This window comes from Dactylosporangium sp. NPDC006015 (genome assembly GCF_040614215.1).
GTDB classification, from domain to species: domain Bacteria; phylum Actinomycetota; class Actinomycetes; order Mycobacteriales; family Micromonosporaceae; genus Dactylosporangium; species Dactylosporangium maewongense.
In genome coordinates this window covers 170,613-226,696 of sequence record NZ_JBEXUD010000008.1, presented here as the reverse complement: position 1 = coordinate 226,696, position 56,084 = coordinate 170,613, and the positions used below count along the sequence as shown (strand labels likewise).

General features: G+C 71.8%; 55 protein-coding genes (2 of these 55 cut by a window edge). 18 read left to right on the top strand and 37 right to left on the bottom strand.

Annotated elements, in window-relative coordinates; genetic code table 11:
• The 6 genes from ABZ321_RS16820 to ABZ321_RS16795 all read right to left on the bottom strand — a co-directional run.
• Nucleotides 1-666 carry the start of an amidohydrolase family protein gene (locus tag ABZ321_RS16820; protein WP_354891874.1) on the bottom strand. The gene continues 723 nt to the left of window position 1, outside the view, so 666 of the gene's 1,389 nt are visible here — the first part of the coding sequence; the start codon lies at nt 664-666; its stop codon lies beyond the left edge, outside the window.
• 118 nt (nt 667-784) lie between these two features.
• Nucleotides 785-1,156, bottom strand: a complete 372-nt coding sequence (locus ABZ321_RS16815) for a VOC family protein (RefSeq protein WP_344510740.1) — start codon at nt 1,154-1,156, stop codon at nt 785-787.
• Complete coding sequence (locus tag ABZ321_RS16810; RefSeq protein WP_354891870.1) at nt 1,153-2,103, bottom strand: NAD(P)-dependent oxidoreductase; 951 nt, start codon at nt 2,101-2,103, stop codon at nt 1,153-1,155. The genes ABZ321_RS16815 and ABZ321_RS16810 overlap by 4 nt, the downstream gene beginning before the upstream one ends.
• Complete coding sequence (locus tag ABZ321_RS16805) at nt 2,103-2,903, bottom strand: alpha/beta fold hydrolase (protein ID WP_354891868.1); 801 nt, start codon at nt 2,901-2,903, stop codon at nt 2,103-2,105. The genes ABZ321_RS16810 and ABZ321_RS16805 overlap by 1 nt, the downstream gene beginning before the upstream one ends.
• Nucleotides 2,900-3,460 carry a carboxymuconolactone decarboxylase family protein gene (locus ABZ321_RS16800; RefSeq protein WP_354891866.1) on the bottom strand — a complete coding sequence of 187 codons (561 nt, stop codon included), beginning with the start codon at nt 3,458-3,460 and terminating at the stop codon, nt 2,900-2,902. The genes ABZ321_RS16805 and ABZ321_RS16800 overlap by 4 nt, the downstream gene beginning before the upstream one ends.
• Nucleotides 3,453-4,553, bottom strand: coding sequence for an LLM class flavin-dependent oxidoreductase (locus tag ABZ321_RS16795; RefSeq protein WP_344510748.1), 1,101 nt, complete (start codon nt 4,551-4,553; stop codon nt 3,453-3,455). Before ABZ321_RS16795 ends, ABZ321_RS16800 begins: the two co-directional genes overlap by 8 nt.
• 118 nt (nt 4,554-4,671) lie before the next feature.
• Between ABZ321_RS16795 and ABZ321_RS16790 the strand changes: the two genes are divergently transcribed.
• Nucleotides 4,672-5,808: a flavin reductase gene (locus tag ABZ321_RS16790; protein WP_354891864.1), complete on the top strand. Its 1,137-nt coding sequence runs from the start codon at nt 4,672-4,674 to the stop codon at nt 5,806-5,808.
• Here the strand turns inward: ABZ321_RS16790 and ABZ321_RS16785 are convergent.
• From ABZ321_RS16785 to ABZ321_RS16730, 12 genes are all read right to left on the bottom strand, one after another.
• Complete coding sequence (locus tag ABZ321_RS16785) at nt 5,783-7,045, bottom strand: helix-turn-helix domain-containing protein (protein WP_354891862.1); 1,263 nt, start codon at nt 7,043-7,045, stop codon at nt 5,783-5,785. The two genes, ABZ321_RS16790 and ABZ321_RS16785, sit on opposite strands and share 26 nt — an antisense overlap.
• A 5-nt stretch (nt 7,046-7,050) precedes the next feature.
• Nucleotides 7,051-8,802: a CocE/NonD family hydrolase gene (locus tag ABZ321_RS16780; RefSeq protein WP_354891860.1), complete on the bottom strand. Its 1,752-nt coding sequence runs from the start codon at nt 8,800-8,802 to the stop codon at nt 7,051-7,053.
• Nucleotides 8,803-8,815: 13 nt separating this feature from the next.
• Nucleotides 8,816-10,183 (bottom strand): RidA family protein, encoded by a 1,368-nt coding sequence (locus tag ABZ321_RS16775; protein WP_354891857.1) that lies wholly within the window; start codon nt 10,181-10,183, stop codon nt 8,816-8,818.
• 40 nt (nt 10,184-10,223) lie between these two features.
• Nucleotides 10,224-11,012, bottom strand: a complete 789-nt coding sequence (locus ABZ321_RS16770) for an SDR family oxidoreductase (protein ID WP_344510758.1) — start codon at nt 11,010-11,012, stop codon at nt 10,224-10,226.
• Nucleotide 11,013: 1 nt separating this feature from the next.
• Nucleotides 11,014-11,265 (bottom strand): hypothetical protein, encoded by a 252-nt coding sequence (locus ABZ321_RS16765; RefSeq protein WP_344510760.1) that lies wholly within the window; start codon nt 11,263-11,265, stop codon nt 11,014-11,016.
• A gap of 9 nt (nt 11,266-11,274) precedes the next feature.
• Nucleotides 11,275-12,339 carry a class I SAM-dependent methyltransferase gene (locus ABZ321_RS16760; RefSeq protein ID WP_354891853.1) on the bottom strand — a complete coding sequence of 355 codons (1,065 nt, stop codon included), beginning with the start codon at nt 12,337-12,339 and terminating at the stop codon, nt 11,275-11,277.
• A 133-nt stretch (nt 12,340-12,472) separates the two neighbouring features.
• Nucleotides 12,473-13,831: an FAD-binding protein gene (locus ABZ321_RS16755; protein ID WP_354891850.1), complete on the bottom strand. Its 1,359-nt coding sequence runs from the start codon at nt 13,829-13,831 to the stop codon at nt 12,473-12,475.
• A gap of 22 nt (nt 13,832-13,853) precedes the next feature.
• Nucleotides 13,854-14,888 (bottom strand): hypothetical protein, encoded by a 1,035-nt coding sequence (locus ABZ321_RS16750; RefSeq protein WP_354891847.1) that lies wholly within the window; start codon nt 14,886-14,888, stop codon nt 13,854-13,856.
• Nucleotides 14,889-14,981: 93 nt separating this feature from the next.
• Nucleotides 14,982-15,887 (bottom strand): CoA ester lyase, encoded by a 906-nt coding sequence (locus ABZ321_RS16745; RefSeq protein WP_354891844.1) that lies wholly within the window; start codon nt 15,885-15,887, stop codon nt 14,982-14,984.
• Between the two features lie 43 nt (nt 15,888-15,930).
• Complete coding sequence (locus ABZ321_RS16740) at nt 15,931-17,397, bottom strand: dihydroorotase family protein (protein WP_354891841.1); 1,467 nt, start codon at nt 17,395-17,397, stop codon at nt 15,931-15,933.
• On the bottom strand, nt 17,394-18,854 hold the full coding sequence (locus ABZ321_RS16735) for an MmgE/PrpD family protein (protein WP_354891838.1): 1,461 nt from the start codon (nt 18,852-18,854) through the stop codon (nt 17,394-17,396). Before ABZ321_RS16735 ends, ABZ321_RS16740 begins: the two co-directional genes overlap by 4 nt.
• Complete coding sequence (locus ABZ321_RS16730) at nt 18,847-19,722, bottom strand: cyclase family protein (protein ID WP_354891835.1); 876 nt, start codon at nt 19,720-19,722, stop codon at nt 18,847-18,849. Before ABZ321_RS16730 ends, ABZ321_RS16735 begins: the two co-directional genes overlap by 8 nt.
• A 225-nt stretch (nt 19,723-19,947) precedes the next feature.
• Between ABZ321_RS16730 and ABZ321_RS16725 the strand changes: the two genes are divergently transcribed.
• The gene (locus ABZ321_RS16725; protein WP_354891832.1) at nt 19,948-21,141 is read left to right on the top strand and encodes a CoA transferase; all 1,194 of its coding nucleotides are present in this window, start codon (nt 19,948-19,950) and stop codon (nt 21,139-21,141) included.
• Nucleotides 21,142-21,234: 93 nt separating this feature from the next.
• Here the strand turns inward: ABZ321_RS16725 and ABZ321_RS16720 are convergent, their stop codons facing one another.
• Nucleotides 21,235-22,665 (bottom strand): hypothetical protein, encoded by a 1,431-nt coding sequence (locus tag ABZ321_RS16720; RefSeq protein WP_354891830.1) that lies wholly within the window; start codon nt 22,663-22,665, stop codon nt 21,235-21,237.
• Between the two features lie 115 nt (nt 22,666-22,780).
• Between ABZ321_RS16720 and ABZ321_RS16715 the strand changes: the two genes are divergently transcribed.
• Both ABZ321_RS16715 and ABZ321_RS16710 read left to right on the top strand, forming a co-directional pair.
• Nucleotides 22,781-23,443 carry a response regulator transcription factor gene (locus ABZ321_RS16715; RefSeq protein WP_354891827.1) on the top strand — a complete coding sequence of 221 codons (663 nt, stop codon included), beginning with the start codon at nt 22,781-22,783 and terminating at the stop codon, nt 23,441-23,443.
• Nucleotides 23,440-24,513 (top strand): HAMP domain-containing sensor histidine kinase, encoded by a 1,074-nt coding sequence (locus ABZ321_RS16710; protein WP_354891824.1) that lies wholly within the window; start codon nt 23,440-23,442, stop codon nt 24,511-24,513. The genes ABZ321_RS16715 and ABZ321_RS16710 overlap by 4 nt, the downstream gene beginning before the upstream one ends.
• A 753-nt stretch (nt 24,514-25,266) precedes the next feature.
• Here ABZ321_RS16710 and ABZ321_RS16705 read toward each other — a convergent pair.
• From ABZ321_RS16705 to sigJ, 3 genes are all read right to left on the bottom strand, one after another.
• Entirely contained in the window at nt 25,267-26,640 is a 1,374-nt protein-coding gene (locus ABZ321_RS16705) for a ricin-type beta-trefoil lectin domain protein (protein ID WP_344510785.1), read from the bottom strand.
• A gap of 233 nt (nt 26,641-26,873) precedes the next feature.
• The gene (locus ABZ321_RS16700; RefSeq protein ID WP_354891821.1) at nt 26,874-28,883 is read right to left on the bottom strand and encodes a glycerophosphodiester phosphodiesterase family protein; all 2,010 of its coding nucleotides are present in this window, start codon (nt 28,881-28,883) and stop codon (nt 26,874-26,876) included.
• Between the two features lie 79 nt (nt 28,884-28,962).
• Nucleotides 28,963-29,835 carry an RNA polymerase sigma factor SigJ gene (sigJ, locus tag ABZ321_RS16695; RefSeq protein ID WP_344510789.1) on the bottom strand — a complete coding sequence of 291 codons (873 nt, stop codon included), beginning with the start codon at nt 29,833-29,835 and terminating at the stop codon, nt 28,963-28,965.
• Between the two features lie 179 nt (nt 29,836-30,014).
• Between sigJ and ABZ321_RS16690 the strand changes: the two genes are divergently transcribed.
• From ABZ321_RS16690 to ABZ321_RS16675, 4 genes are read left to right on the top strand one after another with little or no spacing between them, the layout of a single operon-like run.
• Nucleotides 30,015-30,593 (top strand): IS607 family transposase, encoded by a 579-nt coding sequence (locus tag ABZ321_RS16690; RefSeq protein WP_354891817.1) that lies wholly within the window; start codon nt 30,015-30,017, stop codon nt 30,591-30,593.
• Nucleotides 30,590-31,969 (top strand): IS607 family element RNA-guided endonuclease TnpB, encoded by a 1,380-nt coding sequence (gene tnpB / locus ABZ321_RS16685; RefSeq protein WP_354891814.1) that lies wholly within the window; start codon nt 30,590-30,592, stop codon nt 31,967-31,969. Before ABZ321_RS16690 ends, tnpB begins: the two co-directional genes overlap by 4 nt.
• A gap of 19 nt (nt 31,970-31,988) precedes the next feature.
• On the top strand, nt 31,989-32,615 hold the full coding sequence (wrbA, locus tag ABZ321_RS16680; RefSeq protein WP_354891811.1) for an NAD(P)H:quinone oxidoreductase: 627 nt from the start codon (nt 31,989-31,991) through the stop codon (nt 32,613-32,615).
• Between the two features lie 24 nt (nt 32,616-32,639).
• Nucleotides 32,640-33,104 carry a DIP1984 family protein gene (locus ABZ321_RS16675; RefSeq protein WP_344509744.1) on the top strand — a complete coding sequence of 155 codons (465 nt, stop codon included), beginning with the start codon at nt 32,640-32,642 and terminating at the stop codon, nt 33,102-33,104.
• 311 nt (nt 33,105-33,415) lie between these two features.
• On the opposite strand, the gene ABZ321_RS16670 is transcribed toward ABZ321_RS16675, so the two are convergent.
• From ABZ321_RS16670 to ABZ321_RS16655, 4 genes are all read right to left on the bottom strand, one after another.
• Entirely contained in the window at nt 33,416-33,901 is a 486-nt protein-coding gene (locus ABZ321_RS16670; RefSeq protein WP_354891808.1) for a TIGR00725 family protein, read from the bottom strand.
• Between the two features lie 31 nt (nt 33,902-33,932).
• The gene (locus ABZ321_RS16665; protein WP_354891805.1) at nt 33,933-34,670 is read right to left on the bottom strand and encodes a MerR family transcriptional regulator; all 738 of its coding nucleotides are present in this window, start codon (nt 34,668-34,670) and stop codon (nt 33,933-33,935) included.
• 138 nt (nt 34,671-34,808) lie between these two features.
• The gene (locus tag ABZ321_RS16660) at nt 34,809-36,194 is read right to left on the bottom strand and encodes a serine hydrolase domain-containing protein (protein ID WP_354891802.1); all 1,386 of its coding nucleotides are present in this window, start codon (nt 36,192-36,194) and stop codon (nt 34,809-34,811) included.
• A gap of 68 nt (nt 36,195-36,262) precedes the next feature.
• Nucleotides 36,263-37,006 carry an SDR family oxidoreductase gene (locus ABZ321_RS16655; RefSeq protein ID WP_344509736.1) on the bottom strand — a complete coding sequence of 248 codons (744 nt, stop codon included), beginning with the start codon at nt 37,004-37,006 and terminating at the stop codon, nt 36,263-36,265.
• Nucleotides 37,007-37,106: 100 nt separating this feature from the next.
• On the opposite strand from ABZ321_RS16655, the gene ABZ321_RS16650 reads away from it, so the two are divergent.
• Both ABZ321_RS16650 and ABZ321_RS16645 read left to right on the top strand, forming a co-directional pair.
• Nucleotides 37,107-37,949: a helix-turn-helix transcriptional regulator gene (locus ABZ321_RS16650; RefSeq protein WP_344509734.1), complete on the top strand. Its 843-nt coding sequence runs from the start codon at nt 37,107-37,109 to the stop codon at nt 37,947-37,949.
• 11 nt (nt 37,950-37,960) lie between these two features.
• Nucleotides 37,961-38,185 (top strand): Rid family hydrolase, encoded by a 225-nt coding sequence (locus ABZ321_RS16645; RefSeq protein WP_354891798.1) that lies wholly within the window; start codon nt 37,961-37,963, stop codon nt 38,183-38,185.
• Nucleotides 38,186-38,478: 293 nt separating this feature from the next.
• On the opposite strand, the gene ABZ321_RS16640 is transcribed toward ABZ321_RS16645, so the two are convergent.
• Nucleotides 38,479-38,841 carry a hypothetical protein gene (locus tag ABZ321_RS16640; RefSeq protein ID WP_354891795.1) on the bottom strand — a complete coding sequence of 121 codons (363 nt, stop codon included), beginning with the start codon at nt 38,839-38,841 and terminating at the stop codon, nt 38,479-38,481.
• A gap of 18 nt (nt 38,842-38,859) precedes the next feature.
• Between ABZ321_RS16640 and ABZ321_RS16635 the strand changes: the two genes are divergently transcribed.
• Together ABZ321_RS16635 and ABZ321_RS16630 are read left to right on the top strand one after the other, a co-directional pair.
• Nucleotides 38,860-39,468 carry a hypothetical protein gene (locus ABZ321_RS16635; RefSeq protein ID WP_354891792.1) on the top strand — a complete coding sequence of 203 codons (609 nt, stop codon included), beginning with the start codon at nt 38,860-38,862 and terminating at the stop codon, nt 39,466-39,468.
• A 9-nt stretch (nt 39,469-39,477) separates the two neighbouring features.
• Nucleotides 39,478-39,948 carry a hypothetical protein gene (locus ABZ321_RS16630; RefSeq protein WP_354892199.1) on the top strand — a complete coding sequence of 157 codons (471 nt, stop codon included), beginning with the start codon at nt 39,478-39,480 and terminating at the stop codon, nt 39,946-39,948.
• Between the two features lie 44 nt (nt 39,949-39,992).
• Here the strand turns inward: ABZ321_RS16630 and ABZ321_RS16625 are convergent, their stop codons facing one another.
• Genes ABZ321_RS16625 through ABZ321_RS16610 form a run of 4 tightly spaced genes read right to left on the bottom strand, consistent with a single transcriptional unit; the run spans nt 39,993 to nt 43,577 of the window.
• Nucleotides 39,993-40,634, bottom strand: coding sequence for a hypothetical protein (locus ABZ321_RS16625; protein ID WP_344509726.1), 642 nt, complete (start codon nt 40,632-40,634; stop codon nt 39,993-39,995).
• Between the two features lie 49 nt (nt 40,635-40,683).
• Complete coding sequence (locus ABZ321_RS16620) at nt 40,684-41,496, bottom strand: SDR family NAD(P)-dependent oxidoreductase (RefSeq protein ID WP_354891789.1); 813 nt, start codon at nt 41,494-41,496, stop codon at nt 40,684-40,686.
• Complete coding sequence (locus ABZ321_RS16615; protein ID WP_354891786.1) at nt 41,493-42,920, bottom strand: NAD(P)-binding domain-containing protein; 1,428 nt, start codon at nt 42,918-42,920, stop codon at nt 41,493-41,495. The genes ABZ321_RS16620 and ABZ321_RS16615 overlap by 4 nt, the downstream gene beginning before the upstream one ends.
• A gap of 33 nt (nt 42,921-42,953) precedes the next feature.
• Nucleotides 42,954-43,577, bottom strand: a complete 624-nt coding sequence (locus ABZ321_RS16610; protein WP_344509720.1) for a TetR/AcrR family transcriptional regulator — start codon at nt 43,575-43,577, stop codon at nt 42,954-42,956.
• 45 nt (nt 43,578-43,622) lie between these two features.
• Between ABZ321_RS16610 and ABZ321_RS16605 the strand changes: the two genes are divergently transcribed.
• Nucleotides 43,623-44,915 (top strand): MFS transporter, encoded by a 1,293-nt coding sequence (locus tag ABZ321_RS16605; protein ID WP_354891782.1) that lies wholly within the window; start codon nt 43,623-43,625, stop codon nt 44,913-44,915.
• Between the two features lie 95 nt (nt 44,916-45,010).
• The gene (locus ABZ321_RS16600) at nt 45,011-45,826 is read left to right on the top strand and encodes a polysaccharide deacetylase family protein (protein WP_354891780.1); all 816 of its coding nucleotides are present in this window, start codon (nt 45,011-45,013) and stop codon (nt 45,824-45,826) included.
• Here the strand turns inward: ABZ321_RS16600 and ABZ321_RS16595 are convergent.
• The gene (locus ABZ321_RS16595) at nt 45,813-46,454 is read right to left on the bottom strand and encodes an AAA family ATPase (RefSeq protein ID WP_354891777.1); all 642 of its coding nucleotides are present in this window, start codon (nt 46,452-46,454) and stop codon (nt 45,813-45,815) included. The two genes, ABZ321_RS16600 and ABZ321_RS16595, sit on opposite strands and share 14 nt — an antisense overlap.
• Here ABZ321_RS16595 and ABZ321_RS16590 point away from each other — a divergent pair.
• Nucleotides 46,453-47,016 carry a dihydrofolate reductase family protein gene (locus ABZ321_RS16590; RefSeq protein WP_344509711.1) on the top strand — a complete coding sequence of 188 codons (564 nt, stop codon included), beginning with the start codon at nt 46,453-46,455 and terminating at the stop codon, nt 47,014-47,016. The genes ABZ321_RS16595 and ABZ321_RS16590 overlap by 2 nt on opposite strands.
• A gap of 557 nt (nt 47,017-47,573) precedes the next feature.
• Here ABZ321_RS16590 and ABZ321_RS16585 read toward each other — a convergent pair.
• On the bottom strand, nt 47,574-47,876 hold the full coding sequence (locus ABZ321_RS16585) for a DUF1905 domain-containing protein (protein ID WP_354891773.1): 303 nt from the start codon (nt 47,874-47,876) through the stop codon (nt 47,574-47,576).
• Nucleotides 47,877-47,982: 106 nt separating this feature from the next.
• Between ABZ321_RS16585 and ABZ321_RS16580 the strand changes: the two genes are divergently transcribed.
• On the top strand, nt 47,983-48,807 hold the full coding sequence (locus ABZ321_RS16580; protein WP_354891771.1) for a metalloregulator ArsR/SmtB family transcription factor: 825 nt from the start codon (nt 47,983-47,985) through the stop codon (nt 48,805-48,807).
• A complete protein-coding gene (locus tag ABZ321_RS16575) occupies nt 48,804-49,391 on the top strand; it encodes a dihydrofolate reductase family protein (RefSeq protein ID WP_344509705.1) in 588 nt (195 codons plus the stop codon). Before ABZ321_RS16580 ends, ABZ321_RS16575 begins: the two co-directional genes overlap by 4 nt.
• A gap of 246 nt (nt 49,392-49,637) precedes the next feature.
• On the opposite strand, the gene ABZ321_RS16570 is transcribed toward ABZ321_RS16575, so the two are convergent.
• Nucleotides 49,638-50,315, bottom strand: a complete 678-nt coding sequence (locus ABZ321_RS16570) for a hypothetical protein (RefSeq protein ID WP_354891768.1) — start codon at nt 50,313-50,315, stop codon at nt 49,638-49,640.
• 184 nt (nt 50,316-50,499) lie between these two features.
• Nucleotides 50,500-52,596: an MMPL family transporter gene (locus ABZ321_RS16565; RefSeq protein ID WP_354891765.1), complete on the bottom strand. Its 2,097-nt coding sequence runs from the start codon at nt 52,594-52,596 to the stop codon at nt 50,500-50,502.
• A 135-nt stretch (nt 52,597-52,731) separates the two neighbouring features.
• Between ABZ321_RS16565 and ABZ321_RS16560 the strand changes: the two genes are divergently transcribed.
• The gene (locus tag ABZ321_RS16560) at nt 52,732-54,987 is read left to right on the top strand and encodes a glycoside hydrolase family 3 N-terminal domain-containing protein (RefSeq protein WP_354891762.1); all 2,256 of its coding nucleotides are present in this window, start codon (nt 52,732-52,734) and stop codon (nt 54,985-54,987) included.
• An 80-nt stretch (nt 54,988-55,067) separates the two neighbouring features.
• Here the strand turns inward: ABZ321_RS16560 and ABZ321_RS16555 are convergent, their stop codons facing one another.
• Both ABZ321_RS16555 and ABZ321_RS16550 read right to left on the bottom strand, forming a co-directional pair.
• Nucleotides 55,068-55,727: a DUF6518 family protein gene (locus ABZ321_RS16555; RefSeq protein WP_344509697.1), complete on the bottom strand. Its 660-nt coding sequence runs from the start codon at nt 55,725-55,727 to the stop codon at nt 55,068-55,070.
• A gap of 7 nt (nt 55,728-55,734) precedes the next feature.
• On the bottom strand, nt 55,735-56,084 hold the 3' portion of the coding sequence (locus ABZ321_RS16550; RefSeq protein WP_344509695.1) for a helix-turn-helix domain-containing protein. The gene runs 271 nt beyond the window's last position; only the last 350 of its 621 coding nucleotides appear in the window; the start codon falls outside the window, past its right edge; its stop codon occupies nt 55,735-55,737.

The window sequence follows — 56,084 nt, the reverse complement described above, 5'->3', positions numbered from 1 at the left end:
GCAGTCGAGCCGCTTCGCCGCCACGCCGACCCCGGCCAGCACGCTGAACTCGTCGGTGTGCACAGCGGCCGGCCCGAGGACCATCGTGATCCGCCCGCCCGCCGCACCGTCCCACTCCCCGAACATCCGCTCGAGCTCCTCGAGCTCGGCCAGCTGGACCTCCTCCGAGGTGGTCTGCTTGCGGTCCTCCCGCCCGCCGGAGAGCTGGCCCAGGCGGGCGGTGACGTCGAGCGGGATCGTCGGACCGGCGAAGGTCCGCACCCCGACGCGATCGGCGATGTGCAGGTAGCCCTCGATGTCGGTCGACGCATGGTTGAGGATCGTCGTCGTCCCGGTCCGCATCATGCCGAGGACGTCCCACTCGATGACCGCGCGGAACTGCTCCCGCAGCTCGTCACGGTAGGCGTGCCGCCACAGCCGCGACAGCGGCACGTAGAACGGCATGCCCGTCGGCAGCTCGTAGTCCTCCGACACGGCCCGGCCGACGGGGCCGGCACCCGCGTGGGTGTGCATGTTGACCAGCCCCGGCAGCAGGACCTTGTCGGTCAGCTCGATCCGCCGGGCGTCGATGCCCTCGGCCTGGTCGGCCGGCAGGATCTGGGCGATCCTGTCGCCCTCGACGACCACCGCCGCACCCGTGCGCACCTCACCGCCACTGAGGTACACCCAGCGAGGGAAAATGACCGAACGTTCCACCATCGTCAACCGCCTTCCGGCCCCGTCGTGAGTTTTCGTTGTCGCTGATGCGCGCCCGCCCGCGGCGGGCGCGCGACGATGGCTGCGCTCAGCCCTTTTCCTGCCGCAGGACGAACACGTTGCCGTCGGGGTCCTTGAAGGTCGCCCACCAGCCGAAGCCGGCCAGGAACGGCTCGGAGACGAACTCGACGCCCTTGGCCTTGAGCTCCTCGTAGGTCTGGTGGATGTCGTCGCAGGTGAAGGTGATGCCCGAGTAGAACTCCACCTCGTCGAAGACCGGCCAGTGCAGGATCATCATTGAGTTGCGCGACGCGGGGGCCGTCTCCAACCAGCGACGTGGGGCGAAGTCGGGCATGACGACGTCGCTGACGACCTCCAGGCCGACCTGCTCGGTCCAGAAATTCGCCGACCGATCCTGGTCACGAACCTTGATGTTCACACCGCGGATTCCGGTGATCATGCGTGTTCCCTTCCGTTGTCGACCGATTCCGATACCCGTCGCCCGCTGGGCGCCGGGTCGCGTGGGCGAGGGTGCCCACGAAGCACTTCGAACACGACGGCCGTGTCGCTGGCGACGAGGCCGTCCGACAGGCCGTCGCGGTAGATGGCCCGGGCGGCGTCGAACAGGGGCGTCACGGTGCCCGCCTCGGCCGCGGCCGCCCCGATGATCTCGAGGTCCTTGGCGAAGACGTCCATGCGGATGCTCGCCGGCTCGTAGCGCCCCCGCACCATGTCGGGGCCGCGGACACCGAGCATCCGCGAGCCTCCCGCGCCGTCGCCGACGGCGGCGAGCACCTGCCACAGGTCGAGGCCGAGGTCCTGGGCGAACCCGAGCGCCTCGGCCGCGGCGACGTTGTGCACCGCGACGAGATGGTTCGCCACCAGCTTCATCAGGGTGCCGTTGCCGACCTTGCCGAGCTCGAAGTGGGCGCGCGTGAACGCCTCGACGAGGCTCCTGGCCCGTCCGACCGCTTCCGGTGCGCCGCTCACGTAGGCGACGAGGTCGCCGGCCCGGGCCTGGGCACCGGTTCCGCTCAACGGGCAGTCGAGCATCTCGACGCCCGCCCGGGCGAGGCGGGCCGCCCCGTCGAGCTTGGTGCGCAGATCCAGGGTGCTCGTCTCGACGACGACCGTCCCCGGACGCGCGGCCTCGACGAGTCCACTGAGGACGGAATCGAAGGCCGCGGCGCTCGGCAGGGAGGTGAGCACGAGGTCGCCGGCGGCGACGAGCGAGGCGAGGTCGTCGTGCACCGTGCCCCCGGCGTCGGCGAACGCCCGGCGCCGATCTGCGTCGATGTCGTAGCCGTGGACCTCGAACGCCCCGCGGGCAAGGACGTTGCCCGCCATGGCCGAGCCCATGACCCCGAGCCCGACGAAGCCGACGAGTGGCCGTCCGGTCGCGTTCATCACCGGCTCCCCTCGTCCGGGCTGTCATTCCCAGGTCGCACCCAGTTCCGCACGAGCCGCGCGAAGGGCTCGGCGAACTCGAGCGCACTGGCGTGCCGTGCCCCGGCGATGACGGCGCGGCGGGCACCTGGGATCGACCGGGCGAGGCGGGCGGCGCCGTCGTGGAACAGCGGCGCGTCGAGCTCGCCGTCGACGAGCAGGGTCGGCGCCGTGATCGTGCCGAGCCGCGGGGTGACGTCGGCATCGGCGAGCGCCAGGCACGCGAGGGCGTAGCCGCGCGGGTCGATGTCCGCGAGGGCGCGCTTCACGTAGGCGACCTCGGCACCGTCGGCGGCGAGTGCCGCGGGGGTGAGCCACAGCTGCAACGTGGGCTCGACGAACGGCGTCACGCCCAGGCGTGCGGCGTCGGCGGCCCGGACCCGCCACCTCTCGCGCCAGTCCTCCGGGTAGAACGGCACGGTGGCCGCCACGACGAGGCTGGAGACGAGCCCGGGGTCGTGCGCCGCGAGCTCGAGGGCGACGAGGCCGCCGAGGGACAACCCCACGACGTGGACACCCTGGTGGCCGAGGCCGCGCAGGTGCGTAGCGAGCGCGGCCGCGACGTCCGCAGTGCCGTAGGGGGCGTCGGGGACGGGGCAGCCGCCGTGCCCCGGAAGGTCGACGGAGTACACGCCGAGACCGTCGAGCGAGTCGGCGGCCCGCTCCCAGAAGTCGGCGCCGGCGCCGAGCGGGTGCAGCAGCACGACGGTCGGGCCGTGGCTCTCCCGCAGGGCGCGCCCGCGGACGACCACCCCGCTCACGACGAGCTCATCTCGACGGGCGGGCTGAGCGCGCCGGCGTCGGTCCGGGTCGCGTTCATCACCATGGCGAGGGTCGTGTAGTAGCCCGCACAGACGATGACGTCGATGAGCCCCTCCTCGCCGAGCACGTCGAGCGCCCGGCCGTACAGCTCGTCGGGGATGTCGTTGTCGGCGAGGACGCCGGCGACGACCGCGTAGCCCGTCGCCAGCGGCTCCGCCAGCGGACCCGGCTCCCGGCCGGCCGCGATGTCCTCCACGACCTCCCGGGGGACGCCCGCGTCGAGGGCGAGCTGACAGTGGTAGCCCCACTCGAAGACCTGGTTCCGGGCGCGGGCCACCTGCAGGACGGCCATCTCGAGCACCGCCTTGGGCAGGCTGGACCCGAACCGGAGGTGGGCGCCGACCTCCTGCAGCCGGACCATGGCGCCGGGGCTGCGCAGGAGGGGGACGAAGGGCCCGAAGAGCTCACCCCGGGGGCCGGCGGTGATCGCCGCGACAGCCTCCTGTTGCGCCGGCGTCAGTGCCGTCGCCGGCAACTGCGGCATCCGGTCACGCACCGCTGCCGTACCTCTCGACCAGGGGCATGACCTCGGTCGCCATGAGCTCCATCGACCGGCGCGCGAGCCCCTCGTCGACCCAGTCGAGGCCGGCGTAGACGAGCTCCCCGAAGGGTCCGGTCTGCTGCTCGAAGGCGACGAGCTGCTCGGCCACCTGCTCGGGCGTGCCGCAGATGACGAGGTCGTCGAGGACCCGGTCAAGGGTGATCGCCTCGTCCGGCTCACTGCGGTCGCGCTTGAACAGGCCCAGCCGCCCGAGCTTGGTCATCTTGCGCAGCATCTGCTCGTAGTAGAACCGGTAGGGGCTGTTCCGGTCGTCACGCCCGTAGGCGCGGGCCGCCTGCTCGGTGTCGGCGACGAAGACCGTCCGCGCGATCCGCCAGTCGGCCGTGTCCGCCTTGACCCCTACGGCCTCCTTGCCCTCGACGTACTTGCCCCAGTGCGTGGCCACCCACTGCGGCAGCAGGAAGTTGGCCGACAGGGGGTGGAAGTCCTTGCGGCCCATCTCCACGACGCCCTTGGAGAAGGGCGCGACGACGGTGCCGACGACCTCGGGGCGCGGGCTCTGCAGCGGCTTCGGCAGGACGCCCACACCGAGCGGAAGGTCCATCGACCGCCGCGTCGAGACGCTGTAGCGCCCGCTCCCGGACACGATGTCGTAGGGCGGCTCACCCTCCCAGATCTTGAGGATGACCTCGATGGCGTCGGCGAACATCGCGCCCCGGTCCTCGTCGAGGATGCCGAGCACCTCGGCGTCCGACGGCAGCGCCCCGGGGCTGATGCCGAAGATGAGCCGGCCGCCGGTCAGGTGGTCGAACATCGCCGCGTTGGCCGCGACGAGCGCCGGATGCTGGTGTGACAGGTTCGTCGTGCCGGTCGCGAGCTTGATCCGGGGAGCGTCGCCGACGAGCGTCGCGAGGAACAGCATCGAGTTGGTGATGTTCTCCAGCGTGTCCGTCAGGTGCTCACCGATGAAGGCGTCGTGGAATCCGAGCCGATCGGCGAGGATGACCGCCTCGCGGTCCTCGCGGAGCGTCTCCGCCCATGGACGTCCGGGGCGGTGCAGTGGCATCGCGAAGTATCCAAGTCTCACCGGCTCAGTCAATCCGCTGGTCAACCCCGGAACAATTACGGCTTCTCACAACCTGACCGGGCCGGGATGTGGGAAGCCGTGATTGCCCCGCTGCCGGCGCGGGAGGTTGACTCGGGACATGACCGTCGTTCGGACGCCAAACGTTGACCGCGACCATTTCCGCAACGTCGCCGGTCGCTTCGCCACCGGCGTCGCCGTCCTCACGTCACGAGGCGTCCAGGCACGGGCCGGCATGACGGTGAGTGCGCTCACGTCACTGTCGCTCGACCCGCCGATGGTCCTGGTCTGCGTCAACCGTTCGGTGCCGACCGAGCGGACCGTCGCCGAGGCGGGCACCTTCTGCCTCAACATCCTCGCCGAGGGCCAGGAACAGCTCGCACTGCAGTTCGCCCGCCCGAGCGACGACAAGTTCACCGGGGTGCGCGTCCACGAAGGAGTCCTCGGCAATCCCGTCCTCACCGACGCCCTGGCCTCGATCGAGTGCGAGGTGTCGGACACGGTGCAGGCGGGCAGCCACAGCATCTTCATCGGCCGGGCGCGGGATGCCCAGGCGCGTGAGGGCCTGCCCCTGACGTACTTCCGCGGCGGGTTCGGCGGGCTCACGCTCGACCGCTTCAACCAGGTGTACCAGCGGCTGCGCGACATGATCCTCGCGCGGGAGATCGACGGGCACGACGACATCGACGTTCCGAAGCTGGCGCGGCGCCTCGACGTCGAGCCGGCCGCCGTCCTCGCCGGGCTGTCGACGCTGCGCCGTGAAGGGCTCATCATGTCGACGCGGCACGGCCATCGGGTCGCCCCCTTCACGGCCGACGACGCCGCGGAGGCGTTCGAGGCGCGCGCGATCATCGAGCAGGGGGTCGCCGACCTGACCGTCGGCTCCGTGTCCGAGGACGACCTGGTCGCCCTCGACCAGCACTGCGGCGAGCTGTCCCGGTTCATCCTCAACGACGAGTTCACCGACTTCGAGGCCTACCTCGAGGCCAACGACCGGTTCCACCGCTTCCTCATCGGGCTCTCGGGCAACCGGCGCGCCATCGCCCAGTACGAGGCGCTGGCCATGCCGACGATCATGGCGCACAGCTTCGGGATGACCCGGAAGAGCTCCTCGCAGTTCGTCGACGTCCACCAGCGGATCGTCAGCGGCTACCGCCGGCGTGACCTGACGGCGGTCAAGGCAGCGATCGGGCTCTACACCACGCTGGCGACCGAGCGGGCCCGGGAGCTGCTCACATCGCACGGCGGATCGGTGTAGCCGTCTCGTTCAGGCCGGCGAGCAGGTCGTGCAGGCGCAGCGCGAGCATGAGCTCGGCATGGCGGGACTGCAGGTCGTGACCGAGCAGCTCCTCGATACGGTGGACGCGGTTGCGCACGGTGTTCTCGTGCAGGTGCAGGGCTCTCGCGGTCGCTGCGTAGTTGCGCTCACGCAGCCAGACACACAGGGTCTCGCGCAGCACGTCGAGCCCGCTGCCGGTCCCGCTCAGGGTCGCGAGCTCCTCCTCGACCAGCTGGGCCGCGATGGGCAGGTCGTCGAGGAAGATCGCCTCGAGACGGACGTCGGCGTACTCGATGACCCCGTCACGGGCGAGCTGGTACCGCTGATGCTTCCCGGCGAACGCCCCTCGAATCCGGCGCAGCCGCCCCAACTGGCCGTAGGCGTGGCGTAGTCCCTCCAGGCCACGCGCGGGCGCGCTCACCTCGGCGGCGACACCGTGCTCGGCGAGCAGCCGGCGCAGCCCCGCCCGCGCCTCGGCGGTCCACGCCCGCCGGGCGAGGAACCGCACGTGGATGCCGTCCGGCTCCGTGTGGTGCAGGACGTCCGTCACGGCACAGGTCGCCTGAGCGCGGCGCACCCAGTCGGTGCTGCCGGCATCGGCACGCAACGCGACGGCGATGTGGTCGGCGTCGATGTCATAGCCGAGTCCGAGCAGTTCGAACTTGTCCGGGACGTGGTCGCTGTTGAGCAGGTCCTTGACGAGGCGGAAGCGGAGGTGGTCCCGCGACCGCTGCAGGCTCTCCTCGGTGAGCATGTGCTCGCGGGCCACCTGGGCCAGCGCCGCGTTCTGGTAGGCCATGACGAGCTCGGTGAGCAGGCGGGCGCCCTCGCAGCGGCGGGCAGGGTCCGCCTCGACGGCGTCGAGGCGGCCCACCCAGTCCCGCCACATGGTGAGGAACCCGACGCGGTAGGACAGGTGCAGGGATGCCTGCACGACGCGCCGCCGGGCCTGGACGACGGCGAGGCGCCGGGGCTGCACGAGGTCGAGCTCGTCCAGCTCGACCTCGCCCATCGCGACCCGGTGCAGGGTTCGCACGTTCTCCGTGACGCTCGCGGTCAGCGCGGCGACGAACTCCTCGTCGTCGCGCAGGTGATCGAACGCCGCGTCGAGGTCGACGGCCACGACCTCCGCGATGAGCTCGGCCGAGACGGCGGACCTGAGGGCCTCCCGCAGCCACACGGGCAGCGGCGGGGGGCAGGCGGACTCCGCGGACACGGCGATCAGCGCTCCTGCAAGGGCAGCAGGACGCTCGATCGGTGGTCACCGCCGCAATGGACGCGAACCCGCGCGGCGTCCCGCCGTTGCGGACGGTCGACCGGGTCGTCGTGCAGGAACGGCCCGCAGCCCTTCATGGCGTTCTTGAAGTTGGACATCGTCACCGCGTCCTCGAGCTCGGGGTTCTCGTAGTCCCGGCCGCCGATGGTCACCGCGAGCGTGTGGCCGGCGGGGACGACGATGCACGTCGGCCAGACCTCGACGTCGACCTCGTACACCTCGCCCGCCTCGACGGGAAGGGTGCGCGAGTGGGAGTGGATCGGCCGCCACGGGGTGGAGGCGGACTCGTCGAGCTCGCGATGGCTCAGGCGCAGCCATCCCATGCTGATCGGCGCGTTGGGGTCGACGGCACCGGCGAAGGTGACCTCCTTGCCGCCGGGGTCGAACAGCCGCACGGTGAGGAAGACGTCGGCGTCGTCCGAGTCGGTGGACACGAACAGCTTCGCCGAGACCGGGCCGGTGATCTCACGGTCCGCGTCGGTCGCCGGCAGCCGGAAGGTGACCTCCCGGCCACCGGAGAACTCGACGGATCCCGGTTCAGCGTCGTTCTGCTCGACGAACTGGAGCAGGTCGGGGTCGAGCTCGAGACGCCGCCATGCCGTCTCGGGCAGCGGCCACGCGGACGCGGCCCGCTCCTCGTAGGCTTCGCCGGGTGAGCGGACGAGCAGGCTCACGGGCGGGCGCCGGTCCCAGCCGTTGTCGACGCCCTTGAGGAAATGGTCGAAGAACGCGAGCTGGATCTGCCGCCCGTAGTCCGTGTAGTAGGTCGTCCAGTGCTCCAGGCCGTGCATCTCGAGCCACTTCTGCGCGCTGCCGGCGCGCAGGAAGCCCTCGACGTTGCCGCGCAGGTGCAGCCCGGAGCCGCCCCAGTTCCCGGCGCTGAGCAACGGCACCTCGATGTTCTCCAGCACGCCGGAGCGCTCGCCGTGCCAGTCGTCGAGCAGCGGGTGGGAGCGGATGACCGTGCCGAAGTCGCACCGGTTCGCGGCGAGCTCCTCCTCGCTGAGCGTCTCGTCGCCGCAGACGTTGAGGCCGGTGATGGGGTTGACCGGGCCGCGGTCGCCGAGACCGTACTGGACGACCTTGATCTGCTTGTCGTACCAGTGCTCCCAGAACGTCGACAGGATGCCGCCGTGGTGGGACGCGTCGCGGTAGAAGTCGCTCGCGCCCTCCCAGATGCAGACCGCGGCGAGGCCGCGCGGCCGTTCCGCCGCGACCTGCCACTGGTTCATCCCGAAGTAGGACACGCCCGAGGTGCCGACCTTGCCGGTCGACCAGGGCTGGTCCGCCGCCCACTCGACGCACGCGACGAAGTCCTTCGTCTCGCGCGCGGAGAAGTGGTCGATGTAGCCGGGCGAGCGGCCGCAGCCCCGGGAGTCGACCCGCACGATGGCGTAACCGTGCGGCACCCACTTCTCCGGATCGACGACCTCCCAGTTCTGGTACGCGCAGGAGCTGCCCGCGGCGACGTCAGGGTGGTCGCCCGACAGCGACTCCCACGCCGTGGGGTAGCCCACCTGGAAGGGCAGCCCCTTGGCGTAGGGACCGTAGCTGAGGAGCACCGGGTAGCGTCCGGGCTCCTCCGGCAGGAACACGTCGGCGGCGAGCGGCAGGCCGTCGTCCATCGTGATGGTGACGTCCCACAGGATCCGCATGCCGTCGCGGACCTCCTTGATTCGGGCGGCGGTCTCGGTCACGGGCCTGCGAACCTCACTGCTCAGGAATGTGGACGATGAGGTCGACACTGAGGGCGCAGCCCGGTACCTCCTGGAAGTCCCGTGGGACCTCGTAGAACCCGGCCGCGGGCAGCCCGTTCGTGAAGGGCTCGGGCCAGGCCTGGAAGACGGTCGGCAGGTCCTCGAGGTCGGACAGGAACAGGTCGGCGCGGACCGCGTTCTCGATCGAGGTGCCGGCCGCCTCGCAGATCGCCGCCACGTCCTCGTGGATGCGCCGCACCTGGTCGACGATGTGGCGGCGGGTGTGCGGCAGGCTGCGGGCGAAGGCGCCTCCGGGCGCGCCGGAAGCGGTGCGTCCGAGCTGCGCGGACAGGAACAGCAGGGAGCCGCTGCGCACGGCCTGGGCCTGGTGCCCGATCGGCGCGAGCGCGTTGTCCGCGCGGATGATGTGGCGGTCGCCGCCGTGCCCGGGACGCGCGACGATGACGTAGATCTCGACGTTGCCGCCCTTGACCCCACCGATGCCGGAGACGGGGACGATGGTGCGCGCGGGCGGCTCGGTCGGCCAGTGCCTGGCCCAGACCTCGTCGATGGCGGGCAGCTGCCGGACGCCCTCGGGCGTGAGGTAGATGACGACCTTGACGACGTCACGCCAGTCCCCGCCGGCCGCCTCCATCGTGATGCGGATCTGGCGCAACGTCTCGTCGGTCTCCGCGGCGACCTGGTTGCCGTACCAGATGTGCTGTGGCACACGGGCGTTCGGGTGCAGGCCGGACTCGAAGTCGGTCGGGATGAAGCCCGCGCTGAACAGGTAGGGGCCGGACTCGACGCCGACCGAGTAGCCACCGAGCGGGCTGTGGACGTCGTGAGCGTAGGCGCGCTTCTCGATACCGGACCCGTCGAGCAACGAGATGAGCTGGATCTCGACGTGGGTGTCGGTGGCGACGAGGCGCTCGACGGGCAGCAGGCAGCTCGCCGGGCGGTCGGACAGGAGGAACTCGTCGCGGCCCTGGATGTACGAGTGCGCGACGAAGCGCCAGTCCTCCCAGTGGGTCTGGTATCGCGGCGTCCACCCCGGCTCCAGGTGCCCGTCGGTGTGGAAGGTCGGCTGCCACTGGTTGATGCACACGCCCTGCTCGAGGCTCGACCCGGCGACGGTGAGCGCGGAGTCGAGGCGGCGGTACACCTCGCGGACCTGCTTCTTCACCGGGTGGCCGCTGTGCAGCGGCAGGCCCGGTTCGACCTGCGCGGCCTCGGCGAGCCCTCCGTTGTCGAAGTCGGTGGCGCTCATCGAGGCGGTGAATGCGAACGGGCCGGCGGTGACGACCGGGCTGCTCGGGTACCAGTCAGGAAAGGACGCGTCGGGCACGTCGTGGACGACGCGGGGGCTGTTGTGGGTCATGGGCGAGGACTCCAGGGGTTGTGCTGCTCGGAAGGCGCTTTCAGAGGGTCTGGCCGCCGTCGACCATGAGGGTCTGGCCGAGGATCATCCCGTTGACGGGGCTGAGCAGGAACGCGGTGGGCAGGATGAGCTCACGGGCATCGAGGATGCGGCCGGCCGGGATCCCCGCGACGACCGCCGCGGTGAAGTCCGGGTCGGCGAAGAGGGCCTCGTTGACCGGCGTCAGCGTCGCGGTCGGGCCGATCGCGTTGACCCGGATACCGCGCGGCGCCCACTCGACGGAGAGGGTCTCGGCGAGCATCGACACGGCGGCCTTGCTCGCGTTGTAGCTCGACCAGTCCGGGAAACCGCGGCGGGCGAAGCTCGAGCTGGTCAGGACGATCGAGCCGCCGCCGGTCATCCTCTTGGCCGCGCTGCGGGCCGTGAGGAACACGCCGTTGAGGTTCGTGTCGACGACGGAACGGAAGTCGTCGGCGCCGACCTCGAGCGCGGGCTGGACGACGGCGATACCGGCGTTCGCGACGACGCCGTGCAGCCCGCCGAAGGTCTCGACGGCGCGGTCCATGGCCGCCTCGACGGAGGCCTCGTCGGTGACGTCGGCGACGGCGTAGGCGAACGAGATGCCGGCCTGCTCGGCCTGCTCGGCGACCGCGGCCAGTCCCTCCTCACGCCTGGCGAGTCCGAGGACGTTGGCGCCGAGCTCGGCGAGGCCGAGGGCCACGGCCTGCCCGATGCCGGAGTTGGCGCCGGTGACGACGATGGTGCGCCCGGCGAGGCCGAGGGCCTGCCCGAGCGAGGAGCGCAGCGCGGGGGCGATGAGGATGGCCATGTCAGTGGTCCATCTGGGGAGCGCCGAGGACCCGCTGGATGAGGCGCATCCGCTCCCGCCGGAGCACGGCCTGCAGCCGCTCGGAGGGCAGGTGCTCGTCGACGGTCGAGTCGGACAGCGTGCCCTTGCCGGCGAGGACCTCCTCAAGGACGAACAGCCGGTCCTTGGTCACCCACAACTCCTCGACGAGGCCCTCGATCATCCGGGCGAGATCGTCGATCGTCGCCTTCTCCAAGTACTTAGGAACTTCCATGGCTTCCTCTCAGGCTGCGGGCTTGACGCCCTTGGTGATCCATGGGTAGTTGGCCGCGCCCACGCCGTACTCCTGGACGTCGACGAATCCGGCGGACTCGAGCAGCGCCTTCCGGTCGGTGAGGAGCGCGCCGCGCCAGAACGGCTCATTGCGGTGGTCCGTCTCCCAGTCGAGAACCACGGAGCGGAAGAGGCTCTCGTGCTCGCGGTAGGGCGCGACGTCGGCGACGAGGAACTCTCCGCCAGGCTTGGTGACCCGGAACGCCTCCTTGACGACGGCCTTGGCGGCCGGGGCCGGGATCTCGTGGAAGAGGATGAAGGCGGTGGTGAGGTCGAAGGTGTCCGCGTCGTAGCCGGTGGCCTCGGCCTGGGCCTGGCGCAGGTTCCACTCGAAGCCGTTGCGCGCGGCGACGAGCTTGGCGTGCAGCAGCTCGCTCGGGCCGAGGTCGACGCCGTGGATCTTCGCGTTCGGGTAGGCGTGCTGCAGCGCGAGGGCGTAACGGCCGGTCCCGACGCCGAGCTCGAGGATGTTGTCGTAGTGGTCGCGGTTGCCCTCGACGGCGGTGACGTAGCGCAGGTCGGAGAAGTGGCTGCCCGGCTTGATGGCGCCGATCCCGCCGGTCGCGAAGATCAGGTCGTAGACGTAGTCGTGGATGATGAAGCCCATGTGCTCGTGGCCGTCCCAGCCGCCGGGCGTGAGGTGGAACTCCGTCGTCCAGTATTCGGGGATCTCGACGTCCGGGTTGAGCTCGAGCACGCCACCCTTGCCGGCGTTCGCCTCGTACTCCGCCCGGATCTCCGCCGCCCCGTCCTCGTACGCCTCCAGGCCCGCCACGAACTGACGCTCGGCGATGAGACGGGTGTAGAAGCGGTCCCAGGCAAAGGATCTGGAGCCGTCGAGCAGCTCGTAGCCGAGACGCAGCCGCTCGCGGTCACCCTCGGGAAGGGTCTGGCCTTCGAGCCGCTCGTCCAGCGTCCGCTCGGCCGAGGCCTGGAGCTCCCGGCCGCTCCATGCGGCCAGATCCGCCAGCAGGTTGAAGTTGGCCCGGCCGCGCTGTTTGAGACCTGTCTTCACGTTCATCCCTCCAGAGGTGAGAGCCAGTCGTCAATTCCGCTATGCGTAACGCCGTTCCATTACGTGCACCATAGCGATCTAGGTATCCACCGAACAAGGGCCTGTGACAACTCGTCCGGCCGCTTCGACACGGTCAGCGGCCCGCCAGCCGGCGGCCCACGTCCTCGGCCGCGATGAAGGACAGCCCGAGCGCCGCGAGCAGCCCGTTGCCGGCCAGGTAGCCGTCCGCTCCCCGGCCGCTCATGCCCACGGCGGCGCCACCCGCCGCGTAGAGCCCCGCGATGGGCTCGCCGGCGGCGTCGAGGACGCGGGCCGCCGCGTCGACAGCGAGCCCGCCCTGGGTGTGGAAGAGCGCGGGACGCACCTCGACCCCGTAGAACGGAGCGGCGAGGTCCGCGTCGCCCCATCGGGAGCGCCCGTGCGGGTCGGTCGCGCCGCGGCGTCCGGCCGCGGCCTGCGCGAACGAGGCCTCGAGCCGGTCCGCGGGCAGGCTGAGCCGCCCGGCGAGCTCGGCGGCCGAGTCGCCCTGGCGCAGCACCCCGGACGCCTTCGTCTGACGGAAGTCCTCGAAGGCGAGGCACGCGTCGTGGATCCGCTGGTCGAAGATGATGAACGCGCGGTGGTCCGGCTGCGTGAGCTCGAGCGCGGCGAACTCGGAGTAGCCCTGGGTCTCGTCGGCGAAGCGGCCGCCGCTCGTGTTGACGATGAACCCGCCGTGCATCACCGTCGCCCAGCCGACCAGGATGCTGCTGAGCGAGAGCGCCCCGTGGCCCTGGTACGCGTCGAGGCAGTCGACGGCCGCACCGAACGTCCGCCCGATGCTCAGCGCGTCGCCGCGCGAGGCCTCGCTGCCGTGGTAGACGGCGCCGGCGATCTCCGGGATGTGCTCGGCGACGAGCGCCGCGTCGGCCCCGAAGCCGTTCGTCGCGAGGACGAGGGCGTCGCAGGAGATCTCCTCGGTCGTCCCGTCCGGCGCCTCGGTGACGGCGACGAGGGCGTCGTCCTGGTGCCGGGCCGCGACGAGCCGCGCGGGGACGACGATGTCGATCCCCCGCTCCCGGGCGACCCGGTGGAGCATGCCGAGCAGGATCGTGCCGTGCCGTCCCGGCACGGTGTGGCAACGGTGCCGCGTGTGCCCGGGGTACTCGAAATCCGTGACGAGCTCGAGTGGCAGCTTGAGCGAGCCGGCCAGCCACTCGACGAGCGGGGCCGAGATCCGGCTCAGCGCGTCGGTGACGACCGGGTTGGCGCGACCCTTGGTCTTGTACCGGACATCCTCGGCGAAGATCTCCGGCGAGTCCTCGACTCCCGCCTCATTTTGGAACAGCGATCCGGCACCCGGAATCATGGCCGTCGACATCGCCGTGTTGTTCGCCCGCAGGAAGTGCTCGTTCGCGTCGATCACCGCGACCGAGAGGCCGAGCTCCTGGGCCCGCAGCGCCGCGACGATGCCGCCGCCCGCACCGGCCACGAGCAGGTTGACGTCCGCCATCTCGTTTCCTCCTTCGGACGCGTCAGTACTGGTCATCGGGGGTCGTCACGCGTCGGAACGGCGACCCCGGCTGGCGGTGGGCGATCGCGAGGCCGATCCCTCGGGGGGAGTCGTCGTCGGCGAGTGAGCTGAAGCCGTAGTAGTACAGATGCAGCCGGTCCTCGACCGGGACCAGCCGGGTCGCCGCCGCGCCGAGGCTGTCCCACGCGCCGGGCTCCCCCGCCGTCAGCACCGGGCCGTCGGACTGGTGGTGCCAGTGCCGGCCGTCGTCGGAGTCGGCGGTCGCGACCGAGCGGCCGTGGCGCTCGTCGAGCCCCGTGTACAGCATGAGCCAGCGGCGGCCCACGCCGAACGGGTTCTCGAGCACCTGCCGCGTCACAATGCCGTGCGAGTCCCAGGGCCGCTCGCCGTCGGCCCAGACGAGCGGACCCACGCCGGTCAGGACGACCCCGTCGGTGGACACGAAGGTGTCCGTATGGAACACGCCGAGGTCCAGGGTCGGTGAGGTCGTCTGGACGTAGATCGTCCCGTCGGCGTCACCGAAGGCGTTCGGCCACGCGCGGTAGAGCCGGTCCGGGTCGTAGTCGAGAATGGCACCGCCGGTGGCCGGGCCGGGAACGCGGGTCCAGGTCACCCCGTCGGGGCTGATCGCGTGCCCCGGGCGCATCCCGAGCCCCGTGACCGCCCCGAGCCGTGTCTGGCTCGCCCGTACGGTCAGGTCGCCGCCGAAGTACCACAGGTGCCAGAGCCGCCCGTCGAAGGTGACGTCGGTGAGCCCGACGTGCGAGGCGTCGAAGCTCGTCGGGTCATCACTCGGGGCGAACACCGAGCCGAGCTCTTCAGGGCCGTCGAACCTCTCCCACCCGATGCCGTCGGGAGAGGTGGCCAACGCGATCCGCCCGGACCCCAGCGTGCCCGGTGCCGGGCGGTCGTAGGCGCGGTCACGGCAGTAGTACCACATGCGCCAACCGGCGTCGGTACGGTGCACGACGGCGCCACCCACCCGGTAGTCGTCACAGCGGCCTGCGGGGCCAGGCCCGAGAAGGAACCCGTCCATGCGCATCGTGCGGCCTCCTATCCGTCAACGCCGTGCTCCCCGACCGCAGCCGCCCCGTCGGCACGACACCTGTCAGTTACCTGTTGCTCCGTCTCACGCCGGCGCCGCGCTGTACATCTGCCGCAGCACCTGAACTCGCTGGTGCACGGCGACGACGTGCTCGGCTGCCGCGGCCATGGCGGCGTCGGCCATCTGACCGTCGGGCAGGACGACGACTCCCGCCGCGACCTGCTGGCCCCGGGCGAGCGCCGCGAGCAGGCTCTCGGCCTTCTCGACCTGCGCCGGCTCGGGTGCGAAGCCCTCCACGATGAGCGGCAGTTGCCTCGGGTGGACGGCGGTACGCCCGAGAAACCCGGCGGCACGCCCGGCCGCGCAGGACCGGAGCAGACCTTCGTCGTCGTTCAGCCGGGGATGGACCGACATCATCGGCGGCGGCAGCCCGGCGGCGCGGGCGGCGACGACGAGTCGCGAGCGCACCCAGTCCAGCCCGCCGTCCCCGGTCAGCCGCAGGTCCGAGCGCAGGTCCGCCTCGCCCAGCGCGACCGACGCCACCCCGTGCGCCGCGGCGATCTGCCCGAGCCGCTCGACGCCGACGGCCGTCTCGACGAGGACAGACACCGGCACGTCCCGCTCGAAGTAGGCCCGCACCGCGTCGACGTCCTGGGCCGACTCGACCTTGGGCAGCCGGATCGAGTGCACGGTGACGTCGGCGAGGACCTCCGCGAGCGCCTCGAGGTCGGCCCGGCTCCACGGACTGCTCACCGGGTTGACCCGGACGCAGAGGCGCGCGGTGCCGGACCCCGACGACCGGTGCCGCAGCAGGTCGACGACCTCGCGCCGCGCCGCGTCCTTGCGGCTGGGAGCGACGGCGTCCTCCAGGTCGACGATGACGACGTCGGCGATCGTCGCGAGTGCCTTGTCGTGCCGGTCCGGACGGTCCGCCGGCACGTAGAGTGCGGTGAGCTCGGGTGCGGGACTGTGTGCCTTGAAGGGATCCACGCCGTCCTCCTCTCGCGTCGGCGGCCGGTTGTCGCTGGCTGCCTTACTCGGTGGTCAACGGACGCCGCTGGTACTGACCGCGGGGCTCCCCCTGGATGACCCCATCGGCCAGGACGTGGTGGCCGCGCACGAACGTGTCGGTCACGGCGGCGGAGAGCTCGACACCCTCGAACGGCGTGTACTCCTGCGTCGAGAACGAGTCCTCGGCGCGCACGACCCACGACCGCGAGTCGTCGACGAGGCAGAAGTCGGCGTCGTACCCCACCTTGACGACACCCTTGCGACCGGAGAGCCCGTAGCGCTGTGCCGGGTTCCACGCGGTCAGGGCGGCGATCCGGTCCAGGCCGAGGCCCCGCCTGCGGCCTTCGGTGATGAGCGCCGGCAGGAGGTACTCCGCTCCGCCGAAGCCGGACTTGGCCACGAAGACGTCGTCGCGCTCCTCGCCGAACTTCATCTCGTCGCGGCAGCAGGCGTGGTCGCTGACGACCCAGTCGATCTCGCCGGCGAGGACGTGCTCCCACAGCCCCTCGACATCGTCACGCGAGCGGAGCGGGGGGTTGACCTTGCCGCCGATCCCCGACGCGCTGTGGTAGTCGGCGATGAGGTGGCCGATGGTGACCTCGCGGCGGAAGTTGATGTGCGGGAAGGTTCTCGCCATGAGCAGGGCCGCCTCGACGGCCTTGCGTCCGCTCAGGTGCAGCAGGTTGATGTTCGCCAGCCGCGTCTCGTGGGCGAGGTAGGAGGCGATGGAGATGGCCAGGCCCTCGGAGTGCGGAGGCCGGGAGGCGGAGTACGCCTCGAGCCCGGTGAGCCGCCCCTCCTGCTCGACCATGGCGGTGTACGCCGACATGATCTCGGCGGTCTCGCAGTGCATGCTGAGGGAGATGGAGTCCGCGATCTGCGGCTCGGCCTCCCGGGCCGCCTGGATGCCGCGCATGACGAACTCAAAGTGCGCGAGGTCGTAGCGCTCGCCCTCGGGGGTCATGAGGAACGAGCTCTGGTCCGCGGACCGGCCGTGCAGGCCGTGGCCACCGTAGAACATGAAGATCTTGAACGACGTGACGCCGTGCTCCTTGATGAGCTCGGGAATCTCGCCGATCTGCTCCTTGGACATCGGCGCGAGGTGGAAGGCGTAGTCGATGTACGCCCGGCCCTGGCTGCGCTCGAGCACCTCGGGGAACACGTCACGGTACGCGCCGCCCTTGTTGAGGTAGTACTGCCCGGTGCGCATGTAGTTGAGGCCTGTCGTCACACCGCCCTGGGCCGCCGCCTTCGACTCGGTCTCCGTGTCGATCTCGAGCGGGTTGTAGATGCCCCAGTGCTGGTGGGCGTCGACGACGCCGGGCAGCGCGAGCTTGCCGCCACCGTCGACCGTCGTCGTGGCGGTGGCGTCGCCGAGGTGGCCGATGGCGGCCACCCGCCCGTCCGTCACAGCGATGTCGGTGAGCACGGTCTGGGGCGACTCATGGGTGACGAGGCGAACGTCGCGGACGATGAGGTCGTAGTTCATAGGTCGCCTTCCTGCGCGGTAGTGGTGACGGAGTACTCGATGGCCGCCACGTCGTCGAGGGCGGAGAGGGCGACGCCGACGTCGCTCAGTTCGTCGAAAGCCAGCACGCGCGCCGCGATCAGCGCCACCGCTGTCTCGGGGAGGTGCCGCCCCGCGTTGTCACGGAACTTGAGCTCGACCTCGTCGTCGGAGAGCGGGTGCTGCGGACCTCCGCGGTTGACGAGGATCCGCTCGGTCACGGCCGAGCCGTCGACGAGCTCGGCGGTGAGGACCGCGGGGAACTGCTCCGGGAAGATCCGGGTGCACTCGTCGTCGGCGACGACGCTGACCTTGTCCATGATCTCCCGGCGCATGGGGGCGGCCGCGAGTTCGTCGGTGTAGTCGTCGAGGCCGACCCCGAGGCCGCCTCCCCCGCCGAGCAGGCCGACGGCGACGGCGTACGGGCCGGAGAACTGGGCCTGATAGCCCGTGGCCGGGCGGCGCTTGCCGTCGATCGGCTCGCCGATCGTCCTGATGACGGGCGCCGGGACGCCGAGGGTGAGGCTGCGCACCGCACGGTGGTCCACGCCCCTGCGCCGCAGCGCGGTGGCGGCGTCGATGGCGGCGTGGGTGAAGTGGTTGGCGGGGTACGGCTTGAAGAAGATCCTGGGCACCTCCCACTCGGTTCCCAGGCCCTCGAGGATGGCGGCAGGGTCGAACTCGCCGCGCAGGAACGCCTCGAAGAACCCGAAACGCCCTTCGAGCACGGTCGGCGGACCCGTGATGCCCCGGCCGACGAGGTCGGCCGCCGTCACGGCGGAGTGCGCGGCCCAGCCACAGTGCAGCCGCTTGACGTTGCCACCGGTCCGGTTGGCCTCGATGATGCCGGCGGCCATGGACGCCGCGACGCCGAGGGAGCTCGTCAGCTGCGCCTCGTCCTGGCCGAGCACGACCCCCACGGCCACCGCGGCACCGAGGGCGCCGCAGATCGAGGTCGCGTGCTGCCCGTGCTCGAAGAACACCGAGTTGCCGGCCTGCCGGTCGTAGCCGGCCATGCCGATACGGACGCAGACCTCGAGGCCCACCGCGATCGCCGTGACCGCCGTGCGACCGTCGGTGCCCGCGCGCTCGGCGGCGGCGAGCACGCTGGGCACGATGGTCGCGCTCGGATGGAGCACCGAAGGCAGGTGCGTGTCGTCATAGTCGAGGGAGTGGGCGAGCACCCCGTTGCCGAAGGCGGCGAGCGCGGCGGGGACCCGGTGCGGCACTCCGATCGCGCGCGCCTGGGGGGCACCGCCCTGCTCGGCGACGTAGTCGATGACTGCCTGGCTGCTGTCGAGGCTCTGCGCCGCGATGCAGATGCCGAACGTGTCCAGGACCCGCTGCCGCACGCTGGCCGTGACCGCTGGGGGCAGGTCCTCGTAGCGGGCCCGGGCGGCGAACCGCGCGATCGCCTGGGCGAGGGTCGCGTCATGCACCGCTCGTCACCGCCAGGGGACGGACCGGCGATCCGGTCGCGCCGTAGAACTTGAGCGGCGAGGCGACGAAGACGAACTCGTGCACGCGCTGGGCGGCGAGCTCCTCGAGGTCGAGGGTTTCCATGATGTAGATGCCGGCGTTGACGAGCAGTACACGGTGAGCAGGCAGCACACTGTGTCCCGCGCCCGGAGGGAGGCACTCGAAGGCGATGGTGTCGGCGCCCGCGGCGACGACGCCCCGATCCGCGAGCCAGCGCGCGCCGGCCTCGCCGACACCGGGAACGCCGGATTCGCCGCCGATGAAGACCGAGCGGTCGGGGTCGTCGAAGTGCCTGCCCCAGCCGCTGCGGATCAGGACCACGTCGCCGGCCGCGATGGACCCGCCCTGACGTTCGAGGGTGACCACGAGGTCGTCGGGCGTGATCTCGTAGCCGGGAGGGCATCCCTCAGGGGTGCCGAGAGCCGCCGGCACGTCGAGGAGGACGCCACGACGCACCATGGCGGGGATGGTGTGCGCCCCGAGCTCGATGAAGCGACCGCCTGAGGAAGCCTCATAGGCGTCCGAGCCGTCGAAGAGGCGACCGTCCTGCGACACGTGGGAGAGGGCGTCGATGTGCGTCCCGACGTGCGTGCCCATGGTGATGATGTCGTTCGAGGCCGAGCCGCCGTCCGCCCGCACCATGTCGCCGTGCCGGCGCGGCAGCGCGTGCCAGTAGTGGGGGTGGTTGGGAGACTGGGGCATCCCCACGAAGAGGACCCGCCCCAGGTCGAAGACGCGCACGCCCTGCGCCACGGCTTCGATCAACACGTCATCCGGCACGTGAACCCTGTCCTCCGTTTCCGGTCGGGCATTGAAGGCGCCCTTCACCTCCGGTCCCGCTGATGTAGTCACGGAGACTAGCCGAGAAACCCGCAGAGCGGAACACCATTGCGCTCTGTGGAAAGCATCTCTTTCGCGGTACGGCGCCCGCGCCAGCGCTGCCCGTCCGGCGATCCGCAGGCAACCCGTGAAACTCGGGCGATTGACTCCGGGCGACATCGAACCTAGCTTTGGTTCGGAACGATGTTCCACTGATCGGAACCAAGGAGGGACATGTCTCAGGATTCGTTGCGTGGCGTCAGGGTCATCGACGCGTCCACGATCCTGGCAGGCCCGCTGTGCTGCCAGATCCTCGGCGACTACGGAGCCGAGGTCATCAAGCTGGAACATCCGACCAAGGGCGACGCGCTACGAGGTCACGGACCGTCCAAGGACGGGGTCCCGCTGTGGTGGAAGGAAGTGTCCCGCAACAAGCGGGCCGTCACGTTGAACCTGAAGGTGCCCGCCGGGGCTGAGGTGCTCAAACGACTCGTCTGCGAGTCGGACGTGCTCGTCGAGAACTTCCGTCCGGGGACGCTTGAACGCTGGGGGCTGTCGCCCGAGGCGTTGCACGCCCTCAACCCCGGACTCATCATCGTGCGGATCACCGGCTTCGGCCAGAACGGTCCCTACGCCTCACGTCCCGGCTTCGGGACCCTGGCGGAGGCGATGAGCGGCTTCGCCCACCTCACCGGTGAGGCCGACGGCCCCCCGATGCTGCCCGCCTTCGGCCTGGCCGACAGCATCGCGGGCATCGCCGCCTCCTCCGCGGCCGTCATGGCCCTCTACCACCGGGACGCACGCAACGGCGCGGGCCAGGTCATCGACCTCAGCCTCATCGAGCCGATCCTCACCGCGGTCGGCCCCGGTGTCACCGTCTACGACCAGCTCGGCGTCGTCGAACAACGGCACGGCAACCGCTCGACGAACAACGCCCCCCGCAACACCTACCTCACGAAGGACGACCACTGGGTGGCCGTCTCGACGTCCGCACAGGCGATCGCCGAGCGGGTCATGCACCTCGTCGGCCACCCGGAGGTCGTCGACGAGCCGTGGTTCGCAGCCGGGCACACCCGCGCCGAACACGCCGACGAACTGGACGAATACGTCGGCACCTGGGTCCGCAAGTACAACCGCGACGAGGTCCTCGCGGCCTTCGAACAGGCCGGTGCCGCGCTCGCCGCTGTTTACTCCGCCGCCGACATCGCCCACGACCCACACATCCGCGAGACCGAGATGATCACGCAGGTCGAGGACCCCGAGCTCGGCCCGATGCTCATGCACAACGTCATGTGGCGGATGTCGCACACACCCGGACGCATCCGCTTCACCGGCCGTTCCAAGGGCGCCGACACGGAAGAGGTGCTCACCGAGCTCGGCTTCACACAGGAGGAGATCGCCGACCTGCACGCGGCCGGAGCCGTCTGACGCGAAGACACCCATCTCACAGCAACGGTCTACGGCGACACCTCATACGTCACTCCTACGGCGGCGCCCATGCCTCTCTCCTACGGCGGCGTCTCATGCGTCTCTCCTGCGCAGGAGGACGACGGCTAAGGCGAAGGTCAGCGCCGTATACGTGCACAGGACAGCGAGGCCGGCCCACGGGGACAGCGGATAGTAGCCGGTGGCGGGGGTGTACACGCTGTCGACCTGGGGGTAGCGGGTCAGGGTCTGCTGGACGGCCATGGCCGCCGCCGGGGTGAACGTCGCCAGCCACTCGGCCATGGGTGGCGGCAGGAACGGCGTCCGCGCCAGCAGGTGGGGCAGCACGGTGGCGACCACGACGGCGGTCACCGCGGTGGCGCCGCGCCGCACGACCGTGCCGACGGCGAGCGCGAAGACGGCGGTGACGGCGAGCAGCGCGGCGGTGCCGGCCTCGGCCCGCAGCAGGGTGCCGTCCGTTGCCGGGAACACTGTGAGACCGAGGCCGCGGACCACCCACAGCCACAGTGGCACCGCGATGACCGTCGCGGCGAGGCAGACGGTGAACGTGACGCCGGCGAGCACGGCCGCCTTGGCCGCCAGCAGACGCACCCGGTGTGGGCTCGCGCTGAAGGTGGTGCGGATCAGCCTGGTCCGGAACTCGGTCGTGATCATCTGGGTGGCCACCACGACGATGACGACCAGCGCCGGGAACGTGCCGAAGAGCAGATCGGCTGCGGTGGCACCGACGGGCACCTCGTTGCGGGGCGCCGGGCCGAGGTCGCCGGCGCCGGTCACGGTGAAGCCGTCGCCGGACGCGGTGAACCCGCCGGACGTGCCGGACGGATAACCCGCGAACGTGGCCGTGCCCGCTCCTCGCTGGTCACCGGTCCAGTCGGCGGCAGGCCACCAGGCGCCCGTCAGTTGAGGGTCGCTGAACGTGGCGGTGGCCGTGTTGCCGGCGGTGCCGATGCCGTCGACCAGTGGCGGGCAGGCCACGAACAGGCCCACCTGCACGGTGCCGGACAGTCCCGCCAGCCGCACCGAGTCGACCTCGCTCCAGCTCGCGCCGTCAGCGGAGACCTCACCGGTGACCGTGTCGCCGGCTCGGGTCAGACGCAGCCAGCCGCCTGCCGCAGCAGCGCGGTCATGCAGGTAGTCGTGCTGCATCCGTACACCATGAGCAGCCGTCATCATGATGGCCGCATAGCGGGCGCCGGGCTCGTCTCCCGCGCTGACGATCAGTCCTGCCTTCGCCCATGGGCTGGTGGAGGACGGGGCGGTGACCGCGACGGTGATGCTGCCGTCGCCGGCCAGCGGTCGGTGCACGAAGAAGTAGGCGTCGCTGACGGGTTCGCCGTGCGGCCCGATGGGCACCGTCGTGCGCTGCTCGGGCGCCCCGCCGGCCAGGCCCGTGAGCGGGAACAGCACGATCATCAGGGCGGCGGCCGCGGCGGCGCGCACCCAGCCGGGCACGGTGCGGAACTTGGTCCATTCCGACCGCAGCAGCCTGGTGACTTGTGTCATGGCTTCGGTTGTACGCCGGCGGGGGTGACAGGACGGTGTCGATCGCTGTCACCGGGCTGTCACCTCCCGCGTGGCATCGTGGTCGGCGTCGCTCTTGCTGCATGGAGGTGTGGTCATGCGAGTGCTGGTGGTCGAGGATCATCGGACGCTGAACGCGTTGATCGCGTCCGGTCTGCGCCGCGAGGCGATGGCCGTCGACACCGCCCTCGACGGTCACGCCGCGCTGGAGCAGCTGGCCGCCACCCGTTATGACGTCATGGTCCTGGACCGCGACCTGCCCGGCCTGCACGGCGACGAGGTGTGCCGGCGCACGGTGGCCGGCGGGGCGGGCACCCGCGTGCTCATGCTCACCGCGGCCGGCACCGTCCGTGACCGGGTCGAAGGGCTCGGCCTGGGCGCCGACGACTATCTGCCCAAGCCGTTCGACTTCGCCGAGCTGGTCGCGCGCGTCCGGGCCTTGGGCCGCCGAAGTACACCGGCGCTGCCTCCGGTGCTGGACAACGGTGACCTGACACTCGACCCCAACCGGCGGGTCGCGTCGCGGGCCGGCCGGCGGCTGGATCTCAGCCCGAAGGAGTTCGCGGTGCTGTCGCACCTGCTGGCCGCCGGCGGCCGCGTCGTGTCCGCCGAGGAGCTTCTCGAGCGGGTCTGGGACGACGCGACCGACCCGTTCACCACCACCGTGAAGACGACGATCGCCCGGCTGCGCGGCAAGCTCGGCCAGCCACCCGCCATCCACACCGTCCGCGAGGGCGGCTACCGGATCGGCGAGCGATGACCGGCCCAGCGCCGCGTCGCCGGTTGCGCACCCGGCTCGCGCTGCTGCACGCGGCGTTCGCCTTCGGCTGCGGCGTGCTGCTGCTGGCGTTCGTCAACCTGCCGCTGATCAGCACCGGCCACACCACCCCCGTCGACGGAAGCAGCGGCGCCCAGGCCACCAGCAACCTCGGTGAGCTGCTGCGCTACTCCGCCGTCGCGCTGGTCTTCATCGCCGCGCTGTCCGTCGTGCTGGGCTGGTGGATCGCCGGGCGGGCGGTGCGCCCCCTCCAGGTGATCACGTCTTCGGCCCGAGCGATGTCCGCGGACACCCTCGCCGCGCGGCTGCGCGTGCCGGCCGCATACCAGGAGTTCGCGGAGCTCGCCGACACGCTCGACGACCTGCTGCGACGGCTGCACGCGTCGTTCACGGCGCAGCGGCAGTTCATCGCCAACGCCTCCCACGAGCTGCGCACCCCGCTCACCGTGCAGCGGACCATGCTGCAACTGACGCTCACCGACCCGCACGCCACCGACGAGACGCTCCGATCGGCCTGCCACGAGCTGCTGGAGCTCGGCGAGCAGCAGGAGCACCTGATCGACGCGCTGCTCACGCTGGCGACGGGCTATCAGCCGATCGACCGCTGGGAGCGGTTCGACCTCGCCGAAGTGACGCGGACCGTCGTCCTCGACCATGGGGCGGAGGCCGAGCGGCGCGGCGTGCGCGTCCACACCGTGCTCGCCGCCGCGCCGATGCTCGGCGACCCGCGCCTGGCCGCGAGCCTCGTGACGAACCTGGTCGGCAACGCGCTGCGGCACAACGTCCCAGCTGGGACCGTCGAGGTCGCCACGTCCCCCACGGGACGACTGACCGTCGGCAACACCGGGCCGCCGATCCCCGCCGCGGAGATCGGGCGACTGTTCCAGCCGTTCCAGCGCCACGGCACCGACCGCACCGGCGACACGGATGGCCACGGGCTCGGGCTGGCCATCGTCGCCGCCATCGCGCAGGCGCATCACGCTTCGCTCGCCGCGTGCCCCGGGCCGGAAGGAGGTCTCCACATCACCGTCGATTTCCCACCTGCGCCCTGACAAACCGCAGGTATCGGGCCGAGCGCTCGCGCCGACCTCACGCGGTCAGTGTCGGCAATAGCCGGGCGCGCCGTCAGAAGGGGCCGCTGTTGAAGGCCGGGACAGCGGTGACCGGATGGCTCGGCTCGTGGCAGCGCGGCTGCTACGACGGGGCACCCCTTGGCGCGGGACCGCCCTGTGGTTTAGGCGGCACGAGAACCACCTGGTCAAGGCGGCACGGGAACCGCCCGGTCGAGGCGGCGCGGGACCGCCCTGGGTGAACGGTGCGGGACCGTCCTGGTCGGGACGGCGCGGCACCGAGGCAGTGCGGCGAGGATGTCGGGGCGCCCTGCCGGGAGCTGTGCGGCCGCGGCGGCACCGAGGGCAGTGCGGTGGGCAGGCCGCGGCGGCACCGAGGGCAGTGTGCGGGGCGGGCCGCGGTCGGTGGCGCCGCAAGGTCCGGCATGGGCGCTCGTGGTGACGTCGGCGGCTGGGGCCTCGGGGATTCGGCACCGGTGTGCACGGTGGTGTTGGGTGGCTGGAGCCTGGAGGTCCAGCACGGGCGGGCCGTCGTCGGCGTCGGGTGGTGCCGGAAGGTTCGGCATGGGCTCGCGGTGATGCCGCCGGAGGGGCACAGCGGCGAGGACGGTCGGAGTGCCGTGGCGTGTGCGGGTGTCCCGGCTCAGGTAGCTGTCGGCGTGGGACACCCTGAAGAACGGCCTTGGGCCGGCGCCTGTGACAGGGCCGGCCCAAGGGTGTGTCGTCGTACGGGTGTTACTGCGGCAGGCTGAACTTCTGGGCGCCGCTGCCGTTGCAGTCCCAGATCTGCATCTGGATGCCCTGGGTCGTCGAGCCGTTCGGGTCGTCGAGGCACTTGTTGGACGCCGGGTTGTAGTACGTGTTGTCGGCGCGGTGGATGAAGACCTGGGCGCCCGTGCTGTTGCAGTCCCAGATCTGGAGCTTGGCGCCGTTGGCGGTGGAGCCACCCGGGATGTCCAGGCACTTGCCGAAGGCGCGGAGGGTGCTGCCCGCCTCGACGTAGGTCCACTGCTGCGCACCGGTGCCGTTGCAGCCCCAGAGCTGGACGGGCGTGCCGTTGGCGCTGTTGGAGGAGCGGACGTCCAGGCAGAGGCCGCCGGGGCCCTTCACGGCCTTGCCGCTGGTCGGGGGCGGTGTGGTGCCACCGCCACCGCCGCCACCGGCCGTGTACGCGGCGACGTAGTCGACCATCATCGGGGCGCCGGACACGGTGGAGGCGTAGGGACCGCCGCCGAACGCGGCCGGGAAGCCGCCGCCGATCGCCACGTTGAGGATGATGAAGAAGCCGTGGTGGGTCGCGTTGTTCCAGGTGGTCGCGTCGACCTGGTTGGCGTTGATGGTGAAGAAGTTGTTGCCGTCCAGGTACCAGCGGATCTGCTCCGGCGACGTGCTGCGGTCCTGCTCGACGGCGTACGTGTGGTAGCCGCCGTTGCAGCCGCCGCAGGCGCGCTCGCCGCTGCCGATGCCGGTGGTCTCGTTGCACGGGCCGCCGGGGTTGGTGCCGCAGTGCAGGGCGCCGAAGACGGAGGGCCGGCCGTTGATGTTCTCCAGGATGTCGATCTCGCCGATGCCGGGCCAGCCGGTCGCGCCCGTGCCGCGCGCCGCCGCGCCCAGCATCCAGAACGCGGGCCAGTAGCCGGCGCCGTTGGCGGTGTTGACGTTGGGCTGTGCGATGCGCGCCTCGACCCGCAGCTTGCCGCCTGCCGGTGCGGCGATGTTGGTGCGCTGCGTCTCGATACGGCCGCTGGTCCAGTTGCCGGCGCCGTCGCGGAGCGGCCTGATGGCGAGGTTGCCGGCACCGTCGAGGTAGACGTTCTGGGTGCTGTTGGTCATGTTCTCGATCTCGCCGGTGCCCCAGTTGCCCGCGCCGCCGGGGTACCCGTGGCCGAGGTCGTAGAGCCAGTTGCCGGTGTTGACACCGGTGTTCGCGGCGCCGTTGAAGTCGTCGGCGAAGATCTGGGTCCAGCCGGACGGGGTGGGTGGCACCGACGCGCCGGCGTCGGGCAGCACCGCGATCGATGCGGCGGCCACCACGGCTGCGCCGGCGGCGGCGAGCAGCGCGGTGCGGCCGCGGAGCCTGCGGGGTGTGCGTTCTTGTTGGATCTCCACGGTGAGGGTTGCCCTTCTCGAGCAGGAGCGGAGACGGTGCGATTGGCGGGACGCCACACGTTGGCGGATGTGAGAGCGCTCTCAGCATCCTGGGCTACTGGAAAGCTTGTTGTCAATAACTGCAGGTCCGGCAACGCGATCGCGCACGACGCGACATGCTCAAAGACCACCGCGGGGCGAAAAAGTGCACCCGCCGCCGGCAGTACCGGCGACGGGTGCGGCGAACGGAGTCGTCAGCGCAGACCGGCGCGCCTGGCGACGGTGATCAGCTTCCCGGGGTCGTCGGAGATGATGCCGTCGACGCCGAGGGCGATGGTACGGTCCATCATCGGCTCGTCGTCGATGGTGTACGGCACGACCTTCAGCCCGTCCCGGCGGTGCAGAACGTCGACGGTCGGGCCGTGGAAGTAGGCCGGGTTCTGCCGCAGGTACCAATCGTCGGACACGACGGTGCCCTGCGCCGGGTCGTGCACCTGCCAGTTGGCGGAGACGGTCGACGCGCCGCTCGCCTTCACCAGTTTGCCCAGGTCGCGGTGCTTCCACCAGTCGAGCGTGCCGGTCCACGGGCTCTTCACCGACGGGTTGCCGTAGACCGCCTGCAGCGAGCACTCGTCGGCGAGGGTGGCGCACTCGGCGGGGCCGTACTGCCAGACCAGCGCGACGGTCTCGATCCTCGGGTTCAGCGCGCGCGACAGCTGGATGGTCCGCCAGTCGAAGGACTGGATGGTGACCCGGCGGTCCAGGCCGGCCTTCGAGATCGCGGTGACGAGACGGATGGTGAAAATCCAATACGGCTCGGTGTCGGCGACGGTCGGGCTGATTTTCGTCTCGATGTTGAGCCGGATGTCGTCGCGGCCGCTGGACTTGACGACGGCGAAGAGCTCGTCGAGCGTCGGGATGCGCTCGCCGGGCGCCGAGGCGTTGCCGCAGTCGACCGTCTTCACCTGGGCGAGGGTGAGGTCGTGGATCGACTTGCCGATGTACGGGAACAGCGGGTCACCCGGACGGACCGGCGCGGTGTCGCGGCAGTGGGAGCCGTTCAGCGAGCGGTCGTGGCTGACGACGAGCACGCCGTCCTTCGTGACGCCCGTGTCGAGCTCCAGGGTGGAGATGTCGGCGTTGCCCAGCGAGTTACGGAACGCGGCCAGGGTGTTCTCCGGCCGGGTCGCCTTGCCGCCGCGGTGCGCCTGGATGTCGAAGGGTGACTTGGTACCGCGCGGCAGCGTGAAGCCGCGCTGGGCGGCGACGGTCCGCAGGCGGTCCGGGTAGTCGGTGATGATGCCGTCGACCCCGTCGTCGATGAGCTTGTTCATCGTGGCCGGGTCGTCGACGGTCCACGGGATCACCTTGATGCCGTTGGCGTGCGCGTGGCGCACCATCGCCGCCGTGACGTACGGCTGGTAGCCGGCGTCGGTGACCTTGCCGTTCTGCGGGAAGCCGTGCACCGGCGAGAAACTCGTCACGCCGATGGATTTCACGGCCGCGATGGGGTCGCCGCCGAAGTCGTCGATGTCGAGGCCGCCCAGCCACGGCGAGGCGCCCGGCTGGCCGGTCTGCAGGAAGTCGCGGTTGGTCAGCGCGACCAGCGCGAGGCGCGGCTCGACCTCGCGGAAGCGGCGCAGCGCGCCCCAGTCGAAGCTCTGGATCGTGACCCGGCGCAGCAGGCCGGCGGCGCGGATCTCGCGCGCGGCGACCTGGACGAACTGCTCGCGCGGCGCGGTCTCCTGCGGCGCGCCGGCCTCGACCTTCGTCTCGAGGTTGAACTTGACGTCGTCGTTGCCGTAGCGGGCGACGAGGTCGAACACTTCGTGCAGCAGCGGCATCCGCGAGCCGGGGGTGAGCAGCTGACCCGGGTGCTCGGGCAGGCCCTTGCTGCCGCAGTCGAGCGTGCGGACCTGCGCGAGGGTCAGGTCCTTGATGAATTTCCCGACGTACGGGAACACGGGATCGCCTGCGGCGACCGGCGCGGTGTCGAGGCACTTGGCGCCGCTGACGCGACGGTCGTGGGTGACGACGGCCTGGCCGTCGGCGGTGATCTGGATGTCGAGTTCGAGGGTGGTGACGCCGAGCCGCAGCGCGTTGCCGAACGAGCTCAGCGTGCTCTCGCTGCGCAGACCGAGGCCGCCGCGGTGGGCCTGGATGTCGAAGGACGCCTTGCGGTGTGCCGCCGCGGGCGCGGCCACCGCCAGTGGAAGGAGAAGGCCGGCCGCGATCGCGGCGGCCGACCATCGAGACATGGACATGCCGGGCACGTTGCCAACGTCAGGCGGCGCGAGGCGGGGCGGAGGTTGACGGGCCCGTGAACGCCGGGCGTACAAGCTTTCACGGCGTCCGGGCAGTCCAGTGCCGGAGCTTCTCGGGGTTGAGCACCGCCCAGATGTGCCGGACCCGGTCCCCCGCCACGTCGAACGCCAGCACCGCCGCGACCGCGCCGTCGACCTCGGCGACCAGGCCGGGCTGGCCGTTGACGGTCCGTTCGGCGAGCCGGAACCCGGTGCGGACCGCGAAGAACCGGGCCACCTCCACGGCGCCCACGACGGGACGCGGTGCCGCGTTGACGAGGCCGCCGCCGTCGCCGGTCGCGGTGACCGCCGGGTCGAGCAGGCCGATGAGCGCGTCGACGTCCGCGGCCTCCCACGCCCGCCGGAACGCCCGCACCACGCCGGCGCGGTCGCCTGCCGGCGGTGCGCCCTCGCGGTGCTCGCGGATGCGCCGGCGGGCGGACGACGCGAGCTGCCGGCACGCCGCCGGGCTGCGGCCGACGATCCCGGCGACCTCCGCGAACGGGTACTGGAACACGTCGTGCAGCACGAACGCGACCCGCTCCGCGGGCGTCATCGCCTCCAGCACCACGAGGAACGCCATGCTGACCGACTCGTCGAGGGTGACCCGCTCGGCGGGGTCGGGCGCGGCGCCGTCGGGCCGCCCGCCGATCCACTGTGGACGGCCGGGCAGCGGCTCGGGAATCCACTCCCCGACGTAACGCTCGCGCCGCACCCGCGCCGACCCGAGCAGGTCCAGGCAGATCCGCCCGGCGACGGTCGTGAGCCACGCCGCCGGGTTCTGGATGGACTCCTGTTGGTGTTCGCTCAGGGTGTACCAGCGTGCGTAGGTCTCCTGGACCACGTCCTCGGCGTCCGCGAGCGATCCCAGCAGGCGGTACGCGAGGTCCGTCAACCTGCGCCGCTCGGTCATCACCGGTTCCATGTGCCCCCTTCCGTTCACCTCCAGTGTCGACGAGACAGCCCCGCGGATTGTGAGCCTCACATGTCGGCCGCGGGCTTCGTCGTACATGAGCAGCCAACGACAAAGGGTTGCCAACTGCCGACGAGCCAATGGTCAATAGTGCTCACTAGTTAGCTATAATTTGCATTGTGAACCTCAAGGAATGGGCAGCGGCCACCGGCATCTCGTACGCGACCGCGCGCCGGCGTTACGAGACCGGGACGCTACCCGTTCCCGCATACCGGCTTGGGCGCCTGATCATGATTGGTGAACCGCTGACCGGCTCGGCTTCAACGTCCGGGCAGACCGTGGTGTACGCCCGGGTGTCGTCGGCCGACCGGAAGTCCGATCTGGACCGGCAGGTCGCGCGGGTCACTACCTGGGCCACCGGGCAGCACCTCGCCGTTGACCGCGTGGTAACCGAGGTCGGTTCCGCGCTGAATGGGCACCGCAAGAGGTTCCTCGCACTGCTGTACGACCCGCAGGTGTCGACGATCGTGGTCGAGCACCGGGACCGATTCGCCCGGTTCGGCGCGGAATACGTCGAAGCCGCCCTGTCCGCGCAGGGCCGCCGCCTGCTGGTGGTCGACCCGGCCGAGGTCGATGACGACTTGGTCCGCGATGTCACCGAGATCCTGACGTCGCTGTGCGCCAGGCTGTACGGCCGCCGCGCTGCCGCGAACCGTGCCCGCCGCGCGGTCGAGGCTGCGACCGGGGACCCGGCATGAAGACGATCCAGGCGTACCGGTTCGCGCTCGACCTCACCCCGGCTCAGGAACGCGCCGTCCTCGCCCACGCCGGGGCAGCTCGTGTCGCACACAACTGGGCACTGGCCCGGGTGAAGGCGGTGATGGACCAGCGCGCCGCGGAACGCACCTACGGCATGCCGGACGAACTGCTGACGCCATCGCTGCCGTGGACCCTGGCCGGGCTGCGCAAGGCGTGGAACGCCGCCAAGCCCGACGTCGCGCCGTGGTGGCCCGAGGTGTCCAAGGAAGCGTTCAACACCGGCTTGGACGCCCTCGCCGGAGCGTTGAAGAACTGGGCCGACTCCCGCACCGGCAAACGGGCCGGGCGGCGGGTCGGGTTTCCGAAGTTCAAGTCGCGCCGCCGCACCACACCGTCAGTGCGGTTCACCACCGGCGCGATCCGGATCGAGCCCGACCGCATGCACGTTGTTCTGCCTCGCCTGGGCCGGTTGAAGCTGCACGAGTCCGCCCGTAAGCTCGCTCGGCGCATCGAGGCCGAGACCGCGCGGATCATGGCGGCGACCGTGCGGCGTGACGGTAGATGCTGGCATGCGTCGTTCACCGTCGAAGTTCAGCGCGCCGAACGGCAACCGGTGCGGCCGAAGTCGGTGGTCGGCGTGGACGTCGGCATCAAGCACCTCGCGGTGCTGTCCACCGGTGAGCTGGTCGACAATCCGCGCCACCTTGTCGCTGCACAGCAGCGGATGCGGGCGCTCGGCCGGGCGCTGTCGCGCAAGACCGGCCCGGGCCGGCGCACCGGCCAGCACGCCTCGAGACGATGGCAGCGGGCAGCGACCCGGCTCGGCCGTGTGCACGCACGTGTGGCGAACCTGCGCCGCGACGGGCTGCACAAGCTCACCACCGGCCTCGCCCGTGAGCACGGCACCGTCGTGGTCGAAGACCTCAATGTCACCGGCATGCTGGCCAACCGGCGCCTGGCCCGGCACATCACCGACGCTGGCTTCGCCGAAATCCGTCGCCAGCTGGCATACAAGACCACCTGGAACGGCGGCCGGCTGCTGGTCGCCGACCGCTGGTATCCATCCTCGAAAACCTGCTCGGGCTGCGGCGCGGTGAAAACCAAACTCGCCCTGCACGAGCGTGAATTCGTCTGCCAGGCGTGCGGTCTGGTCGTCGACCGCGACCATAACGCCGCGCTGAATCTGGCCGCTCTAGCGGCTCAGTTCGACACCGCCGGGAGTGGCTCGGTGGCTGGACGTGGAGCCGACCAGAAGACCCGCGCACGCGGGCAGGTGGCTGCGAAGCGTCAACCCGGCACGGCATCCGCCGTTAAGACCGGGACTGTCCCACCGCAAGGCGGGGCTATCGATCGTGTGCTCGCCAAAGCGCACTGAAAGATAACGGAGCAACGACATGCAGCCCGTGAATGCCGCCGTCGTCTACTACAGCGCGACCGGCACCGTGCACGCCCTCGCGGCGGCCGTGGCGGAGGGAGCCGAGAAGGCCGGCGCGACCGTTCGGCTCCGAAAGGTCGCGGAGACCGTGCCGGAATCCATCATCGGAGGGAATCCGGCGTGGGCCGCGCACGTTTCGGCGAGCGCCGACGTCGCCGGGGCGACGCTGGACGACCTGGACTGGGCCGACGTGGTGCTCGTCGGCACGCCGACCCGCTTCGGCAACGTGTCCGCGCAACTGAAGGCGTTCATCGACAGCACCGGGCCGTTGTGGTTCAGCGGCGGGCTCGCCGGGAAGGTGTACACGGCGTTCACCGCGTCGAACACCGCCCACGGCGGCCAGGAGTCCACCCTCCTCGCGCTCGCCAACGTGTTCTACCACTGGGGCGGCATCATCGTGCCGCCCGGCTACACGGACCCGATCCAGTTCAGGTCGGGCAACCCGTACGGCACCTCGCACGTGACCGGCGACGGCCCGCCTGGCGACGTCGTGCTGCAGGCGGCCCGGCACCAGGCCCGCCGCGCCGTGGAGACCGCCGCCGCGCTCAAGGCGGGCCGGTTGCCGGAAAACGGCGTGCGGGCATGATCGTCGTGGCGGACACTGGCGGGCGTGAAGCTTGCTGAAGCGCTTGCGCTGCGCGCCGACGCGGCGCGCCGGGTCGAACAGCTGCGCGCCCGCATCACGGGCAGCGCCCGGTTTCAGGAGGGTGAGACGCCCGCCGAGGACGCGGCCGCGCTGCTCGCCGAGGCGGGCGCCGTCCTCGACGAGCTCGAGTCGCTGATCCGGCGGATCAACCGCACCAACGCCGCCACGCCGCTCGGCGACGGCACGCTCACCGACGCCCTCGCCCGGCGGGACGTGCTGCGCCTGCGGCACAGCGTGGTGACGGCCGCGGCGAGCGCCGCCGCGGGTGAGGGGCAGCGCGGCTACCGGCAGCTGCGCTCGGAGCTGAAGATGCTGTCCGCGCTGCCGGTCGCCGAGCTGCGCGCCGAGGCCGACGACGTGGCGCGGCAGCTGCGCGAGGTCGACACCGCCGTGCAGCGCACGAACTGGGAGGCCGACCTCCTGGACTGACCGGGTTTGGACGCGAAGCAGGTAGCCGTCGTGGAGGCGTGCACGACCCGAGAGCCGACGGGCAATTCGGCTCCTCTTCTGGCGCGCCGCGGGCAGGCGCGGGGGTTCGACTCCCCGGCAGACAACGCACGCCCAGCACAGCGCACAGGTGACGAGGCACGGAGCACGGCACACCACCGGGTGCAGATCCACGACGGCGAGGGCGGGCAAGGGGCACTTCGCGTCTCCGGGAGGCTTCCCGCGGCGGCAATTGCGCTGTTGGGCGGCTTCCCGCGGCGTCCAATGCGCCGCTGGGAGGCTTCCTGCGGCGGTTAGTGCGCTGTTGGGTGGGCGATCTCCCGGAGCAGCCAGGCGACGGCCTCGTCGGGGCTGCCCATCACCGGGTATGTCGGGCCGCCGTCGGGAGCGGTGACCGCCCAGCTGCCGACGGCGACGAGCGGCCGCCCGAGCCGCATCGCGAAGCCGATCTCACTCAGTGTCCCCCACCCACCGCCGACCGCGATGAGCCCGTCGGCGGTCCTGGCGATGAGCCCGTTGCGCAGCTCCCCCATGCCGGTCGGCAGCGCCACGGTCAGGAACTGGTTGCCCTCGCTCCGGTCCCCGCCGGGGAGGAGGCCGACGGTGAGGCCGCCCCGCTCGTGCGCGCCGCGGCACGACGCCCGCATGACCCCGCCCAGCCCGCCGGAGAGGACCACCGCGCCCGCCTCGGCGAGCAGCGCCCCGACCCGCTCGGCGACGCGTTCCTGCTCCCCGGTCGCCCGCCCTGCCCCGATCACCGCCACATAGGGTCCCCGCACGTCGGCGACGCTACCCGCCTTTCGCCGCCGTTCACACCGATCGCGCGAGCTCGGCGAGGCGGGTCCAGGCGGGTGACGACGCGCCGGCGGCGAGGGCGGCGAGGCGGGTGACGTCCGGGTCGGCGCCGGTGGAGGGCTCGCCGGACGGGTACCGCTCGGCGTGCCAGCGGCGGGCACGGGCGGCGAGGGCCGGCAGGGACGGGTCGTCGGGTGGGGCGTCGAACGCGGCGTCGTACGCGAGGTAGATCGCCTGGAACTCGGGGTCGTCGAGGGCGTCGAGCTTGTCGGTGATCCAGCCGTCCGCCGGCCGCGGTGAGACGGCGTGCAGCAGCACCCAGATGTCGCGCTCCAGCAGGACGGCGCGGTCGCTCACCCCGAGCGCGCGCAGCCGGTCGAGGTAGGCGGCGACCTCCTCGCTGACGAACAGGCGGTCGCCGGTCCGCAGCTGGGCGACGCGGTCCCGGCTGCGTTGGATCTTCTCGGCCTGGCGGCGCAGGTCGTGGTCGATCTCAGCGATCGCCGCGGCGAACTCCGCGGGGGCCGCGGCGAGGAGCTCCTTGACGCGGGCGAGCGGCACGCCCGCGTCGGCCAGGGTCTTGATCTGCACGAGCTGGATGGCGTGGGCGGCGGTGTAGCGGCGGTACCCGGACTCGTCGCGGGACGGCTCGGGCAGCAGGCCGCGCGCGTGGTAGTGGCGAACGGCCTTGATGGTCACGCCCGCGTAGTCGGCGAGCCGGCCGATGGTGAGCAGGTGCCGTTCGTCGCTCATGTCCCGCATCCTGTCAGCGTGGACCGGGCCGTCGGTGCCCCGCATCCTGTCAGCGTGGACTGGGCCGTCAGCGCCCCGCATCCTGTCAGCGCGGACCGGGCCGTCAGCGCCCCGCATCCTGTCAGCGCCGACCGGCCGTCAGCGCCCGGACGGGACGCGGCGGGTCATGCGGCCGCCCGAGCAGCGGTGGGTGGGGCCGTCCGGGCCGTCTCCGTGGTACGACACGAGGTACTGGCGCGACGTCAGATCGAGGTCGCCGAGCGGCAGGCCGGCGGGTGCGAACAGGTCGGCGCCGACCGGTTCGTACCGCAGCGGCGGAACCACGAACGGGCCGCCGACGAACCCCGTGAACGTGGCCTCCTGCACGGCGTCGGCGGGTTCGTAGGTGATCCGCTCCTCCAGCTGCCCGTCCACGACGCTGACCTCGATGCGCAGCTGGTCCGACCGGTAGGTGCCCACGTAGCGCGACAATGCAACGTCTGTTGGATTCAGGGCCACCGGCGCGGCCGGCAGCAGCGACGACAGCAGCGCGTCGTGCAGCGACAGGGCGCGCGCGTCGTTGCCGTACGCGGCGAACACCAGGCCCTCCGAGGGCGCGACGGCGAGCACCGCGACCCCGCCCGGCGACGCCCCGGACATCGTCAGCACGGTCGTGCCGCCCAGCTCACGCACCAGCCAGCCCATCCCGACCGGCGGCACGTTCGGCGTGCCCAGGTCGTGGGCGACCGTGCGCATCAGCTCCGCCGAGCGGGCCGAGATCGCCGGTGTACCGCCGCCGGCGAGATGCGCCCGGCCCAGCGCGAGCAGGTCCCCGACGGTCCCGATCGGCGTGCCGCCGGCCGGTGCCCACGTCGCGGGGAGCGTGAACATGCCGGTGGTCCGCACCGTGCCGGTGACCGGGTCGGCGAAGTGCCCGACCGCGGTGCCGCGCAGGATCGCCTCCTCCGCGGACGTGCACGCATCGGTCATGCCCGCCGTCGCGTACACCTCCCGCCGCAGCAGCTCGTGATACGGCGTCCCGGTGACGACCTCCAGCATCCGCCCGGCGACAATCATGCCGCCGTTGGAATAGCTGACGAGCTCGCCCGGCTCGAACAGGGTCCCGCACTGCCGGCCCAGCCCGTCCAGGTAGATCCGCAGCGCGTCGGGGCCGCACCCGGCCGGGAAGAACAGGTCGGCGTCGATCCCACTCGTGTGTGTCAGCAGGTGCCGCACGAGGATCCGGCCGGCCGCGCCGGGCGTGGTGAGCGTGAACTCTGGCAGGTACGTCACGACCGGCGCGTCCAGGTCGACGGCGCCGAGCTCGACCTGCCGCAGCACGAGCATGGTCGTCATCACCTTCGTGATGGAGCCGAAGAGGAACCGGGTGTCGCCGCGCATCGGCGCGCCGGTGGCGGCGTTGGCCACCCCGTGCGCGACGATGTGCTGCCCGCCGGCGTGGTGTACGCCGGCGACGTAGCCGGGGATGTTCGTGGTGTCGCAGAAGGCCGCGACCCGCTCGCTGATGTGCGCCATGTCGGTCATGCCGCCCATCGTCGGACCCTGCCCCAAGGTCAAGGTCAAGCCCGCGTTCAGCCCTGTTGCGTCGGCACTCAGCCTTGTTGCGTCGGCACGACGATGATCTCGGCCAGGTTCACGCGGGCCGGTGCGGCCGTCGCGTAGGCGATCGCGTCGGCGACGTCCTCCGGCGTGAGCACCTCGATCGAGTCGCGCCACTGGGCGAGCTGGTCGCGCTGGGCGGTGTCGCGCATGCCGTCGCCGAGCTCGGTGAGCACGAAGCCCGGTTCGACGTTCTTGACCCGGACACCGCGCGGGCCGAGCTCCGCCCGCAGGTTGCGGGTGAGGTGCGCGACGGCGGCCTTCGTGGCCGTGTAGACGCTGTAGTTCGGGAAGACCATGTGCCCGCCCACGGACCCGACGTGCACGAGGTCCGCCGCCCGGCCGTCCGCGGCCGCCGCGAGCAGGTCGTCGATGAACGCGCGGCCCGTGTGCAGCAGCCCGCTGACGTTCGTCGTGATCATCTCCTGCCACTCGGCGGTCTGCGCGGCCTCGAACGGCGCGGCGAGCATGACCCCCGCGTTGGCCACGACGAGGTCCACCCGGCCGAACGCCTCGCGGATCGTGGCCGCGGCGGCCCGCATCGCGTCGAGGTCGCCGACGTCCGCGGCGACCGGCAGCGCGCTGCCGCCGATCTCGGCGGCGAGGTCCTTGAGGCGGCTCTCCCGCCGCCCGACGAGCGCGACGGCCGCGCCGCCGTCCGCCAGACGCTTCGCGGTCGCCGCGCCGATGCCGCTGGTCGCTCCGGTGACGACGGCGACCCTGTTGGTGTTTGTCATGCCTCCACCGTCGGCGCCTCGGCACAATCCATCCAGGACGGGATTTACCTGGGAGTACCACGGCCAGGCAACCGCCGTCCGAGCCGCCTACGCTGGACGGATGCACAGCGACAACCGGCTCGGCGAGTTCCTGCGGGCGCGCCGCGAGGTGACCCGGCCCGAGGACTTCGGCCTGCCCGAGCCGGCCCGCCGCCGCACCCCCGGCTTGCGCCGGGAGGAGGTCGCCCTGCTCGCCGGGGTCAGCGCCGACTACTACGTGCGGCTCGAGCAGGGCCGCGAGAAGCACCCGTCGGACCAGGTGATCGATGCCCTGGCTCGCGTGTACACGCTGAACGACGAAGGCATCGCGCACCTGCGGGAGCTGGCCCGCCCGGCATCCCGCCCGCGGCGCCGCCCGCGCCAGCCGGAGCGCGTCAGCGCGCACCTGCTGCGCCTGCTGGACCTGTGGACCGAGACGCCCGCCATGGTGGTCGGCCGCCACCTGGACGTCCTCGCGAACAACGCCCTCGCCGCGGCCCTCAACCACTGCTCGGTCAAGGGCCAGAACCAGGTCCGCGCCGTCTTCCTGGACCCCGCCACCCGCCGGATCTACGCGGACTGGCCGAAGGTCGCCGCCGAGACCGTCGCCAGCCTGCGCGCCACTGCGGGCGCCGACCTCGACGACCCCCGCCTCACCGACCTCGTCGGAGAGCTGTCGCTGAAGAGCGAGGACTTCCGCCGCCTGTGGGCCCGCCACGACGTGGCCGCGAAGACCGCCGGCACGAAGCGCTTCGTGCACCCGATGGTCGGGGAGCTGACCCTGTCGTTCGAGACCTTCACCGTCAACGGCGCCCCCGGCCAGCAGCTGCTCGTCTACCACGCCGAGCCCGCCACCCCGTCCGCCCAGGCGCTGCGCCTGCTCACCACCATGACCACCGACCTGCCCACCACCGTCCCGGCCTAGGATGGGCTGGCGTGGAACACTTCACCCGCCCGGACGGGCTGCCCCCGGTCAACGGCTACAGCCACGCGGTCCACTTCTCCGGTGAGTTCGTCGCCGTCTCCGGCCAGGTGCCGTTGGATTCCGCCGGCGGGCTCGTCGCCCCCGGCGACCCGGAGGCCCAGATCCGCCAGGTGTTCGCCAGCCTCCTGGTGCACCCCGCGTTCCGCGTGGAGGTCGACGCCCTCGCGACCGTCTGACGCGGCCGTAATCCCCGGCCGGGTGGATATTCTCGTGGCATGGATCTCGGGACAGGTGGCGGGGTAGCGGGACCGATCCGGACGGCGCCGGCTCCGGTGGACCGGTTGACGCTCGTGAACAGGGTCGACGCCGGCGACTGGGCCGTCGAGCTCCCGCGGCCCGTCTTCCTCCGCAAGGGCGAGCAGGTGTGGGTGGACGGCGGCGCGGTCTGCGTCGGCCGTCCGGACGGGGACGTCGTCCGGCACGAAGGCAGCGGCTATTGGATTTGCGGTAGGGGCTTCCCGTGGCGAGGTCAGTTGTAGAAGGTGCTGCTGCCGTAGTGCAGCGGGGTGCCGTCGAGGATGACGGGGTGGCCGGGCGGGAGCGGGGGGCCGTCGAGGGCGGGGATCGTGATCCCGGTGAGGTCGGGCGGGCAGAAGTCGTCCCCGTCGTCGCCCTCGTCGTCGTCGGAGACCGTGGCGAGCAGGTCGATGCTGACGTCGAGCCGGCTGTCGCGGTACACCTGCAGCGCGCAGGAATCGGTCCAGCTCGGGTTGACGTCCAGGGTGTCCAGGACGCGCAGCAGGTCGGCGTGGTCGCTGAGGACGAACCAGTCGGTGGCCGTGTCGTTGTTGTTCACCATCGAGGTGCGGCGGACGACGTACCAGCTGTACATGGCCAGTACGGTAGCGCCGTGGACCTCGAGGGACTGCGGCAGGCGGCGGAGGCCGGTGGTGCGGGGGCGGCGCGGGAGCTCGGGCACCGCCTGTGCGTGCTGGAAGGGGCGTCGTCGCTCGAGACGCCGGACGACGTGCCGGAGGCGGAGGGGTGGCTGCGGCGCGCGCTGGCGGCCGAGCCCGCCGACCCGGTGACCGCGACCCTGCTCGCGGGGCTGTTGCTGCGGCAATTCCGCACCGTGTTGGAATTTTCGCCACTGTACGACGGCACCGGCAACCGACAGGCCTGGCTTCGCAGCCTGTGGGGGCGTCGCGCCGAGGCGTTCGAGCTGTACGGCCGGGCGCTGGACGCCGACCCGGCGCACGCGGCCGCCGCGAACGGGATGGCGCTGCTGGTCCTGGACGAGTCCACGACCGACGACTTCGTCTGCTACACCGGCGAGGACGAGCCCGAGGACCTCGACGCGCAGGATCCCGCCTGGCGTGCGGAGGTGGCGCGCCGGCTCCGGGCGCTGCTGGCGCTGCGGCCGCGGGACACGATGGCCGCGGCGCACCTGGCCGCGGTCCTCGGCGAGCCTTCACCCAGCCAGGAGGAGGTGCCGGCCGGAGCCGCCGAAGATCGTTAGGGCGTGCTGATGGCGCGGGCGGACGAGGAGAGCACTGCGGCCGGGATCTACGGCGTCATCGTCAGCGCCGCCGTCATGGCCGCGTCGCACGCCCACACCGCGGCCGCCACCGCCGTCGCGGTCGTGGTGACGCTGCTCGTGTACTGGAGCGCGGAGCGCTACGCGCGGCTGGTCGCCGAACGGATCCACGAGGGGCACCGCCCGGCCTGGGCGGTGGTCCGCCGGCAGCTCGCGAGCGGCTGGGAGATGGTGACCGCCTCGGCGGTGCCGGTGGCGGTGCTCGTCGCGGCCGACCTGGCGGGCCACTCGCAGCTGTGGTCCGTGGTCGCCGCCCTGGTCTGCTCCACGCTGCTGCTGTGCCTGGCGGGCTGGGAGGTCGGCCGGCACGGGCGGCTGAGCCGCGCCGAGCGGGTGGTGTCGGCGGCCGTCGCCGGCAGCTTCGGCGTCGCACTGATCGTCCTGAAGACGGCCCTGCACTAACTGTGCGCCGGTCCGGCACTCGGAGCGGCCGGACCGGCGGGGCGTCAGAGTGAACAGTTCTCCGTGAGGACATCCGCGGGCTGCAGGTCGTCGGGGTCGAACCGGGTCCGCCAGGTCTTGCCGTCCTCGAAGGTGATCTCGACCTCGTGCTCGGCGACGAACCGGGCGGACTTCACCCTGATTTCCGGGGTGTCACCGAAGGTGGCCTCGACGCAGATGAGGGGGCGGGCGGACTCGCGGGTCAGGATGCCGTCGGGGCGACCCACCCGGAGCTGCTGACGGAAGATGATGTCCGACTCCTCCAGGCTGACGAGCTGGAACCTGCCGCTCGGCGAGGCGGCGAGTACGGTGCGGTCCCAGTGGGGGTCGACCAGCAGGGCGAGAAGGAAGCCGCCGACCGCGACGATCAGGGTCAGCACGGCGCTGCCGACCCCGACCGCGATGGCAGCGCTCCGGTTCCGGATGATCAGCACGGCGACGACCCCACCGGCGAGCGGCGCCAGCGTGAGGGCACCGGCGAACCAGTACCCGCCAAAGCCGAGCACCACGAAGTGCCACGGGTTCCAGGCGGCCACGGCGGCGACGATGATAAGGACGGCGGCCACGGCGATGATCGTGAGGGCGGCGCGGACGCGGGTGGGGCTGAGCGGGGTTATAGGTGCGCGAGGCGTTGTGAACGAGCTCATGCGCGCGATCGTCGTCAGTGCCGTCCGGCCACGCCGCCCTCAGTCGCGATCATGACAGAAAGCGGCGGACCATGCCTGCGGCGAGAGGGGCGTCGGCGAAGGCACCCGCGGCGAGTCTGGCGGCAACGGTACGACGGACCATGGCGTCCGCTACGGACGGGAAGTGGCGGGCGACGGCCATCTCGAAGCGGCCGCGGCGGGTCGTGGCGACCGCTCGGGGCGCCTTGCGGGCGGTGGCGGCGCGCACGATCGCGGTGACGACCCCGTCGGCCGGCTCCAGCCTGGACACGCCCTGCAGTGACAGGCCGGCGGCGGCGGTCGTGTCGTGGATCGGGGACGCGACCATGCTCGGGTAGACCACGCTGACCCCGACGTGGGTGCCGACCTCGAGGCGCAGCGCGTCGGCGTACGCGACGAGGGCCCGCTTGCTGACGCCGTACGCGGCCGCGAGGGGCAGCGGCAGCACGGCCATCCTGCTGGCGACGAACACGACCCTGCCGCGGGACGCCTCGAGGGCCGGCATGGCGGCGGCGGTCGTGCGCCACGCGGCGAGGAGGTTGACGTCCAGCTGCCGCGCGACGACCTCGTCCGGCGGCAGCTCGGCGGGTGCGGGACCGCCGACGCCGGCGTTGTTGACGAGCAGGTCGAGGCCGCCGAGCCGGTCGACGGCCGCGGCGACGGCGCCGGGGACCGCGGTGGCGGAGGTGAGGTCGCAGGCGAGGACGGGCACCGGCCCGGCGACGGCGACGAGGTCGATGCCGACGACGGACGCGCCCGCCGCCGTGAACCGCTCGCCGAGCAGCTTTCCGAACGTGCCGTTGGCGCCCGTGACGACGACCCGCCGCCCTCGCAGCGCGCTCACGTGCCGGCTCCGCCGCCGGGCGCCTGCCGTGCGCCACCGTCTGCTCGCATCTCGCCGCCTTCTGCCCGCGTCTCGCCACCGTCTGCTCGGATCGGACCGCTGGGCGCTGGATTCTGGGTGGCCGCCGCGCGTTTGCGGCCGGTGGCCAGTTCGCGGGCGGCGAGGTCGAGGTAGGCGTCGAAGTCGATCCGCATCGCCGGGCGGCGCTCGCCCCACCTGTCCCGTGCCGCGCGCAGCTCGGCGGCGCAGTCCTTGCGCTGCGCGGCGAGCGGTGGCAGCGCGTAGGTGCCCGCGAGGTGCCCCGCGACCAGCCTGGCCTGGGCCTCCACGACCGGCAGCGCGGCGCCGGTCGACTGCATCAGCCCGACGAACATGAGGCCCGGCGCGTCGAGGTGGAACACGTGCCGGTAGAGCGGCAGCCGGTCCGCGCCCTCGCCGAGCAGCGCCGGGTCGAGGAACGGCACGTCGACGCGGTAGCCGGTACACCAGACGACGACATCGACGGAATCCCTGTTGCCGTTGGAAAAAATGACGTCATCGCCGTCGAAACGGTCGATCGCCGGGCGCACCTCGATCTCGCCGTGGGTGATGCGCGGCAGGAGGGCGTCGGACAGCGTGGGGTGGTCCTGCAGGAAGCCGTGGGCGGGGGCGGGCAGGCCGTACCGTTGCGGCGGCCCGACGGCGAGCCGCAGCATCGTCTGGCTGATGCGCTGCCGCGCCCGCCACGGGAGGCGCTTCGCGAGCGCGCCGTTGAGGGTGTCGGACGGGCGGCCGAACAGGTACTTCGGCACGATCCAGACGCCGCGGCGCACCGACAGCAGGGTGCGCGTGGCGGCGTGCGAGGCGTCGACGGCGATGTCCATGGCGGAGTTGCCGCCGCCGACGACGAGCACCCGGCGGCCCTGCAGCTGCTCGGGGCCGCGGTAGTCGTGGCTGTGCAGCTGGGTGGCGGTGAGGTCGCCCGGGTGCGGCGGGTCGGGCAGCCGGGGCACGGTGTTGTGCCCGCTGGCGACGACGACGGCGGCGGCCGTCACCTCGACCGTCCCTTGTGGACCTTCCGCCGCGACCTCCCAGGTGCCGTGCCGCGTCTGGTGAACGCGGGTCACGACGTGCCGGTGGCGGATCCGTTCGTCGAGGCCGAACGTGCGGGCGTAGTCGGCGAGGTACGCCGCGACGCTCGCGTGACCGGGGTAGTCGGGCCAGCCGGCCGGCATCGGGAAGTCGGCGAACTCGGTGCGGGTGCGGCTGGTGTTGAGGTGCAGCGTCCGGTACGCCGACGAGTGCGGGCCGCCGAGCACCCACAGCCCGCCGGGCCGGTCACCGGCGTCGAAGCAGATCGCCGGCACCCGCGCGTCGGCGAGGGCCTTGAGCGTGGCGAGCCCGGCCGGCCCGGCGCCGATGACCACCACCCTGTATTCCAACACGCGTTGGATTCTGCGCGCCGGCCACCGGGGGCGTCAAGGCTGCCCGTACATGCGGTCCAGCCAGCGGTGCACGAACGCCCGCAGCGCGAACCGGGAGTCCTCGGTGACCTCGCCGTGCAGCGCCGTCACCGTGTGGGCGTGCACGGCCCAGATGAGGCTGCGCACCGCGAGGTGCGGCTGCGGCTCGTGCAGCACCCCGGCCCGGTGCGCGGCGGCCAGGACCGCCTGCACCTGCTCGTACAGCGGCGTCGAATACTGCTCGTCGACGCCCGCGTGCCGGTCGGGGTCCAGCCACCGGCGCAGCCACAGGCCGGTGGTCTCGGGCCGCTCCTGCAGGAAGTCGACGAACGCGTCGAGGACGCGGTGCAGCCCCTGCATGTCGTAGGCGCCCTTGATGACCGGCTCCAGGGCGCTGCGCTCGGCCTCGAAGACCGCCGCGAAGCAGGCCTGGTAGAGCGCGGCCTTGCTGCCGGCGTGGTGATGGACCGTGGCGACGTCGACGCCCGCCGCCTCCGCCACGGCCCGGACGCTCACCGCGTCGAAACCGTGGCGCGCGAACAGCTTGGTCGCCGCCCGCACGATCACCTCACGGGTGCCTGCCATGTCTGCCGCGCGGGGCCGCCCGGGGCGCCGGCGCGTGCTGTTCAGATCGTCCATCGTCGCCTATTATCCATCGCACGTTGGATTACGGGAGCGTGGTTCATGTCGAACGTCCGGCTGCCGCTGCGCGGTCTCATCCCGTTCGCGACCGGCTCCGTCGGCATGGGCGTGTGGGTCACCGTGCCCGGCCTGCTCCTGCTGTACTTCCTCACCGACGTCCTCGCCGTCACACCGCTGCTCGCGGGGTTCGTCCTGCTCGCACCGAAGATCCTCGACGTCGTCCTGCACCCGTGGGTCGGCCGGCTCTCCGACGCCGACCTGGCCCGCCGCGGCCACCGGCGCCGGCTCATGCTGGCCGGCAGCGCGCTCGCCGTCGCGTTCGCCGCGCTCTTCGCGGTCCCCGGCCTGCGCGGCGCTCCGGCGGGGCTGTGGGTCGCGGTCGCGTTCATCGCCGGCAACCTCCTCTTCGCCGCGTACCAGGTCCCCTACCTTGCCACTCCCGCGGATCTGCGCATCGACTACCACGAGCGCACCCGCCTGATGGGCTTCCGCATGGTGGTCCTCACCGTCGGCATCCTGCTCAGCGGCGTGGCCGCCCCCTTGCTCGCTTCCCTGCTCGGGTACGCCTGGATGGGCCTGCTGCTCGGTGTCGCCATGTTCGCCGCGATGCTGGTCGGCATCCTCGGCGTCCGACGACTTTCGGCAGCGGCTCCGGTACAGCCTGCCGCAGGCACGCGGCACGGGTTGCTGGCCTCGCTGCGGGACCGGCAGTTCCGCACCCTGGTCGCGTCCTACCTGGCGATGTCGACCACGACGCACCTGGTCCTCGCCGCCGTGCCCTACTTCGCGGAGTACGAGCTGGGCCGCCCCAAGCTCACCACCGTCCTCGTCGCCGCGTTCGTCGCCCCGGCGATCCTCGCCACGCCGGTCTGGGTGGCCGTCGCCCGCCGGATCGGCAAGCAGCGCGGCCTGCTCGTCGCCCAGGTCGCGTTCGTCGCCGGCTCGCTCGTGCTCGCCCTCGGCGGCGCCGCGGGCCTGCCCCTGATCGTCGCGGCGGTCGCGGTCCTGGGCGTCGCGTTCGCCGCCATGCAGCTGCTGCCCTTCTCGATGCTCCCCGACGTCATCGCCGCCTCCGGCCCCGACGGCACGACCCGCGCGGGCGGCTACACCGGCGTCTGGACCGCGGCGGAGGCGACCGGCGGCGCGCTGGGGCCTTATGTGTACGCGGCCTGCCTCGCCCTCGGCGGCTTCGCGGCCAGCGCCGCCGGCGAGCACGTCACACAGACGCCGTCGGCCCTCGCCGCGGTCCGCTACGGCTTCGCCCTCGTCCCGGCCGCCCTCATGACCGTCGCCGTCCTGCTCCAGCGCCGCTACCGCCTCGACGCGGACCGCTGACACTCTCCGCGTCCGGGGTGTGCAACCCTTTGCGGGCCGATCGCGTCAAGAACAGTGCGTCGGCGTGATGTGATCATGCACCGGAGGTGACCGCTGTGACCGGACTGTCCCGCAGGCGCCTGCTCGGCGCCGGGCTCGCCGCGACCGGCACGGCCCTCGTCGCGGGCGGCTCGGCGGGTCCGCCGCTCTCTCCGGCTCCGCACCGCGGCCCCCAGCCCGTCCCCGGGGCGGCCGCCTCCACACAACCCTCGCCCCCGGCGCCGTCGCCCTCGCTGCCGCCGATGCCGCCGCTGGACCGGCCGGTGTTCACGCTGGAGGAGTACCGCAAGCTGAGGCCCGGCCCGCCCTTCCCGGCGAACGCGGTGGCCCTGACCATCGACGACGGCCCGCACCCCAGGTGGACGCCGAAGGTGCTCCGGCTGCTGGACCGCTATCACGTGCCGGCCCTCTTCTGCCTCATCGGCAACCAGGTCCTCGGCCACGAGAACGTCGCCAAGGACCTCGTCGCCGCGGGCCACCACGTCGCCAACCACACGTGGAGCCATCCGGCGAAGCTCGCCCAGTTCGACCCGGGCCGCGTACAGCAGGAGATCGACCGCGCGCAGGACAAGATCTACTCGACCACCGGCAAGCTGCCGACGATCTTCCGATCCCCCGGCGGTGCCGTCTCCCCCGCCGTCCTCGCCGCCGCGGCCCAGGCCCGGATGCTGCCCATCAACTGGACCAACGACCCCCGCGACTGGACCCAGCCCGGCACCCGCTCCATCACCGACCACCTCCTCGCCGCCCGCCCGGGCCAGATCCTGCTCTGCCACGACGGCGGCGGCGACCGCGCCCAGACCTGCGCCGCACTGGAGACCGTCATCCCCGCGCTGCAGGCCCGCGGCTACCAGTTCGTCATCCTCGACTGAACCCGAGCACCGCCTCGACCACCGTGTCCAGCGGCGCGACTGTGTCGACCGCGAGGTGCGGATCGGTCCACGGCGCATACGCGAGGGCCTCGACGTGCACCCACGTCGGCTCCGGCAGGTGCCGCAGCCCCCGCCGCCGGCCTTCCAGACGCCGGCGGTGCTCCTGCCGGTCCGAGCACGTGAGCACCACGAACTGCAACCCCGACCCGGCCCGCGCCGCAGCGCCGCGCCACGTCTGCCGGGCGGGTTCGCTGTCGTTGACGGCGTCGACCACGACGATCCGGCCCAGCGCCAGGTTCTGCTCGGCGAACGCCCTGGTCACCTCGTACGCCGCGACGCCCGTCTCCCACCCCGCGGCCAGCCCGGCGCCGAGCATCGCGTCCTCGGCCTCGTCGATGGACAGCTGCACCGCACCCAGCCCGGCGGCAACCCCCGCGGCCACGGCACTCTTCCCGGTCCCCGGCAATCCAGATACGACGATCAGCACACCGCATCGTCGCAGAACTGCCGCCGGGCGGCTCGCTCGATGCACCCTGTGTCGCGCGTCACACGATGGTGATGTCGAGCTTGGCCTGCGCGCCCCGACCTCCAGGTGACAGCGTCGGTACCACAAGGAGGAGCGAGCCATGCGGAAGATCATTTACTGGGTGCACACGTCGGTCGACGGGTTCATCGACGGGCCGAACGGGGAGTTCGACTGGACGACCATGGGCCCGGGGCTGTCGGCGTACTCCGAAAGCCTCGACCAGCGGGTCGACACGCTGCTCTTCGGACGGCCCGTGTGGGAGATGATGGTCGGCTTCTGGCCTGACGCGGAGTCGATGACGGACGATCCGCACGTCACCGCCTTCGCCCCGTTCTGGCGCGCGACCCCGAAGATCGTCTTCTCCCGGACGTTCGAGGGCGACGCGTGGACCAGCCGCGTCATCAGCGACAACCTGCGCGACGAGGTGCTCGCGCTCAAGGCGGAGCCCGGCGCCGACCTCCTGCTGACCGGCGGCGCGTCGCTCGCCGCCGCCCTGACGGACCACGGCCTCATCGACGAATACCACGTGGCGGTGCACCCGGTCGTCCTGGGCGGCGGCCGCCGCCTGTTCGCCGAGCCGAAGCAGCGCCTCAACCTGCGCACCGTCGCCTCCACCCTCGTGGACGGCGCCGTTCCCGTGACGCACTACGAGCCGTCCGTCTGAACCACGCCCGACCCGCGCCGTCGACCATGGGAAGTCCCGCGGTCGGCGGCTACCGCGCCCTGAAAGCCAGCGCGGCCGCAACGCCGGCGGGGGCCGAACAGACCCCGGCGGCCGCCGGAAACGCCTGCAAGCTGCGCACTGTCTCGTCGGTCGCCACCGCCCCGCCGGGCCGGGCGGTGCCGGGCCGGGCGGTGCCGGGCCGGGCGGTGCCGGGCCGGGCGGTGCCGGTGCTTTGTCGACAACGGCTCGGCCGGGTCTCCACGTACCGTGGCAGGCGCGGCTCGTCCGAGGGCCTGGAGTTCGACGGCATCATCGTCGTCGCTTCGCGCGCTCGATCACCTCACCGCCGACCGAGGGCTCCGCGCTCACCGCACTGAACGCGCCGCCTCCGTGATGTGACCCCGCAGGTCCGCGTCGACGGCGACCGGGCTCAGGCCGGCCGAAGCTAAGCCGAAGCTAATCGGACCGCCACCCGGAGCGCAGAGGCTCGGTCGTGCACCGCACGAGGACGGCGGCGCGGCGCAGAACGAGGGGCAGCTACGCCCGGCTCCAGCAGGTCAGACATCGAGGAGCTCCACGGTCACCGCGGCCGTGTCGCCGACGTCGAGGGACTCGGCCTTGCGGACCGGGCCCTTGACCGGCAGGACGTAGGGGCCGCCGCCGCTGCCCGGGAAGATCGACGTCTTCCAGGTCGTGCCGCCGATGCTCACCCGCACCCGCAGCGACCCGAAGCCCCGCTTCACCGAACCGGTCAGGTCACGGATGTCCTCCGACTCGTCGACCGGCAGCGTCACGAACACCCACGTGTCCATGCGCCGGGCGTCCCATGCCCACAACTGCGCCTCGAACTCCACCTTCACGCCCTCACCCTCGCACAGGGGTACGACAAAAACTCCCATCGCCCGCCCGAGGATCGATCAAGTTATTCCTTGACAGGAATATTCTCTGTGGAGCATACTTTGCGGCATGGAAGCACTCCTTGCCGCGCTCGCGGACCCGGCGCGCTGGCGGCTGATCAGCCTGCTGGCTGAGCGCCCCCGGTCCGTCGGGGTCCTCGCCCAGCTCACCGGGGCGCGGCAGCCACAGACCACGAAGCACCTGCAGACGCTCGAGCGGGCGGGCATCGTGACCTCGCTGCGGTCCGGGCAGCGCCGCATGTACGCGTTGCTGAGCACCCCGCTGCGCGACCTGGCGGTCGTGCTGGGCGGCCTCGCCGACGCCGCGGATCTCGTCAGCGGCGTCGACTCACTGTTCGAGCGTCACGTGCGCAGCGTGCTCGCCGAGCGGGACGCCGCGGGCGCGTCCGGGTGGGCGGACGGGCGCGCATTCCGGTTCACCCGGGCCCTGCGCGGCGGCCCCGACCTCGTCTGGAGCCACCTGACCGACCCGGAGCTGCTCAGCGACTGGTTGGCACCCGACGGCCTGCGGGTCTCCGGCCTCGTCATCGAGGCGCGGCTGGGCGGGCGGCTCGTCCTGGAATACCGCGACGCCGAGGACACCGACGGCACCGACACGGTCGTGGGCCGCGCCGAGGGCGTCGTGGAGGACGTGCGTCCGGGCGAGCGCCTTTCCTACCGGCTGTCCCCGCTGCTGCCCGACGGTGGGGTCGCGTTCACCTCGCACGTCGACATGGACTTACGACCGTCCGAGACCGGCACCGACCTCGACGTCCACTACCGCATCACCGGCAGCACCGTCGACTCAGCCGACTTCATCGCCGGCATCGAGCTCGGCTATGGCCAGAGCCTCGACAAACTCACCACCGCCATCGACACGAGGAGCACCGAATGACCCGCCGGATCGTCACCAACATGAGCCTGTCCCTCGACGGCCGCTACGCCGCGCCCGACAACCCCATCGACATGCGCTGGGTGATGCCGTATGCGATCACCGACGTTGCCCGTGACCACCTGACGAAGCTGTGGGAGCCGGCGACGACGGCGCTCCTCGGCCGGGTCAACGCGGAGGGCTTCCTCGGCTTCTGGCCCACGGTCATCGACATGGAGGGCGCCGACCCGCGCGACGAGGGCTTCGCGAAGTGGCTCGTCGACGCCGACAAGGTCGTGCTGTCCTCGACGCTGCGCGAGGCTCCCTGGGAGCGCACCACGGTCGTCGACAAGCCCACCGCCGAGGTGGCCGCGGACCTGAAGGCCACCGACGGCGGCGACATCCTCGTGCTGTCCAGCGCCAGCGTCATCAAGGCCCTCCTCGCCGCCGACCTGGTCGACCGCCTGGCGCTCACCATCTTCCCGGTGTTCCTCGGCGGCGGTCCGCGCCTGTTCGACGACGGCCTCCCTGCCGGTCAGTGGTCCCTGACCAGCCAGGCGGCGGGCGAACACGGCACCCTCGCCCTCGTCTACGACCGGGCCCGCTGACCGACGCCCGCCCCACCAAGGCCCACCACGCGGCGCCTGGGCAACCCGCGGCGGGCAGCACCGGCCACCGTGAGCTTCCCCCGCGCGAGTGGGCAGGCCAGCCAGGGCAGGCCAGCGCGAGTGGGCAAGCCAGCGCGAGTGGGCAAGCCAGCCAGGGCAGGCCAGCGCGAGTGGGCAAGCCAGCGCGAGCAGCCCAGCGCGAGCGAGCCGGGGCAAGCCAGGGCGAGCAAGCCAGGGCAGGCCAGGCTACGCGTGGCAGGAGACGCGGGCGATGAGCGTGTCGTCCGGCAGTGTGTCGAGGTAGGCGGTCATCGCGGCGACGTGGGTGTCCCAGCCGCGGTCCGCGGTGTGCTGGGTGAGCCACTGCCCGTCGAGGGTCAGGTACGCGTGGGTGGTGAAGGCCTGGGTCGAGGCGCGGGCGATGAAGGCGGCGCGGTCATCGCCGAAGTGCGTGACCGGGTCGGCCAGCAGGACCGAGAAGGTGAAGTACCGGTGACGCTGCGTCACAGCAGCCTGGGCCACCTCCTGGATCGCCGGTTGGAGCATGAACTCGGACTGTTCGGTGAAGTGGGTGCGGGGCAGTGCCGGCGGGTGGGTGCGGACGACCTTCGCCCACGCGTCCCAGGCGCCGGATGCCTCGCGGCCCGCGGCGGCGCGCATCTCGTCGAAGTCGACGAGGCGTTTGGGGGCGGCGGCGACGACACCCACGGGTGCGAGGCGGACGACCGCCGGGTCGCGTCGCCGCCAGCGGCGCAGCGGCAGGGCGTCGCTCGACGGGAGCGTCCACGAGTCCCAGCCGGCGGCCGGGTCGAACGGGTCGTGGGCGTAGTCGTTCAGGTCGTACGGGGCGAGCGCCGCCGACAGTGCGGGTGCGAAGGGGGCGCCGCCGAGGGCGGGCAGGAAGACGGTCGTGACGTACCTCACGGCAGCGGATCATACGGATCTACCCCTGACGGGTTTGGGGCTCACCCGTCAGGGGTACATCGATCCCTGCACAAAAGGAGGGAGCACGGATGCTGTCGCACGACGAACGCGATTACGACGACGACCTCTGGATGACTGAGGAAGAGCCTGTCAGCGGTCCGTACCGGGACGGGCGCCCCATCCTCTAGACGGCCACTCGCTCTTTCTCGAGTGAGGGTCTGGTGGTCCGGCCGAGGGCGCTGGGCCACCACATGCGTTCGCCGACGTCGAGGTTCAGTGCGGTGACGAGCACGGACCGCACGACGATCGTGTCGAGGAGCACTCCGAACGCCACCGCGAAGCCGATCTCGGCGAAGGCGGTCAGCGGCAGCGTGGCCAGGACGGCGAACGTGCCGGCGAGGACCAGGCCGGCCGAGGTGATGACGCCCCCGGTGGCCGAGAGCCCGATCAGCGCCGCACGGCGGGTGCCGTGCTTGACAGCCTCCTCCCGGACGCGGGTCATCAGGAAGATGTTGTAGTCGATCCCGAGCGCGACCAGGAACACGAAGACGAACAGCGGGAGCGACGAGTCCGCGCCGCCGAAGCCGAAGACGTGTTTGAAGACCAGCGCGCTGACGCCGAGGGCGGCGCCGAACGACAGCACGACGGTCGCCATGAGGATGACCGGGGCGAGCACCGAGCGCAGCAGCAGGATCAGGATGAGCAGCACCACCGCGAGGACGATCGGGATGATCAGGTTGCGGTCGTGCGTGGCGGCGCGCTGCACGTCGAGGTTGACGGCGGTGGTGCCGCCGACCTTCGCCTCGGCACCGGGGACGGCGTGGACCGCGGCACGGACCCGGTCCACGGTGTCGTAGGCCGCCTGGCTGTCGGCCTGGTCGACGAGGTTGCCGGTCACGTACGCGTAGGAGCCCTTGACAGCCGGCTCGCTGACCGAGGCGGGGTCGATACCGGGTACATCCGAGAACGCCGCCCTGGTCGCCGCGGCGGCACCCGCGGTGCTGATGACGACGACAGGGCTGCCCGCGGCGCCGGCGCTGTGCCGGGCCAGGACCTCCTCGCCGACGATCGAGTCCTGGGTGCCGCGGAACGACTCCTTGTTGGTGAGCCCGGTGGCGTCCAGCTGCACGACGCCGATCGTGGCGACGGCCAGTACCAGCGCGGTCACGATCCAGACGCCGCGCGGGCGGCGGGCGATGCGGTCGCCGACGCGGGCCCACAGGCCGGTCGCGGTCGGTTCGACTGAGCCGGCCTTCGGGCGCAGCGGCCAGAAGATCCACCGGCCGCAGATCGTGAGGAGCACGGGCAGCAGGGTCAGCATGACGGCGAGGCCGACCGCGATGCCTATCGCGGCGACCGGGCCGAGGCCGCTGGTCGAGTTGGTCTCGGCGAAGAACAGGCACAGCATGCCGAGCACGACCGTGGCGGCGCTGGCGATGATCGCCGGTCCGGAGCGGTGCAGCGCCTCCGCCATCGCCTCGTGGCGGTCCTCGTGGCGGCGCAGCTCTTCGCGGTACCGCGCGATCAGCAGCAACGCGTAGTCGGTGCCGGCGCCGAAGACCAGGACGGTGAGGATGCCGGCACTCTGCGCGTTCACGACCAGGTCGGCGTGCTTGGCGAGCAGGTAGATGACGGCCTGGGCGGCGACGAGCGCCACGCCGGAGGAGATCACCGGCAGGAGCCACAGCAGCGGGCTGCGGTACGTGATGAGCAGGATGACCACCACGACGGCGATCGTGCCGAGCAGCAGGCTGCTGTCGATGCCCTCGAACGCGGCGCTGGAGTCGGCGGCGTTGCCGGCGGGGCCGGTGACGTGCACGGTCAGCCCGTCGGCGCCCTGCTTGGCGGTGTCTCGCAGCTGGTCGACCAGCGTGCCGGCCTTCGACCAGCCGTCGGCCCCGAGGTTGAGCGGCACGATGATCTGGGCCGCCTGCCCGTCCTTGGTCGGGATCGGTCCGGTGACGGTGCCGTCGAGCGAAGGGACCCGGCCGAACGCCGCCGCATCGGCGGCCATCTTGGCCCGGTCACCGTCGGTGAGGCCGGAGTCACGCTCATACACCACGATCGCCGGGACCGTGTCCGGCGAGGCGAAGCTCGACTGCACGTCGATGACCTGCACGGACTCGGCTCCGCCGGGCAGCCAGGACTTGGCGTCGTTGCGCTCGACATCGGTCAGCTTGCCGGCGAGCGGGCCGGCGAAGGCCGCGACGGCCAGCCAGAAAATCACGAAGACGTACTTGATCCGGCGGCCCGCGACGGCGCCGGCGACAGACTTCCCCATGCGTCGATGCTTGCATAGGTAGCCGCGCTACGCATTGTGACCCAGGACACGCTCTGTAATGCCCCGAGCCTGGGGGTTCTCCAGAGAGCGCTCTCCCGCGTATCGTTCTGTGCGGACCAGCGTGAAAGGAACTCCGTGCCAGCCCCTCTGCCCTACCTCGACCCTTCCCTCGCCGTCGCCGAGCGCGTCGCCGACCTGCTCGCCCGCATGACGCTGCCCGAGAAGGTAGGGCAGATGCTGCAGCTCAACGCGCGTGACGGCGTCCGCCACCTCGTCGAGGACATGCACACCGGCTCGATCCTGCACGCCTCCCCGGAGCGCGTCCTGGAGGCGACAGCGCTCGTGGAGAAGACCCGCCTGCGCATCCCGCTGCTGGTCGCCGAGGACTGCATCCACGGCCACTCGTTCTGGAGCGGCGCCACGATCTTCCCGACCCAGCTCGGCATGGCCGCGTCCTGGGACCCTGAGCTCGTGGAGCGGGTCGCCCGCGTGACCGCCGTGGAGGTCGCCGCCACCGGCATCCACTGGACCTTCTCCCCCGTCCTGTGCATCGCCCGCGACCTGCGGTGGGGCCGGGTCAGCGAGACGTTCGGCGAGGACCCGTTCCTCATCGGCGAGTTCGCCTCCGCGATGGTCCGCGGCTACCAGGGCGACGGCCTGGCCGACCCGACCGCGATCCTGGCCACCGCGAAGCACTTCGCCGGCTACTCCGAGACGCAGGGCGGCCGCGACGCCAGCGAGGCCGACCTGTCGCCGCGCAAGCTGCGCTCGTGGTTCCTGCCGCCGTTCGAGCGGGTCGCCCGGGAGGGCTGCCGCACGTTCATGCTCGGCTACCAGTCGATGGACGGCGTGCCGATCACCGTCAACAGCTGGCTGCTCGACGACGTCCTGCGCGGCGAGTGGGGCTACACCGGCACCCTCGTCACCGACTGGGACAACGTCGGCCGGATGGTGTGGGAGCAGCGGGTCCACGTCGACTACGCCTCCGCTTCGGCCGCCGCCGTCAAGGCCGGCAACGACATGGTGATGACCACGCCGGGCTTCTTCGAGGGCGCCCAGGACGCGGTCACCAAGGGCATGCTCGACGAGTCGGACATCGACCAGGCCGTGCGCCGGATCCTGACGCTGAAGTTCGAGCTCGGCCTGTTCGAGCAGCCGCGCCACCCCGACCCGGACCGGCAGGCGGCGGTGATCGGGTGCGGCCCGCACGCCGCGGTCAACCTGGAGATCGCCCGCCGCAGCCTGGTGCTGCTGCGCAACGACGGCACCCTGCCGATGGCGGGCTCGGGGAAGACCGTCGCCGTGGTCGGACCCAACGCCGACGACCAGCACGCGCAGCTCGGCGACTGGGCCGGCGCGTCCGGGCAGACCGAGTGGCTGCCCGACGGCCACCCGCGCGAGCTGACCCAGACCGTGCTCGACGGCGTGCGCGCCGCCGTGCCCGAGGGCTGGACCGTCACCACCGCGCGCGGCGCCGACATCCTCACCGTCGGCCCGGACCCGGAGGGCGAGTTCTTCCCCGACGGCCAGCCCCGCCCGCACGTCGTGCACCCGTGCACGCCCGACCCGGCCATGATCGCCGAGGCGGTCGCGCTCGCCGAGACGGCCGACTACGTGGTCGCGGTCGTCGGCGACCACATCGAGCTCGTCGGCGAGGGCAAGTCGACCGCCACCCTGGAGCTCATCGGCGGGCAGGTCGCCCTGCTCGACGCGCTCGCCGCCACCGGCACGCCGCTGATCGTGGTCCTCATGAGCTCGAAGCCGCTCGTGCTGCCGTCGTCGGCGCTCAACGCGGCCGCGATCATCTTCGCGGCCAACCCGGGCATGCGCGGCGGCCAGGCGATCGGGGAGCTGCTGCTCGGCGGCATCGAGCCGACCGGCCGCCTGCCGATCTCCTTCGCCCAGCACTCTGGGCAGCAGCCGACGTACTACAACCAGGTCCGCGGCCAGCACGGCAGCCGCTACGCCGACCTGTCGCAGCGCCCGGCGTTCGCGTTCGGGCAGGGCCTGAGCTACACCACCGTCGACTACACCGACCTGCGCATCGAGCAGACCGAGGTGACCGCCGCCGACACGCTGCGTGCCACCGTGACCCTCCACAACACCGGCACCCGCCCGTCGCTGGAGACGGTGCAGGTCTACGTCAGCGACACCATCACGTCGGCGACCTGGGCGGACAAGGAGCTGAAGGCCTACACCCAGGTGCACGTGGCCCCGGGCGAGCGGCGTGACGTGACCGTCGAGCTGCCGGTCGCCTCCTGCACGTTCGTCAACGCGGCAGGTGTACGCGTGGTCGAGCCGGGCGCCTTCGAGCTGCTGGTCGGGACGTCGTCGAGGGACGAGGACCTGCTCCGCGCCGACTTCAACGTCAGCGCGTCGGTGCGTGGCTGAGCCCCACGTCCGCCCGGCCTGATCCGGGAGACTTCCTGCCGCTCTGACGACAAGAAGTCTTCCGGATCACGAGGCAGGGGTCAGAAGCCGGCGACCTGGACGGACTCGACGGCGTCCCAGGCGGCGGCCGCGGCAGTACAGGCGACGACGGCGACAACGGCGAACCTCGGCCATGCCCGGGGGCCCCGGCGGCGGCCGAACATCCACACCGTGACCGCGACGCCGGCGAAGGCCTGCGCGAAGCCTTCGGCCAGGGCCATCCCGCCGAAGTCGCCGGTGACGAAGTGATCGGCGACGATCTGGATGCCGGCGCCCGCGAGAAGGCCGCAGGCCAGCCCGGCGGCGGTCGCGGCCACCGGGGGCCGGTCGGACCGCAGCAGGTGGGCGAGCGCGCCGAGCACGGCCCCGCCCACGACGGACAGCAGCAGCCAGTACGCCATCGCCGTCAGCACCGGCAGGAGGCCCTGCGCGCGCCAGCGGTCCGAGGCCAGGTTCAGGGCGTAGTAGCCGACCGTCGCCGTGGCCAGGACGACGACCGCCGCGGCGACGGCGGTGCGCATCGACCGGGCCGGGAAGGCCGCGACGAACGCGGCGTACCCCCACGCGAACCCGGTGCTGGCCGTCAGCTGCAGCACCGTCCGCAGGTCGCCGTCGAGCAGGTCCGCGGCGAACGAGGCGAACCCGAGCACGCCACCCACCGCCGACGCCCATCCGACGGCCGCGCCCCACCGCTCCCCCATGGAGCCATTATCGGGACAGCGGCAACCTGACGGGTGGCGGCAGCGGCGCCGCGACCGGGTCCGCCTGGAACGACTGGAGCATCAGGGCCGCGAACCGGCGCGACGCCGCGAGCCGCAGCTCGGGCGCGGCGGCCCGGATGCCCTCGTTCGCCATCAGGGCGAGGCTGACGTCCTCGAGGACGAAGTCCCGGCGCAGCCGGCCCGCAGCCTTCGCCCGCGCGACGAGGTCCAGCAGCAGCCGCAGGGTGCGGTCGCGGTCGGCGGCGAGGCCGGCCGACGCGGGCAGCGCCGACATGAACGCCCGGGCGAAGTCGCGGTCGAGCGCGTGCAACTCCATGAGCCGCTCGATCACGTGGC

Bases quoted from the DNA above. Each gene is read 5' to 3' on its own strand.
- ABZ321_RS16815 (WP_344510740.1), bottom strand. From the start codon at position 1,156: ATGATCACCGGAATCCGCGGTGTGAACATCAAGGTTCGTGACCAGGAT.
- ABZ321_RS16810 (WP_354891870.1), bottom strand. From the start codon at position 2,103: ATGAACGCGACCGGACGGCCACTCGTCGGCTTCGTCGGGCTCGGGGTC.
- ABZ321_RS16790 (WP_354891864.1), top strand. From the start codon at position 4,672: ATGACCGTCGTTCGGACGCCAAACGTTGACCGCGACCATTTCCGCAAC.
- ABZ321_RS16775 (WP_354891857.1), bottom strand. From the start codon at position 10,183: ATGACCCACAACAGCCCCCGCGTCGTCCACGACGTGCCCGACGCGTCC.
- ABZ321_RS16770 (WP_344510758.1), bottom strand. From the start codon at position 11,012: ATGGCCATCCTCATCGCCCCCGCGCTGCGCTCCTCGCTCGGGCAGGCC.
- ABZ321_RS16765 (WP_344510760.1), bottom strand. From the start codon at position 11,265: ATGGAAGTTCCTAAGTACTTGGAGAAGGCGACGATCGACGATCTCGCC.
- ABZ321_RS16755 (WP_354891850.1), bottom strand. From the start codon at position 13,831: ATGGCGGACGTCAACCTGCTCGTGGCCGGTGCGGGCGGCGGCATCGTC.
- ABZ321_RS16750 (WP_354891847.1), bottom strand. From the start codon at position 14,888: ATGGACGGGTTCCTTCTCGGGCCTGGCCCCGCAGGCCGCTGTGACGAC.
- ABZ321_RS16740 (WP_354891841.1), bottom strand. From the start codon at position 17,397: ATGAACTACGACCTCATCGTCCGCGACGTTCGCCTCGTCACCCATGAG.
- ABZ321_RS16725 (WP_354891832.1), top strand. From the start codon at position 19,948: ATGTCTCAGGATTCGTTGCGTGGCGTCAGGGTCATCGACGCGTCCACG.
- ABZ321_RS16720 (WP_354891830.1), bottom strand. From the start codon at position 22,665: ATGACACAAGTCACCAGGCTGCTGCGGTCGGAATGGACCAAGTTCCGC.
- ABZ321_RS16715 (WP_354891827.1), top strand. From the start codon at position 22,781: ATGCGAGTGCTGGTGGTCGAGGATCATCGGACGCTGAACGCGTTGATC.
- ABZ321_RS16710 (WP_354891824.1), top strand. From the start codon at position 23,440: ATGACCGGCCCAGCGCCGCGTCGCCGGTTGCGCACCCGGCTCGCGCTG.
- ABZ321_RS16700 (WP_354891821.1), bottom strand. From the start codon at position 28,883: ATGTCCATGTCTCGATGGTCGGCCGCCGCGATCGCGGCCGGCCTTCTC.
- sigJ (WP_344510789.1), bottom strand. From the start codon at position 29,835: ATGACCGAGCGGCGCAGGTTGACGGACCTCGCGTACCGCCTGCTGGGA.
- tnpB (WP_354891814.1), top strand. From the start codon at position 30,590: ATGAAGACGATCCAGGCGTACCGGTTCGCGCTCGACCTCACCCCGGCT.
- wrbA (WP_354891811.1), top strand. From the start codon at position 31,989: ATGCAGCCCGTGAATGCCGCCGTCGTCTACTACAGCGCGACCGGCACC.
- ABZ321_RS16665 (WP_354891805.1), bottom strand. From the start codon at position 34,670: ATGAGCGACGAACGGCACCTGCTCACCATCGGCCGGCTCGCCGACTAC.
- ABZ321_RS16660 (WP_354891802.1), bottom strand. From the start codon at position 36,194: ATGACCGACATGGCGCACATCAGCGAGCGGGTCGCGGCCTTCTGCGAC.
- ABZ321_RS16655 (WP_344509736.1), bottom strand. From the start codon at position 37,006: ATGACAAACACCAACAGGGTCGCCGTCGTCACCGGAGCGACCAGCGGC.
- ABZ321_RS16650 (WP_344509734.1), top strand. From the start codon at position 37,107: ATGCACAGCGACAACCGGCTCGGCGAGTTCCTGCGGGCGCGCCGCGAG.
- ABZ321_RS16640 (WP_354891795.1), bottom strand. From the start codon at position 38,841: ATGTACAGCTGGTACGTCGTCCGCCGCACCTCGATGGTGAACAACAAC.
- ABZ321_RS16630 (WP_354892199.1), top strand. From the start codon at position 39,478: ATGGCGCGGGCGGACGAGGAGAGCACTGCGGCCGGGATCTACGGCGTC.
- ABZ321_RS16625 (WP_344509726.1), bottom strand. From the start codon at position 40,634: ATGAGCTCGTTCACAACGCCTCGCGCACCTATAACCCCGCTCAGCCCC.
- ABZ321_RS16610 (WP_344509720.1), bottom strand. From the start codon at position 43,577: ATGGACGATCTGAACAGCACGCGCCGGCGCCCCGGGCGGCCCCGCGCG.
- ABZ321_RS16605 (WP_354891782.1), top strand. From the start codon at position 43,623: ATGTCGAACGTCCGGCTGCCGCTGCGCGGTCTCATCCCGTTCGCGACC.
- ABZ321_RS16590 (WP_344509711.1), top strand. From the start codon at position 46,453: ATGCGGAAGATCATTTACTGGGTGCACACGTCGGTCGACGGGTTCATC.
- ABZ321_RS16595 (WP_354891777.1), bottom strand. From the start codon at position 46,454: ATGGCTCGCTCCTCCTTGTGGTACCGACGCTGTCACCTGGAGGTCGGG.
- ABZ321_RS16580 (WP_354891771.1), top strand. From the start codon at position 47,983: ATGGAAGCACTCCTTGCCGCGCTCGCGGACCCGGCGCGCTGGCGGCTG.
- ABZ321_RS16575 (WP_344509705.1), top strand. From the start codon at position 48,804: ATGACCCGCCGGATCGTCACCAACATGAGCCTGTCCCTCGACGGCCGC.
- ABZ321_RS16565 (WP_354891765.1), bottom strand. From the start codon at position 52,596: ATGGGGAAGTCTGTCGCCGGCGCCGTCGCGGGCCGCCGGATCAAGTAC.
- ABZ321_RS16555 (WP_344509697.1), bottom strand. From the start codon at position 55,727: ATGGGGGAGCGGTGGGGCGCGGCCGTCGGATGGGCGTCGGCGGTGGGT.